At 67.3% G+C, this 55,793-nt stretch carries 55 protein-coding genes and 3 pseudogenes (1 of these 58 running past the window's edge); 31 read left to right on the top strand and 27 right to left on the bottom strand.

Annotated elements, in window-relative coordinates:
* Positions 1-699, top strand: the final stretch of a protein-coding gene (locus ACFQ36_RS02715; protein WP_377010361.1) for an esterase/lipase family protein. It extends 876 nt beyond the left edge of the window; only the last 699 of its 1,575 coding nucleotides appear in the window; the start codon falls outside the window, past its left edge; the stop codon is at positions 697-699.
* A gap of 11 nt (positions 700-710) precedes the next feature.
* Here ACFQ36_RS02715 and ACFQ36_RS02710 read toward each other — a convergent pair whose 3' ends face one another.
* Positions 711-1,199: a hypothetical protein gene (locus ACFQ36_RS02710; protein ID WP_377010359.1), complete on the bottom strand. Its 489-nt coding sequence runs from the start codon at positions 1,197-1,199 to the stop codon at positions 711-713.
* 53 nt (positions 1,200-1,252) lie between these two features.
* On the opposite strand from ACFQ36_RS02710, the gene ACFQ36_RS02705 reads away from it, so the two are divergent.
* Positions 1,253-1,579 carry a hypothetical protein gene (locus tag ACFQ36_RS02705; protein WP_377010357.1) on the top strand — a complete coding sequence of 109 codons (327 nt, stop codon included), beginning with the start codon at positions 1,253-1,255 and terminating at the stop codon, positions 1,577-1,579.
* A 440-nt stretch (positions 1,580-2,019) separates the two neighbouring features.
* A complete protein-coding gene (locus ACFQ36_RS02700) occupies positions 2,020-3,345 on the top strand; it encodes a right-handed parallel beta-helix repeat-containing protein (RefSeq protein ID WP_377010354.1) in 1,326 nt (441 codons plus the stop codon).
* A gap of 23 nt (positions 3,346-3,368) precedes the next feature.
* Here the strand turns inward: ACFQ36_RS02700 and ACFQ36_RS02695 are convergent, their stop codons facing one another.
* Positions 3,369-5,543, bottom strand: coding sequence for an elongation factor G-like protein EF-G2 (locus ACFQ36_RS02695; RefSeq protein WP_377010352.1), 2,175 nt, complete (start codon positions 5,541-5,543; stop codon positions 3,369-3,371).
* Between the two features lie 116 nt (positions 5,544-5,659).
* Entirely contained in the window at positions 5,660-7,255 is a 1,596-nt protein-coding gene (locus tag ACFQ36_RS02690; protein WP_377010350.1) for a flavin monoamine oxidase family protein, read from the bottom strand.
* 681 nt (positions 7,256-7,936) lie between these two features.
* On the opposite strand from ACFQ36_RS02690, the gene ACFQ36_RS02685 reads away from it, so the two are divergent.
* The 4 genes from ACFQ36_RS02685 to ACFQ36_RS02670 all read left to right on the top strand — a co-directional run bounded on the left by ACFQ36_RS02685 (position 7,937) and on the right by ACFQ36_RS02670 (position 12,066).
* Complete coding sequence (locus tag ACFQ36_RS02685; protein ID WP_377010349.1) at positions 7,937-9,130, top strand: DUF1611 domain-containing protein; 1,194 nt, start codon at positions 7,937-7,939, stop codon at positions 9,128-9,130.
* 46 nt (positions 9,131-9,176) lie between these two features.
* Positions 9,177-10,790, top strand: a complete 1,614-nt coding sequence (locus ACFQ36_RS02680) for an ABC transporter transmembrane domain-containing protein (RefSeq protein WP_377010347.1) — start codon at positions 9,177-9,179, stop codon at positions 10,788-10,790.
* Positions 10,791-10,793: 3 nt separating this feature from the next.
* A complete protein-coding gene (locus tag ACFQ36_RS02675) occupies positions 10,794-11,459 on the top strand; it encodes an alpha/beta family hydrolase (RefSeq protein WP_377010344.1) in 666 nt (221 codons plus the stop codon).
* Positions 11,460-11,607: 148 nt separating this feature from the next.
* Complete coding sequence (locus ACFQ36_RS02670; protein ID WP_377010341.1) at positions 11,608-12,066, top strand: SRPBCC domain-containing protein; 459 nt, start codon at positions 11,608-11,610, stop codon at positions 12,064-12,066.
* Positions 12,067-12,249: 183 nt separating this feature from the next.
* On the opposite strand, the gene ACFQ36_RS02665 is transcribed toward ACFQ36_RS02670, so the two are convergent.
* Positions 12,250-13,002, bottom strand: a complete 753-nt coding sequence (locus ACFQ36_RS02665; protein ID WP_377010339.1) for an SDR family NAD(P)-dependent oxidoreductase — start codon at positions 13,000-13,002, stop codon at positions 12,250-12,252.
* A gap of 538 nt (positions 13,003-13,540) precedes the next feature.
* Here ACFQ36_RS02665 and ACFQ36_RS02660 point away from each other — a divergent pair.
* Positions 13,541-14,479, top strand: a complete 939-nt coding sequence (locus ACFQ36_RS02660; RefSeq protein WP_377010337.1) for an urea transporter — start codon at positions 13,541-13,543, stop codon at positions 14,477-14,479.
* 36 nt (positions 14,480-14,515) lie between these two features.
* Here ACFQ36_RS02660 and ACFQ36_RS02655 read toward each other — a convergent pair whose 3' ends face one another.
* From ACFQ36_RS02655 to ACFQ36_RS02610, 10 genes are all read right to left on the bottom strand, one after another.
* Positions 14,516-15,571 (bottom strand): HoxN/HupN/NixA family nickel/cobalt transporter, encoded by a 1,056-nt coding sequence (locus ACFQ36_RS02655; RefSeq protein WP_377010335.1) that lies wholly within the window; start codon positions 15,569-15,571, stop codon positions 14,516-14,518.
* Between the two features lie 56 nt (positions 15,572-15,627).
* Entirely contained in the window at positions 15,628-16,491 is an 864-nt protein-coding gene (locus tag ACFQ36_RS02650; RefSeq protein WP_377010333.1) for an urease accessory protein UreD, read from the bottom strand.
* A complete protein-coding gene (gene ureG / locus ACFQ36_RS02645; RefSeq protein ID WP_377010331.1) occupies positions 16,488-17,102 on the bottom strand; it encodes an urease accessory protein UreG in 615 nt (204 codons plus the stop codon). Before ureG ends, ACFQ36_RS02650 begins: the two co-directional genes overlap by 4 nt.
* A gap of 40 nt (positions 17,103-17,142) precedes the next feature.
* Positions 17,143-17,871 carry an urease accessory protein UreF gene (locus tag ACFQ36_RS02640; RefSeq protein ID WP_377010329.1) on the bottom strand — a complete coding sequence of 243 codons (729 nt, stop codon included), beginning with the start codon at positions 17,869-17,871 and terminating at the stop codon, positions 17,143-17,145.
* Entirely contained in the window at positions 17,871-18,356 is a 486-nt protein-coding gene (gene ureE, locus ACFQ36_RS02635; RefSeq protein ID WP_377010325.1) for an urease accessory protein UreE, read from the bottom strand. Before ureE ends, ACFQ36_RS02640 begins: the two co-directional genes overlap by 1 nt.
* 24 nt (positions 18,357-18,380) lie before the next feature.
* The gene (ureC, locus tag ACFQ36_RS02630) at positions 18,381-20,093 is read right to left on the bottom strand and encodes an urease subunit alpha (protein ID WP_377010323.1); all 1,713 of its coding nucleotides are present in this window, start codon (positions 20,091-20,093) and stop codon (positions 18,381-18,383) included.
* Positions 20,090-20,464: an urease subunit beta gene (locus ACFQ36_RS02625; protein ID WP_377010321.1), complete on the bottom strand. Its 375-nt coding sequence runs from the start codon at positions 20,462-20,464 to the stop codon at positions 20,090-20,092. Before ACFQ36_RS02625 ends, ureC begins: the two co-directional genes overlap by 4 nt.
* Before the next feature lie 9 nt (positions 20,465-20,473).
* On the bottom strand, positions 20,474-20,776 hold the full coding sequence (locus tag ACFQ36_RS02620) for an urease subunit gamma (protein ID WP_377010319.1): 303 nt from the start codon (positions 20,774-20,776) through the stop codon (positions 20,474-20,476).
* A 427-nt stretch (positions 20,777-21,203) separates the two neighbouring features.
* Positions 21,204-23,207 (bottom strand): VWA domain-containing protein, encoded by a 2,004-nt coding sequence (locus ACFQ36_RS02615; protein ID WP_377010317.1) that lies wholly within the window; start codon positions 23,205-23,207, stop codon positions 21,204-21,206.
* Positions 23,208-23,239: 32 nt separating this feature from the next.
* Positions 23,240-24,628 carry a magnesium chelatase gene (locus ACFQ36_RS02610; RefSeq protein WP_377010315.1) on the bottom strand — a complete coding sequence of 463 codons (1,389 nt, stop codon included), beginning with the start codon at positions 24,626-24,628 and terminating at the stop codon, positions 23,240-23,242.
* A 153-nt stretch (positions 24,629-24,781) separates the two neighbouring features.
* Here ACFQ36_RS02610 and ACFQ36_RS02605 point away from each other — a divergent pair, with 153 nt between their 5' ends.
* The 3 genes from ACFQ36_RS02605 (at position 24,782) to ACFQ36_RS02595 (ending at position 26,842) form a co-directional block, all read left to right on the top strand.
* Positions 24,782-25,447 carry an MSMEG_4193 family putative phosphomutase gene (locus tag ACFQ36_RS02605; RefSeq protein ID WP_377010313.1) on the top strand — a complete coding sequence of 222 codons (666 nt, stop codon included), beginning with the start codon at positions 24,782-24,784 and terminating at the stop codon, positions 25,445-25,447.
* Positions 25,448-25,460: 13 nt separating this feature from the next.
* The gene (locus ACFQ36_RS02600) at positions 25,461-26,162 is read left to right on the top strand and encodes an SCO1664 family protein (RefSeq protein WP_377010311.1); all 702 of its coding nucleotides are present in this window, start codon (positions 25,461-25,463) and stop codon (positions 26,160-26,162) included.
* 467 nt (positions 26,163-26,629) lie between these two features.
* Positions 26,630-26,842 carry a hypothetical protein gene (locus ACFQ36_RS02595; protein ID WP_377010309.1) on the top strand — a complete coding sequence of 71 codons (213 nt, stop codon included), beginning with the start codon at positions 26,630-26,632 and terminating at the stop codon, positions 26,840-26,842.
* Positions 26,843-27,150: 308 nt separating this feature from the next.
* On the opposite strand, the gene ACFQ36_RS02590 is transcribed toward ACFQ36_RS02595, so the two are convergent.
* Positions 27,151-28,011, bottom strand: a complete 861-nt coding sequence (locus ACFQ36_RS02590; protein ID WP_377010307.1) for a hypothetical protein — start codon at positions 28,009-28,011, stop codon at positions 27,151-27,153.
* Positions 28,012-28,638: 627 nt separating this feature from the next.
* Between ACFQ36_RS02590 and ACFQ36_RS02585 the strand changes: the two genes are divergently transcribed.
* Positions 28,639-28,842, top strand: coding sequence for a cold-shock protein (locus ACFQ36_RS02585; RefSeq protein WP_377010305.1), 204 nt, complete (start codon positions 28,639-28,641; stop codon positions 28,840-28,842).
* A 553-nt stretch (positions 28,843-29,395) separates the two neighbouring features.
* On the opposite strand, the gene ACFQ36_RS02580 is transcribed toward ACFQ36_RS02585, so the two are convergent.
* Positions 29,396-29,764: a nuclear transport factor 2 family protein gene (locus tag ACFQ36_RS02580; RefSeq protein ID WP_377010303.1), complete on the bottom strand. Its 369-nt coding sequence runs from the start codon at positions 29,762-29,764 to the stop codon at positions 29,396-29,398.
* 248 nt (positions 29,765-30,012) lie between these two features.
* Between ACFQ36_RS02580 and ACFQ36_RS02575 the strand changes: the two genes are divergently transcribed.
* Positions 30,013-30,189, top strand: coding sequence for a hypothetical protein (locus ACFQ36_RS02575; RefSeq protein ID WP_377010301.1), 177 nt, complete (start codon positions 30,013-30,015; stop codon positions 30,187-30,189).
* A 234-nt stretch (positions 30,190-30,423) separates the two neighbouring features.
* Entirely contained in the window at positions 30,424-33,150 is a 2,727-nt protein-coding gene (locus tag ACFQ36_RS02570; protein WP_377010300.1) for a S8 family serine peptidase, read from the top strand.
* A gap of 139 nt (positions 33,151-33,289) precedes the next feature.
* Here ACFQ36_RS02570 and ACFQ36_RS02565 read toward each other — a convergent pair.
* A pseudogene (locus tag ACFQ36_RS02565) lies at positions 33,290-33,577 on the bottom strand (amylo-alpha-1,6-glucosidase); the annotation flags it as partial.
* Between the two features lie 346 nt (positions 33,578-33,923).
* Between ACFQ36_RS02565 and ACFQ36_RS02560 the strand changes: the two are divergent.
* A complete protein-coding gene (locus ACFQ36_RS02560) occupies positions 33,924-34,046 on the top strand; it encodes a hypothetical protein (RefSeq protein ID WP_377010298.1) in 123 nt (40 codons plus the stop codon).
* Between the two features lie 250 nt (positions 34,047-34,296).
* Positions 34,297-34,560, top strand: coding sequence for an antibiotic biosynthesis monooxygenase family protein (locus ACFQ36_RS02555; RefSeq protein ID WP_377010296.1), 264 nt, complete (start codon positions 34,297-34,299; stop codon positions 34,558-34,560).
* Positions 34,561-34,638: 78 nt separating this feature from the next.
* Here the strand turns inward: ACFQ36_RS02555 and ACFQ36_RS02550 are convergent, their stop codons facing one another.
* The gene (locus ACFQ36_RS02550; RefSeq protein ID WP_377010294.1) at positions 34,639-34,827 is read right to left on the bottom strand and encodes a GDCCVxC domain-containing (seleno)protein; all 189 of its coding nucleotides are present in this window, start codon (positions 34,825-34,827) and stop codon (positions 34,639-34,641) included.
* A 513-nt stretch (positions 34,828-35,340) separates the two neighbouring features.
* Between ACFQ36_RS02550 and ACFQ36_RS02545 the strand changes: the two genes are divergently transcribed.
* Entirely contained in the window at positions 35,341-36,291 is a 951-nt protein-coding gene (locus tag ACFQ36_RS02545) for a YncE family protein (RefSeq protein ID WP_377010292.1), read from the top strand.
* A 353-nt stretch (positions 36,292-36,644) separates the two neighbouring features.
* Complete coding sequence (locus tag ACFQ36_RS02540) at positions 36,645-37,133, top strand: matrixin family metalloprotease (RefSeq protein ID WP_377010290.1); 489 nt, start codon at positions 36,645-36,647, stop codon at positions 37,131-37,133.
* Positions 37,134-37,739: 606 nt separating this feature from the next.
* Here ACFQ36_RS02540 and ACFQ36_RS02535 read toward each other — a convergent pair.
* Positions 37,740-37,958 (bottom strand): hypothetical protein, encoded by a 219-nt coding sequence (locus ACFQ36_RS02535; protein WP_377010289.1) that lies wholly within the window; start codon positions 37,956-37,958, stop codon positions 37,740-37,742.
* A gap of 616 nt (positions 37,959-38,574) precedes the next feature.
* On the opposite strand from ACFQ36_RS02535, the gene ACFQ36_RS02530 reads away from it, so the two are divergent.
* The 3 genes from ACFQ36_RS02530 (at position 38,575) to ACFQ36_RS02520 (ending at position 40,755) form a co-directional block, all read left to right on the top strand.
* A complete protein-coding gene (locus tag ACFQ36_RS02530) occupies positions 38,575-38,853 on the top strand; it encodes a YciI family protein (RefSeq protein ID WP_377010288.1) in 279 nt (92 codons plus the stop codon).
* Between the two features lie 70 nt (positions 38,854-38,923).
* Entirely contained in the window at positions 38,924-39,601 is a 678-nt protein-coding gene (locus tag ACFQ36_RS02525; protein WP_377010286.1) for a hypothetical protein, read from the top strand.
* A gap of 416 nt (positions 39,602-40,017) precedes the next feature.
* A complete protein-coding gene (locus ACFQ36_RS02520; protein ID WP_377010284.1) occupies positions 40,018-40,755 on the top strand; it encodes a hypothetical protein in 738 nt (245 codons plus the stop codon).
* Positions 40,756-40,780: 25 nt separating this feature from the next.
* Here ACFQ36_RS02520 and ACFQ36_RS02515 read toward each other — a convergent pair whose 3' ends face one another.
* Positions 40,781-41,278, bottom strand: coding sequence for a hypothetical protein (locus ACFQ36_RS02515; protein ID WP_377010282.1), 498 nt, complete (start codon positions 41,276-41,278; stop codon positions 40,781-40,783).
* Positions 41,279-41,726: 448 nt separating this feature from the next.
* Positions 41,727-41,984, bottom strand: coding sequence for a hypothetical protein (locus tag ACFQ36_RS02510; protein ID WP_377010280.1), 258 nt, complete (start codon positions 41,982-41,984; stop codon positions 41,727-41,729).
* 317 nt (positions 41,985-42,301) lie between these two features.
* Between ACFQ36_RS02510 and ACFQ36_RS02505 the strand changes: the two genes are divergently transcribed.
* The 5 genes from ACFQ36_RS02505 to ACFQ36_RS02485 all read left to right on the top strand — a co-directional run bounded on the left by ACFQ36_RS02505 (position 42,302) and on the right by ACFQ36_RS02485 (position 45,968).
* Complete coding sequence (locus ACFQ36_RS02505) at positions 42,302-42,607, top strand: hypothetical protein (protein ID WP_377010278.1); 306 nt, start codon at positions 42,302-42,304, stop codon at positions 42,605-42,607.
* Positions 42,608-43,011: 404 nt separating this feature from the next.
* Entirely contained in the window at positions 43,012-43,578 is a 567-nt protein-coding gene (locus ACFQ36_RS02500; protein ID WP_377010276.1) for a hypothetical protein, read from the top strand.
* Between the two features lie 131 nt (positions 43,579-43,709).
* A complete protein-coding gene (locus ACFQ36_RS02495; RefSeq protein WP_377010275.1) occupies positions 43,710-44,033 on the top strand; it encodes a hypothetical protein in 324 nt (107 codons plus the stop codon).
* Between the two features lie 430 nt (positions 44,034-44,463).
* The gene (locus ACFQ36_RS02490) at positions 44,464-45,117 is read left to right on the top strand and encodes a hypothetical protein (protein WP_377010273.1); all 654 of its coding nucleotides are present in this window, start codon (positions 44,464-44,466) and stop codon (positions 45,115-45,117) included.
* Between the two features lie 137 nt (positions 45,118-45,254).
* Positions 45,255-45,968: a hypothetical protein gene (locus ACFQ36_RS02485; protein WP_377010271.1), complete on the top strand. Its 714-nt coding sequence runs from the start codon at positions 45,255-45,257 to the stop codon at positions 45,966-45,968.
* A 138-nt stretch (positions 45,969-46,106) separates the two neighbouring features.
* Here ACFQ36_RS02485 and ACFQ36_RS02480 read toward each other — a convergent pair whose 3' ends face one another.
* Positions 46,107-46,346, bottom strand: a complete 240-nt coding sequence (locus ACFQ36_RS02480) for a hypothetical protein (protein ID WP_377010269.1) — start codon at positions 46,344-46,346, stop codon at positions 46,107-46,109.
* A gap of 366 nt (positions 46,347-46,712) precedes the next feature.
* On the opposite strand from ACFQ36_RS02480, the pseudogene ACFQ36_RS02475 reads away from it, so the two are divergent.
* Positions 46,713-46,904, top strand: a pseudogene (locus tag ACFQ36_RS02475) (hypothetical protein); the annotation flags it as partial.
* A 74-nt stretch (positions 46,905-46,978) separates the two neighbouring features.
* Here the strand turns inward: ACFQ36_RS02475 and ACFQ36_RS02470 are convergent.
* The 3 genes and pseudogenes from ACFQ36_RS02470 to ACFQ36_RS02460 form a co-directional block, all read right to left on the bottom strand.
* On the bottom strand, positions 46,979-47,845 hold the full coding sequence (locus tag ACFQ36_RS02470; protein WP_377010267.1) for a hypothetical protein: 867 nt from the start codon (positions 47,843-47,845) through the stop codon (positions 46,979-46,981).
* A 740-nt stretch (positions 47,846-48,585) separates the two neighbouring features.
* Positions 48,586-49,509, bottom strand: a complete 924-nt coding sequence (locus tag ACFQ36_RS02465; RefSeq protein ID WP_377010265.1) for a hypothetical protein — start codon at positions 49,507-49,509, stop codon at positions 48,586-48,588.
* A 517-nt stretch (positions 49,510-50,026) separates the two neighbouring features.
* Positions 50,027-50,435: pseudogene (locus ACFQ36_RS02460) on the bottom strand (YciI family protein).
* A gap of 61 nt (positions 50,436-50,496) precedes the next feature.
* On the opposite strand from ACFQ36_RS02460, the gene ACFQ36_RS02455 reads away from it, so the two are divergent.
* From ACFQ36_RS02455 to ACFQ36_RS02445, 3 genes are all read left to right on the top strand, one after another.
* Positions 50,497-50,727, top strand: coding sequence for a hypothetical protein (locus ACFQ36_RS02455; protein ID WP_377010263.1), 231 nt, complete (start codon positions 50,497-50,499; stop codon positions 50,725-50,727).
* 252 nt (positions 50,728-50,979) lie between these two features.
* A complete protein-coding gene (locus ACFQ36_RS02450; RefSeq protein WP_377010261.1) occupies positions 50,980-51,627 on the top strand; it encodes a TMEM175 family protein in 648 nt (215 codons plus the stop codon).
* Between the two features lie 327 nt (positions 51,628-51,954).
* The gene (locus tag ACFQ36_RS02445; RefSeq protein ID WP_377010259.1) at positions 51,955-53,157 is read left to right on the top strand and encodes a globin domain-containing protein; all 1,203 of its coding nucleotides are present in this window, start codon (positions 51,955-51,957) and stop codon (positions 53,155-53,157) included.
* A gap of 197 nt (positions 53,158-53,354) precedes the next feature.
* Here the strand turns inward: ACFQ36_RS02445 and ACFQ36_RS02440 are convergent, their stop codons facing one another.
* Together ACFQ36_RS02440 and ACFQ36_RS02435 are read right to left on the bottom strand one after the other, a co-directional pair.
* Complete coding sequence (locus tag ACFQ36_RS02440; RefSeq protein WP_377010257.1) at positions 53,355-53,636, bottom strand: hypothetical protein; 282 nt, start codon at positions 53,634-53,636, stop codon at positions 53,355-53,357.
* Between the two features lie 167 nt (positions 53,637-53,803).
* Positions 53,804-54,064 carry a hypothetical protein gene (locus tag ACFQ36_RS02435; protein WP_377010255.1) on the bottom strand — a complete coding sequence of 87 codons (261 nt, stop codon included), beginning with the start codon at positions 54,062-54,064 and terminating at the stop codon, positions 53,804-53,806.
* Between the two features lie 194 nt (positions 54,065-54,258).
* On the opposite strand from ACFQ36_RS02435, the gene ACFQ36_RS02430 reads away from it, so the two are divergent.
* The gene (locus ACFQ36_RS02430) at positions 54,259-55,548 is read left to right on the top strand and encodes a CAP domain-containing protein (RefSeq protein WP_377010253.1); all 1,290 of its coding nucleotides are present in this window, start codon (positions 54,259-54,261) and stop codon (positions 55,546-55,548) included.
* Positions 55,549-55,793 lie beyond the last annotated feature (245 nt).

The following is a 55,793-nucleotide window of genomic DNA, read 5'->3' as shown; positions in this document are numbered from 1 at the left end:
CATCGGGCCATTGTCCACCGCAGCCACAGCGGACGATATGGCATCGTCAATTCCGAAGAAGGTTACCAGAACCTGCAACGCTTCCTCTTCGGAGACTTGGAAGTCAAAGTCGAGATGGTCGGCTTCGATGTCGGCAGGGACGCCCCGAAAAACGTCGAATTCCAGCTGGATGTCGGATTGGCCATCCGGGGACTGCCGGTGCTGGTCCACGAACAGAGCGCAGCGCATCACTGTCCGGTCCTGGTGGAACGCCGTTCAGACAGCGACTCCGTGGACACCCCCCGGCCGCTGTTCACCACCTTCCTCTCCTCGAAGGCACCCCGGCCGATGAGCGGCCGCAAGCCGGTGCCCACGCTCCGGCATGCGCTCAGGCTCAGGCTGCTCTCGATCCGCGAAGAGCGGGGCGTGTTCTTTTTTGCCGACCACCTGGAGCAGACCGAGGACTGGCAGGACGCGCTCCTGGTCGACATTCAACCCGGCAGCGCAAAGAACCTCCCCCGCGCCTGGGCCGTATGGAAGAGTTCAATCCCGACGGCAATCCGCGACTGGCATCCGGGCAAGGCGGATGCGCTGGCGGATCTGGACGGCGCACCCGAACACTGGCGCGGCGAAATCAAGGTACCGAAGATTGCCCGCCGGCTGCTGGGCGAGCAGGCCCGCATCCGGCTCACCGTCACTCCCCGGAAGATTTCCGTCTGACGGACCACGCGTCACGCGCTCACCTGGTGGGCTTTCCCGGCGACTTGTTTCAGCACCGTGTCTGCCTGCCGGTCAATCAGACCTGTCACCAGTTGCTGTGCCGCTCCGAAGACAACTGCCCAGGCGAGAATTTGGGCAGAACTGTCAAGGTTGCTCAAAGCGGGCACAAACTGTCCGCGCATCAGCAGCAGGCCCAGGACAGCAGTCAGTGCCCCCGTCGGCAATTTGAGCACGGCAAGGGCCACCAGCAGTCCCAGCCGTGTGGAAGTACCGCTGAAGTGAGGCAGTGACAGTGAGCCGGAGACAGCGCCCGCCACCATGCCGATGAATCCCAGCAGGAAGATGTCGCCGCCCAAGGCCCGGTTTTCGACAGCGCAGACTGGAACCGCCGCAGGCTTGAAGCAGATGCCCAGGTCACCCGGCCGGAGGACGCCCCCTACCCCGGCTCCCACGGCTATCAGCGTCAACAGGACGGCGGCCGCCGCCAGAGCGTTCCGCAAGCTTCGCACCGGGTGAATTCCCTTCGCGCCTCGGAGCTGGCGGCCCGCACGCCTTGGATGATCAGTTCCCTGTCAGCTTCGCCGAAGTCATCCAGGCCGGTGCGGTCGAACACCTGCTGGACGCGTATCCGGCGGGGATCGTCGGGAGGAAGGTGCTGGCGGACATGCGCCCACAAGTGCGGCAGCTGACCGTGCAGGTATTGAAGCGGCGACCGCCGGAGCAGTCCCGCTTCGGCGGCATCGAGATTGCTCATCGCGCGCTCTATGACTGCCCCGTTCCGCGGATCCCACCAGTGGGAATTGTTTTTTGCCGCAACAGCGGCCTCCTCGAGGTGTTCCCGGACGGCCGCTTCCAAGGCTTGATCCGCAAGGCCTGCTGAAGGGGAAGCGCCCCGGCCGCCTCGCATCGGAACCAGTCGCACAGTGTCCTCATCTCGGCGATCCGGGCAAGCGCTCGTTCCCGCCGGGCCCTATTGGTTTGCTTTCCAAAGGGAAAAGGAAACTTGGCTCCTTGCCGCGAATTCGGAGTTATTGCGCTCCCGGCCATTGCGTCCACCTCGACTGCGTCAAAAGCACGTCCGCCGTGCAGCGGCGGCAACCTGCGGATCGTGCGCACCAGTTCGAAAATCATGAAATTGAAACGTTATATCGGCGTTACTTTCACGTTTTGCGGATCCGTTTTCCCTGCCCTGCGAAGGAAAATCCGGCCCTCTCTGCAGACTCTTTCGCCGTACGTCACTATCCTTGGCGTACCTGCTGCATTTGCGCCCGCAAGGCGGCGTCGGTCCCGGCACCTGTACGTGAAAGGAATAAATACGGAATGACCTTCGCGCCACGTTTTGCCTGGGCCGATGAAGAAATACCCGGCGTCGGCCAAGGCGGCGATGACACGGCCGCCATCCAGGCAGCCGTCGACGCCGCTCCCAGCGGAGCGAAGCTGCGGCTGCCGTCCGGATTGACGTGCAACGTCACGGGATACGTGAACATTTCCAAGCCGTTGACCGTTTTGGGCGGGAAAATCCAGGCAGGCCCGGCGAACCAAATATTCAACATCACCGCCGGCGACGTCCACCTGGAAGGGATCGAACTGGCCGGTGCCGGAGAGGCCGGAGCTTACACCATCGGGAACAACCTGATCAATGCGGTTGGCAGCGAACAGGACCCCCTCGGCGGCCTCACCATCACCGGCTGCCGGCTGCACGATACGAGCGGCGAGGCAATGCGCCTGACGTGGCTGCGGAACGCAGACGTGGCCCAAAACCTCATCGAAGGGGTGCGCTACGCCGGGATCATGGCGGTCTCGATGAAAGACAGCCGGATCCACGACAACGTGGTGCGGGACGCTTTCGCCCACGGCGGCGTTGTCGCCAACAGCTACGGCATTGCCCTGACCGACCTCGGCAACTACGAGGCAGCCCGCTCCGAACGCGTGAGCGTAGCCGGCAACGTCATCCTGAACTTTACCGAATGGGCCGGGTTCGATACCCATGGCGGGAAAGCCCTGGCCGTTTCACACAATGTCGTGGCCAACTGCAAGCAGGGGCTCGCAATCGTCCTGGGCAAAAGCGCCAGGGTGGTGCCGCCGCAGGACGTGGTTGTTTCCGGGAATTACATAGACGGCGCGGGCATCGCCGGCGGCTACGGCATATCCCTTTTTGGCAAGAGCGACACTGTCCAGGGCTCCGGGACATTCACGGGGAACCGGATCGTCAACTGCGCCGAGCCTTGGAGGACGGACCCGCAGCCAGCCTACCTGGACTGGGAGAATTCGTCCTGGGCCGGCAATACCCCGGAGTTCTACAACAGGAGCGAAGATTGGCGGCATTTCGCCGTTCCGGCCGGCGGCCTTTCACCGCATCCCGCCGCCCCTCCGCAGTACCGGAAGATCGGCCGGCAGGTGTTCCTGCGCGGAGCATTCTTCCGTACCGGGGGCGGAAGCTTTTCGGCCAACACCACCTACAGCATTCCCGGCGTCCTGCCCGCCGGGTACCGGCCTGTCCAGGATTCCAGGCCCGCCGCCGGCGGCACCACCGCCCAGAACTCGTCCATGGCGCTCATCCAGCCCAGCGGCCAGGTGCGCATCCGCACCGGCAGCTCCCCCAACGGCGAGATCTGGATTGACGGCGTCAGCTGGTTCGTGGACTAAGGCGGAGCGCGGAAGACGCGGGGCTACGATTTCACCGCGGCAGAGGCAGCGCTTGAGGGGACCGGGTCGTGCCGCAGGTAGCTGCGGCGGAAGCGGCCGGTCCCCGCGGTCAGCGCCCGCAGCTCGACGGCGTAGCGCAGCAGTTCCGACTCCGGCACCTCGGCACTGATCTCGGTAAGGTCCCCACCGGCCGACGTCGTTCCGGTCAGGCGCCCCCGGCGGGAGGACAAATCGCTCATCACCGGGCCCACGTAGTCGTCGGGGACGCTGATGGTCACCGCCGCGATAGGTTCCAGCAGCTGAATGCGAGCCGCCGCGGCGGCTTCGCGCAGCGCCAGCGCACCGGCCGCCTGGAACGCGGCGTCGGAGGAGTCCACGCTGTGGGCCTTGCCGCCGACCAGCGTCACCCGGATGTCCACCACCGGAAAACCGGCCGCCACCCCCTTCTGCATCTGGGTCCGGACCCCTTTCTCGACCGAGAGGATGAAGGGTCCGGGAATCACCCCGCCGACGATTCTGTCGACGAACTCGAACCCCGCCCCGCGTTCGAGCGGTTCGACCTCGATATCGCAGATGGCGTACTGGCCGTGGCCCCCGGACTGCTTCACGTACCGCCCGTGGCCGGCCGCCGGCACCGCGAACGTCTCCCGCAGCGGCGTGATCACCTCGACGGTCTGCAGCTTCACGCCCTGCTCCCGCAACTTGTCCAGCACCACCTCCGCGTGGGCTTCGCCCATGCACCACAGGATCAGCTGGTGGGTTTCGGCATTGCGTTCCACCCGCAGCGTCGGGTCGCCCGCGGCCACTTTCGCCAGGCTCTTGGCCAGGGCGTCTTCATCGCCGTGCGAGGCCGCCTCGACCGCCACCGGCATCAGCGGCTCGGGCATCTCCCAGGTCCCCACCAGCAGCGGGGTCTCGCGGCCGGACACGGTGTCCCCCGTTTCGGCGCTGCCCAGCTTGGTGATGGCGCATATGTCCCCGGCCACGCAGTACGGTACCGGCCGCAGCCCTGCCCCCAGCGGGGATTGCAGGTGCGTGATCCGCTCGTCGTTGTCGTGGTCGGGATGGCCCCGGTCCGCCAACCCGTGCCCGCCCACGTGCACGGCCATGTCCTCGCGCAGGGTGCCGGAGAATACCCGCACCAGGCAGACCCGGCCGAGGAACGGATCCACCGTGGTGCGCACCACCTCGGCAACGAGAGGCCCCGCCGGATCGCAGGCCAGGGGCCCGCCGGGCTTCCCGTCGATGTCCGTCACCGCGGGCAGGTCGCGCTCGAGCGGCGACGGAAACGCGCGGGTGAGCATCTGCAGCAGTTCGGCCATGCCGACGCCGGTCTCCGCCGACGTGGCCATCACCGGAAAGAAGGAGCCACGCGCGACGGCTTTCTCCAAGTCGCCGACCAGGATGTCGAACGCGATCTGCTCGCCGCCGAGATAGCGGTCCATCAGCGTCTCGTCCTCGCTCTCGGCGATGATCCCTTCGATCAGTGTGCCGCGGGCGGACTCCGCGGCGGCCAGTTCGCCGGCGTCCGCCCGCCGTTCGGCCGGCCGCGGATCCCCCGCGGCGTAGTCCGATACGGTCCCCGACAGCAGTCCCGTCAGCCCCGTGACGGACCCGCCGGTGCGCACCGGAAGGTACAGCGGCAGCACCGAGTCGCCGAAGGCACGCTGGCAGGCGGCGAGGACGCCGTCGTAATCCGCCCGCGGATGGTCCAGCCGGCTGATCACCACCGCCCGCGGCATCCCGACCCGCTCGCACTCGCCCCACAAGGCGGTGGTCGCCGCATCGACGCCGTCCACGGCCGAGACCACGAACAACGCCGCATCCGCGGCACGCAGGCCGGCCCGCAGTTCACCGATGAAGTCCGCGTATCCGGGTGTGTCCAGCAGGTTCACCTTGACCTCGTCGAGCGCCAGCGGCACCACCGAGAGCGTTACGGAACGCTGCTGGCGGATTTCGGACGGATCCGAATCGCTCACCGTCGTGCCCTCGGCGATCGAGCCCATGCGCGTGATGGCACCGGTTGCGGCCAGCAGCGCCTCGACCAGCAGCGTCTTGCCCGCGCCCGAGCGGCCCACCAGCGCCACATTGCGGATCTTCTCCGGCCGGTCCGCCGGCACGGCCGCGTCGGCCCGCTTGGCATCCGGACTTCCCCGGCCCGACCCCTTCGCCGGTCCGGCCATGCCTTTCACCGCCATGCGCACCTCCTGGCATCGTCGCCATCATCCCCGCGGTCCTTGTTATCAGATTCGACACCCTGGGACGGCCGTACGGCAAGGGCCCGCCTCCGGGAACCGGCGTGGCTGCCCATGGATCAGCCCTCCCTGACCCGGCGGTGCAGGGACGTAACGGTCGCCCGGGCCGAAACCATGGCACCGTGTTGCCAGCCAATCGTGTGGCTCAGGTGGTCGCCCGCGAAGTAGATGTTTCCCGCCGGTTCCAGCAGTTCCTTGTACCTCGGGTCCGTCTGCGAGGGCCAGTCGACCCAGGCGCCTTCGCTGTGCTCGATGCTGGCCCAGTCCACCGAGAAGGCCGCCTGGACGTCCCGGGCGTAGCCGGGTCCGTGGACCTGTGCGCCCAGTTCCAAGGCCCTGGCCAGCCGTGCGTCAGGGTGCAGGGCACCGAACCTGCGGGCCTGCTCATCCTGGTTGTAGTAGCCGATCAGCGTCCCGCGTTCCCCGTGGTAACCGCTGGACGGGTACCAGATGTTCTCCAGGTCGGTGTCGGTGCTGGTGATGCCGCCGTAGATGCGGTGGTCCAGTTCCCACCAGCGCCGGCCGTACTCGATGCCCATCTTGCCGGCGTCGCCGGGCTCGGCATACTCCAGCGCCGCCGTCGTTGCGGCCGGCAGGTTGCCCGGGACCTTGGCTGCGATGTGCGGAGGCAGCGTGCAGATGGCGAAGTCCGCCTCCAACCGCCTGGTTTTCCGGCCCGGACCGGTGTAGTCCACTACGACGCCGGAGGAAGTGTTGCGCATCCCGAGCACCTTGGCGCCGTACCTGATTTTGTCCCGGCCGATCGCCTTCTCGAAGGCGTAGGGAATGCGGTCCATGCCGCCCACCGGCTGGAACATCATCATGGCCTGGTCCCATTCGAACTCGAAGGAGAAGTAGTTGCCCACCCCGCTGGCCAGGACGTCGCTCAGCGGGTACGGCGGCAGCGGGATGCCTTCCTCCAGGCCGGCGCCGGGCGGTGTCGCGTAGCCGCGGCGGTCACTTCCGGTGTACCTGAAGCTTGCGGCGGCATCGCCGGGCACCTTCGGCCCGATGTCGCCGAAGTCTTCCAGGAAGTCGATCAGCGCTTCCTTGTCCGAGGGGGTCAGGTAACCGTCCAGGGCTCCCTGGTCCGTGGCCTTGGCCAGCAGCTCGGAAACGTAGCCGTACACGTCGGCTTTGGCAGTGCGGTGCCGCACCGTCGTGTTGGACAGGGCCGTAGGGCCCTCACGGTAGAGGTAGGCGTCGGCGTTCTGGTTCGCGAACGCCTCGATCGGGACGCCGAGCTCGCGGCAGTAGTCCAGCGTTACATGGTGCTGCGGGATCCGGGCGGGGCCGGCATTCATATACTCGCCCCGGGAGAACCTCGCCGCCTGGGTGATCCCCTTCAGGTCCGTCTCCACCGTTCCGCCCCGGACCGTCCAGTTCCGGCCCCCCGGCCTGTTGCGGGCCTCGAGGACGGTCACCTTGTAGCCGCCCTTCCGCAGTTCGTAGGCGGCCGTCAGCCCGGCAATACCGCCGCCGAGCACGACGACGCTCCTCGGGCGGCCGTTGAGGTCCCCCGCACGCGGCGGCACATAATCCGGCGCCTGCGCCGCCGCAGGAACCAGGCCCAGCGCGGCCATGGTGCCGTACATGACGCCGGCACCTCCCGCGATGCCTACCTTCCTCAGGAAATCGCGGCGGGTATCAGGCATGTCCATCTCCTGAACAGTCGTGCGGCCGGATGGCACCGGAACCGGTCCCCGTTCCTGCGTGTCACCGTAGGGTAGCCCAATTTTCCTTCGGGCGCCGCAGCGATTTCGGGCCGGAGACCCGCCGCCGCCCATGCCGGCTTCCAGTACCCGCGGATTCGCTTGGAATCCGGCGTCCTGCGGACTTGGATGCATCTTTTATGGATCCGGTTGCGGGGTGGACTTCTGGCGCGGATCCGTCGAAAATGGTTCACGAACCCGGTCCGATGGGTTTCATGGAATCCCGAACCACGCATCCGGCGTGCGTCATCGGCCCGGTTTCTGCGTCGCGGTGTTGACGGTGCTGATAAAGGGGCACAGGCCTGATCTCCTCGACGAATGTGCCCCCGGGGCGGGCCGCTTCGATGACGTGTGACTCCATGAAGTGAAAGGCATCGGCCCTTCCCCTCGGTGGTATCCATCCTTTGCGTGCCGGCTCCCGGCGCAGGCACTGGGGCAAGAAACAGGAGTAGAAGGCAGCCGAAATTCCGACCTTGGCATGGGGCTTTTTCCGGCGGGCGGGAGCATCCCGCAGCTGCCGGTGGGATGCACGCCCAACCGTCCGGTGCACGGTGCGCCATTGGCCGATAAGTACCTGGCGTTGCAGGTGCCGTAGGGCGATGGCTGCAGCATTGGAGCAGACTAATGGCGCAGACCCTCAACCCCTTGGATGTTGCCGCGGGCCGGTCCGGGATGGCGCCGGACGCTCCGGTCCGGCTGGAGCCGGTGCCGCCGCGGCGCCTCTATCGCGCCAAGAAAGCGTACACCACACGCTTTTTGGCCGAACGTCTGAACCATTCGGCCGAAGGGTTCTTCCTGCAGGTCGGAACCGGCGTGGTGCCCGAATCGGGGGACGTGGTCCTGGCACGGGTTGTCAGGATCGGGCAGCATCCCAAGCTGGAAAGCCCGGCCTCCCGCCGGCAGGCCCTGTTCATCGGTGACGAGATTCTGGTGCCCTACGGCAACCGCTACGCCGCGGACCAGTTCCTGGCCAAGGTGCCTGCAGGCCTGGATCCGTGCCACCTCATCGCAGCCGGCGGAGTAGCCGGCCTGGTGGTCGCCCAGCATGCCTCGATGGGCCAGCCCACCCAGATCGTCCCGGTCGGCCTGCTCGCCGATGGAGCAGGGGTCCTCAATCTCAGCCGCCTGGCTCCGCACCGGCTTGGCCAGGCAGTTGCCGGCGCGGACCGGGAAGCCGCCTTCCTGCACCGGCCGCCGGTGATTGCCGTGCTGGGGACATCCATGAACTCGGGCAAATCCACGGTGCTCAGTTGCCTGGTCAAAGGACTCTCCGCAGCGGGCATGACCGTCGCGGCAGCCAAGGCCACGGGGACGGGGTCAGGCAATGATCCCGGAATGTACGTGGATGCCGGTGCGGCCCGGGTCCTGGACTTCACCGACTTCGGCATTCCGACCACGTTCGAACTGGACTACGGCAGCCTGCAGGCGGTGTTCACCGGTCTGGTCGCTGCCCTCACCGATGCGGATACGAACGTGGTCCTCGTTGAGATCGCCGACGGCGTATACCAGGGCGAAACCAGCCGGCTGCTTGCCGACCCGCTCTTCCGGGCCGTCGTCGACCGGGTGGTCTTTACCGCCGCCGATGCCCTCGGCGCCACCGCCGGCCTGCAGGTTCTCCGGGCCGCGGATATCCAGGTCACGGCAGTTTCCGGTGTCCTGACCTCCTCGCCGCTGGCAGTCCGGGAAGCGGCGGAAGCCATCGACATTCCCGTCCTGGAGACCGTCGCCCTGTGCGAGCCCTCAGTGGCGATGGCTTTGCTGCCTCAGGAACAAGGCCGGCTCCACTTCGACGATGACCACAACAAGACCGGACGATAGCACGGCCGGACTGCCCAAGCTCCTGCTTGGACCGCGGCGGAAGCTGATGGGGCTCCTCATCGGGACGGGCCTGGGCATGGCAGCCCTCTCCGGTGCCAGCGCGTTCCTGATGGCCCATCTGCTCAGGGCCGCCGACAGCCAGGCTCGTGTCTCCGCGGTGGCGGGTCTGCTGGCAGCGGCCGGCGGCATCGGTGCCGGCCGCGTCGCCGAGCGTGTGCTGGCCGAACGGCTGGGCCAGCACTACGTACAGGAACTGCGCACCGGCCTGATGGCCGCGGTCCTGGCCGGCGGACACGGACCGTCCGTGGGGATAACGATCGCCCGGATCACCAATGACCTCACCAGCGTCAGGAACTGGATCTCCATGGGTATCGCGCCGCTGGCGGTGGGCATACCGCTGATCGTCGGCACGACCGTCGCACTCTGGCTCCTGTCGCCGGCGCTGGCGATGGCGATGGCGCTGCCGCTGTGTATTCTCAGCCTGGCGCTGGCCCTGCTCGCGCGCCCGGCCTATGCCACGGCCAGGGCATTGCGCAAAAAGCGCGGCCGGCTGGCCGCGCAGGTCTCCGACACGGTGGCGGCCGCGGTCATGATCAGGGCCGCCGGCGGCGAACGGCGGGAAGTCCAGCAGATCGGGAAGCTCGGCGGCGAAGTAGCCGCAGCCGCCATCGGCCGGGCCCGGGTGGGAGGATACATCCGCGCCTCCGCCGGTGTCAGCGCAGCAGTGACGGCGATCATCGTCGCCGCCACGGGTTCCTGGCTGTCCATCCACACCGCCACAACGGCCGCCGCGCTGACCCTTGTCGGCCTGCTGGCCTCCCACGTCAACGATCTGGGACGCGTGGCAGAGTACCGCCAGACATTCAACGCGGCGAAACGTATGATCGGCCCCGCCCTGGTACCGGCGGCATCGGCCGCACCGGCAACGCAGGACCGGCTGCAGACACCCGAAGATACCCCCGCCCCGGACGGCCAGACCACGGCGGGGCCGGAGGATTCCAATGGCGTCACCGTGCGGATCTCGGGCCTGCACCTGAACGGGAACCGGCCGGTGCCGGATCTGGCCGCCCGGCCGGGAGACCGGATCGTCCTCAAGACCTCGGACCCCGGTGAATCCACCGAACTGTTTGAACTGCTGCTGGCGCTGCGTGCGGACACAGAGCTGAGCACCTGGGTGGCGGGCCGCGAGCTGCGTTCGGCCACCGGTTCCGAACGCCGTCGACTGGCAGGCTACGCCGCCAAGGGAGCCTTCACGGAGCGCGGCACCATTGCCCGTGCCGTCCGCTACCGCCGCCCGGACCTGGCCAGGGAGGAGACCGCCGGGGCGCTGGCCCGTGTTGAGCTGAGCGGCCGGGTAGCGCGGTTGCCGGAGGGCGAGCAGACCACGCTGCGCCGTGGCGGCGAACCACTGTCGGTGTCGGACCGGGCCAGGCTGCAGCTTGCACGCGCCACCCTCGGCGACCCGCCGTTGCTGCTCCTGGACCACATTGACTTCGACCTGGGGCCGGAGGGGTGCGGGGTACTCGCCAAAATCCTCAGGTCCTATCCGGGCGTGGCGATCATTGCGTCGGACCACCCCGAGCAGTTCCTGCCCGAGTACACGGTCTGGGACCTGCGCCGGCCGAATGGCCCAGGCGGCGTGCCTCTCCGGCATGATTGAGGCATGCCCGCCAGCGAGACCCCGCTCACCATTGCCGCCGGCGATACCCCGGTCTCGGGCGTCTACGCCCGGCCCGGCCATCCGTTCGCCACCCTGGTGGTGGCCCACGGAGCCGGGGCCGGGATGGACCACCCATTCCTGGCCGGCTTCACCCGCGCCCTGAACGACGACGGCGTGGCCACGCTGCGCTTCAACTTCCCCTACCGTGAGGCGGGCAAAAAGTTCCCCGACCGGCCGCCGGCGGCGATCGCCGCGTGGCGGGCGGCGATGGAAACGGCCGCTGCGCGCGCCGAGGGCGAGCCGCTGTGGGCCGCCGGCAAGTCCTTCGGCGGACGCATGGCCTCGATGGCGGTCGCCGCGGGCATGCCCGCCGCCGGGCTGGTCTTCCTCGGCTACCCGCTGCACGCACCGGGCAAGCCGGACAAGCTCCGCGACGAACACCTCTACGGCCTGGCGCTGCCCATGCTCTTCCTGCAGGGCACGCGCGACCCGTTCGCGACCCCCGGACTGCTCGAGGACGTCGTCGCCCGGATCGGCCCGGCCGCCGGGATCCAGTGGATCGAGGGCGGCGACCATTCCTTCGCCGTCAAGGGCGCCAAGCGCGGGGCCGACGAAGCGGGAGCGTCACTGGCAGGGCCGGCGGCGGCGTTCCTGCGGGCGCACTGCTGACTGGCTGGATACCTCCCGCGGCCGGTGGCTACACAGGGATCGGCCGCGGCCCCGCCGGATGCCCCGGCGGGGCTGCTGTCTCTTACGCTCCAGGCCGTCGCAGAGTAGGGTGCGGCCGGGGCTTTAGGCTACCGAAAGGAGAAGGACCGTGAGGGATCCATTGATCATCACCCGGATTTTCAAGGCACCGCGCGAGCATGTCTGGCAGGCCTGGACCCGGCCGGAGGACTTCGCCGCCTGGTTCGGCACCGAGGCGGTCGAGGTGCCGGCCGCCACGGTGTCGCTGGACGTACGGACCGGAGGTGCGTGGAGCGCCGAAATGCACCTGCCCGAAGGCGACACCGTGCACTGGTTCGGCGAGTATACGCAGGTCGACGCGCCGGAGCGGCTGGCCTTCACCATGAACGACGATGCCGCGGCGCCGCCGTATCCCGAGCCCGTCACCGTCGAACTCAGGGGGACGGACGGCGGCACGGAGATGAGGCTGACCCAGCCCCGCGGGGACTTCACCGACGAGGAGATGGAACAGATGGAGGCCAGCTACCAGGGCTTCTTCGACGCAATGGAGAAGCTGCTCGCTTCCCGGGCCGCCGGCGGCAGGCCCTAGCAACCGGGAACCAACACCGTCCCGGAACCGCGAGCAGAGGGGCTCGATGCGGACTCGAACCGGCGTCCAGTCCCGTAACCGCAGGGCATCCGCGAAAACCTGCCGGTGGATCCGTCGAAGCATCATCCGGACACTCTCGGCCGGGTCCGTAAGCGCCAGGGGCCGGTCCGGAACTGTTTGCCGCTATCGGGTCGTGTAGGCGCCGTCGACGGCGTACTGCGAGCCGGTTACGAAGCTGGCCTTGTCGGAGAGCAGGAACAGCACGACTTCGGCGACCTCGTCGGCCGTGCCCAGGCGTCCGATCGGGTGCAGTCCCACGAGGCCGTCATAGGATTCCTGGGGCATGCCCTGCAGCAGCGGCGTATCGATGTAGCCCGGGTGGACGGAGTTGATGCGAATACCCTGGCTGGCGTAGCCCAGCGCCGCGGCCTTGGTCATGCCGGCGACTCCGTGCTTGGCCGTGACGTAGGGAACCGCGCTGGCCTCGCCGACGAGTCCGAGGATCGAGGAGGTGTTCACGATGGCACCACCGCCGGCCTTGAGCATCTCGGGAACCTGGTAGTACATGCCGTAGAAGACCGAGTGCAGGTTCACATCCATGAGCTTGCGGTAGCCCTCGATGTCAATGTCCGCGAGCAGCCCGTTCGGGCCGCCGATGCCGGCATTGTTGAATGCGAGGTTCAGGGCGCCGTATTCCCTGACCGCGGTATCGACGGCGGCCTTGACGTCTACCGGGTTTCCCACGTCACCTGCGACGGCGGTGCCCGTACCGCCCGCGGCCGTGATCTCGTCGACAACCGCCAGTGCGGTCTCGAGCTTGAGGTCATTGACGACGACGTTCGCCCCCTCCGCGGCAAGGGCGAGGGCGACGGCCTTGCCGATGCCCGAGCCTCCACCGGTCACGACGGCGGTCTTTCCTGCGAACTGCTCACCCATTGTTACTCCTCCTTCATGCCCGCATTCCGGGCCTGATCTTGGCTGCACTCTTTGGACAGTCACTTGTTTCACCGTAGCCCCGGACACTTTTTCATGCAAATGCATGAGTTTTTTGGGAAGGCGCTTCCACGCCTGCGCTTGCGTCCCATTTGGATTGCGCCGGAATTCCTGCCGTGGCCGTGGAATCAACGAATCCCGAACCCTGGTCGTGCGCGGCAGGCCGTTGGGTGTCTTCGCTGATTCCGCTGCCAAGGCGAGAGCGGGTCGCAGAAGCAGATCCCGGTGCCGTATGGATCCTCACGGCTTTCCGGTCCTGCATCCCGGTGCTCTGATCCCGGGTCAGGGAACGGCGCCGCACGCATCTGCCTGGCCTGGGCTCCGACTCTTAATCTCAGAAACCCCGGGTTTAATTCAATCCTGCCGCCCTTGAAGATGCAGTCGGGAAACGCCGTCGAAAGGCCCGGATCCCTTGGTCGGGTGGCGCCGGCGAACCTCCGGTCAAGATGCTGCCCTGCCGCCGAAGCGTATAATTACCCCAGTGATAGATTCCGTAACAGCCCGTTCCGCCGTCGGTAATCTCAGATCCTGCGCCTCGATTCTGGGCCGGGGAATTTCCCAGATCTATTTTCAAAGCAACATCTGGTGCGGGCTGCTGATCCTGGCAGCATTCGCCACCGCGGACTGGCGAATGGCCGTCCTGGTGCTCCTGGTGCTCCTGGGGGCAGCATCCTCAACGGTGGCGGGCGTGTTGCTGCGCCTGAGATGGGACGAGATCAACGTGGGTTTCCACGGGTTCTGCGGGGCGCTGGTGGGTGCGGCATCGTTCGCCGCCCTGGGAGCAGGCTGGGCCGGCGTAGCGGCAACCGTCGCCGGCGGGGCCGCCTGTTCACCGGTGGCGGTCGGGGTGGCCCGGCTGTTCTCCATCCCGGGCCTCAAACAGTTCAACCTGCCCGTCACGACGGCGCCCTTCTGCATCGTGGCCGGGCTGATCTACTGGCTGACCACGCCCCTGCGCCCTGGTGCGGCACTGCCGGCACCGACGGACGCCACCGTCCTGCAGGGCTTTGGACGCTCTCTGCTAACCAACGTTTCGCAGGTGGTGTTGGTGGACAGCGCCGTGGCAGGCGCGCTGATTCTGCTGGGACTCTTTATCGCCAGCTGGAAGGTGGGCGTGGCCGCGCTGTTCGGCAGCGCGCTGGAAAGCCTCGTTGCCCTGGTCACCGGCCAGGAGTTGGACTCGCTGTACCACGGCCTGCTGGGCTACTGCGGGGTGCTGACCGCCATTGCGCTGGCCGTGATCTTCCTGAAGGGAACCTGGCAGCCCTGGGTGGCGGCCGTGGTCGGGGTCGTCCTCTCCACGCCTCTCGCCTACCTGCTTCACGCCACGGCAATTCCCGTTTATACGTGGCCCTACATTCTCGCCACGTGGATGGTCCTGGTGGCGGTGAAATTCATCCCGGGATTCCGGCGGCGGTAATTTCCGTCCCCGTGGCGGCAGGATGTACGACGGCGGTCATCGCTTCTGCGGTGCCTGGCGGAGGTGCCGCCACCGGCACGCTCCTGCGGCACCCCAGATGACCAGCAGGCCGGCCACGAGAAACAGGCCCGCGTCCACGAGATCAATACTCCCCAGCCAGCCGGTCACCGGGTCATGCAGTCCCAGGACGTCGTGGCAGAGCGAGCCGAGGGTGACAGTGGAAATGGACAGCGCGGACAGCGCGGATACACCCGTGATCGTCATATTGAAGCCGATCTTCCGGGCGGGGTCCGTCAGTGCTGCCCGGTACATCCTCAACACGGCCAGCCCATTGCCGGTATCGCACAGGGTCATGGCCGCGGTGAAACACAGCGGCAGCGACATCAGCGCGAGAGCCGGCACCCCGGCCAGGGAGGCGGAGGCGGTCAGCAGCAGCAGGGCAACGGTGGTCGCCGTGTCAAAGCCAAGCCCGAACAGCAACCCGATGACGTAGATGTGGCGCGGACTCCGGATGCCTGCCAGCGGCTTGTTGAGCAGGCGCGCCACCAGCCCTTTTGCCTCAAGCTCCTCCGGCTCCACCTGTGCCCCCTGGCGCACGCGCCGGTACAGCCGCCCCGTCTGCAGGAACACGCTCGCGTTGAACAGGCCCATCAGCAGAAGGAAGAGCCCGGAGACGGCACTGCCCACCATGCCCAAAACCAGGTTTTCCGCCGTCCCCTCGCGCAGCAGGCTGCCCACGAAGCCGGCCCCGGCGACCACGAGCAGTCCCGTCAGCGTGACCACGGTGCTGTGCCCGAGACTGAACGCAAAACCCACGCTCACCGGGGATTTGCCCTGCGCCACGAACCTGCGCGTGGAATTGTCGATGGCGGCGATGTGGTCCCAGTCGTAGCTGTGCTTAATTCCGGCCAGATAGGCCGCCGCCACCAGGCTCAGCGCCAGGGGTGTCGCCCCGTCGACAAAAGAGGTGGCGAGCAGGACCGCCGCCGCCAGGTGCAGCAGCCCGACGGCGCCGAAGGTCAGCAGGATACGCGTCCCTGCGGGCAGTTCCCGCTTCGGGGACGGATCCGCCGGCAGTGTCCGGGTACTCATTCCCCTCACGCCTCCTGGAGAAACTGTTGTCGGTGTCCAAGTCCTCGCAAAACAGGTCAGTACTTGCGCAGGTTCAGCGGCCCCTGCCCAAACCACCGCTCCCGCAGCAGTGCGGTCAGGCATCCGATCAGGGCATTGAGCTTCTCCGTGCTGTGGGACAGGGACCGGACCACAAAACCGGGCCCGTTCAGCTGTGAAATGCCCGTCAGCGTGTCCTGCTCGAATTCCCGCAGCAGGGCGTGCATTTCGTCCACGAGCGCCGGCCCGACCCGGGGATCCACAACGAGCAGGGAGCCCAGATGGCTGTAGCCCTCCATAAAGGCGGGACCAGCGGCCTGATCGGCGGCTCCGGTGCTGATCGGCGGCCTGATCAGCAGGTTGTCGATGGCCAGCAGCCTGCCGCCGCGCCGGATCTCGTTGCGCAGCCGCAGCTGCTCATACCGAAAAGGCTCCCCGTCCGGGGACCAGCCCGGTGTGATGACCTCGGACAGGATCAGCGAGGCCGTTTCGTCCATCTCGATGACGGCATTCTGCCGGTAGTTGGCCTGACGGTAGGCAATCAGCTGATCCGGGGCGTATTCGAGGGCGGCGTCGGGTCCCAGGGTGATGCGCATCCGCTGTTCGGCGAATGTGTCCGGAGTCTTGTAGATCTTGGTGGCGGACTGGGTGGTCAGCAGCAGGCGGGCATCCCTGCCGACCTCGAAGTCGATCGTGTACAGGTCCCCGCCCAGATAGGCCCCGCCGGGATTGACGATCACATAGCAGACCTGTTCCGACTCATCCAGGTAATGCGGGCGCAGCACCCGCAGGGCCCCCCGGTGATATTGGTGGGTGGCTACCGACCGGCCGCCGCGTCGGCCGATGCACAGCCGAAGCTCCCCCATGGCCTCCGTGGCAGGCTGCGCCGTCAGTGCGCTCATGAGGCCAGGTCAAGCATCAGGACCTCGTGTTTGATCCAATTGATCACCGTGTCCAGCCCCTCGTCCGTCTTCAGGTTGGTGAAGCAGAACGGCTTGTCGCCCCGGAATTCCTTGGAATCCCGCTCCATCACGGACAGGTCCGCACCTACGTACGGCGCCAGGTCGATCTTGTTGATGATGAACAGGTCGGACTTGATCATCCCCTGGCCGGCCTTGCGGGGAATTTTCTCCCCCTGGGCCACGTCGATGATGTAGATGGAGAAGTCCACCAGCTCGGGGCTGAACGTGGCGGAGAGATTGTCGCCGCCGCTCTCCACGAACACGACCTGCAGGTCCGGATGGCGCTGTTTGAGCTCCTCGATGGCCGCGGAGTTCATCGAGGTGTCTTCCCGGATAGCGGTGTGGGGACAGCCGCCGGTCTCGATGCCGATGATCCGGTCCACCGGCAGGACGCTGTTCCGGGCCAGGATTTTGGCGTCCTCGACGGTATAGATGTCATTGGTGATGGCGGCCATTGAAATTTCGCCGCTCATATGCCGGGTCAGGCGTTCCACCAGCTGGGTCTTGCCCGCGCCGACGGGTCCGCCGATGCCGATCCTGATGGGTTCCATAACGTTCTCCTTATTTGTCAACATCTGTCAACGAATGCTGTCAGCTCATGAACATGCGGGCGCGCTGATGCTCGTGGCGCATCTGGGCGATCTCCAGTCCGGGGGCGACCGCCCCCAGGTCCTCCGGCTGCAGGGCCATCACCGCTGCTGCGGCGGCGGCGACGTCATCGTGCACAAGCCTGAGCACCCGCTGGCCGGCACTCTGGCCCAGCGGGATGGCGCGCACCGCGTTCTGGGTCAGCGAGGTAGCCGTCGAAAAAATATAGGCCTGCAGCATCTGCGCCGGCGGCACGCGCAGGCCGTGGGCGATCAGGACGAACGCCAGTGCGGTATGGCCGGCGCAGCGGCCGGCGGAAATCTCGGCCCGGTACGCCGCCAGGGCCGGGTTCGGGAAGATCTCCGTCCCGATCTGAAGCATTCGCTGCCCCATGGTGATTCCGGCCGCGCGCAGCTGCAGCGGCAGCGCCTGGGCGGTGACCATGCGGTCCAGCTCCCAGACATCCTCAAGGGCGGCCGGGTTCGGCACAGCACGTTCCAGTGCCTCGACGCCCAACCGGATGGCCAGCCCGTCGCTGTACACGAGCTGGGCGCCAATGAACTGCCGCAGCCATCGCACAAACGTCGCCTCATCGTGGACGGCACCGCGTTCCAGATAGGTTTCCAGCCCGAAGGAATGGCTGAAGGCCCCGATGGGCAGTGCCGAGTCGCACAGCTGCATCAGGGGTAAAAAGTACGACGGCGGCGCAGCCGCCGTCGTGGTCCCGGCCATCAGTGCGTGTGCTCCGCATGCCGGAAAGGCACGGGCATAACCCGTTCCTGCCGGCTGTAGGGAACAGCCAGGCGCCGGAGCAGGTCTTCGGCCGTGTGGTCATACTGGACCACCATCACCTCCGCCTGATACTCGCTGTCAGCACCGAAGAACTGTGCCTGCAGGTGACGGTTGCCGAGGCTGTGCGCGACGCTGCCCATCTCCTGGAGGGTCCGCGGGGCGATGACCAGCACGTCCGTGGGCAGCACCGAGATGACGATCAGGTTCTTCTCGTCCCGGAACAGGATGTCTCCGTCCCGCAGGTCCCCCGCCTCCCCCGGCTCAGCCGCCAGGCGCAGGCCCAGTTCCTGGCCGTGGTCCGTGGTGACCCGCTGGACGCGTCTGACCAGCTCGCTGCTGGCCAGCACCACCTTTTCCCGGTGCAGGCCCTCCACCTCCTTCGCCGGCAGCTCATGGAGATTGCCGACCACCCGGTCAATAATCATGGTGTTTGCTCCTCGCGGCCGGTCCTAGAAAAGGAAGTAACGCTGGGCCATGGGCAGCTCGTCGACCGGGTCGCAGGTGGCCTCGACGCCGTCGACGGTGACCGTGTAGGTCTGAGGATCCACCTGGATGTCGGGGGTCGCGTCATTGAATTTCAGGTCCGCCTTCGTCAGGGAACGGATGCTGTGCACCGGGCGGATGACCTTGTGCAGCCCCAGTTCCTCCGGGACTCCCGCCTCGATGGCCGCCTGGGACAGGAAGGTGATCGAGGAGGAATGCACCGCGCTGCCGAGGGCACCGAACATGGTGCGCATGGTATGCGGCTGCGGGGTGGGGATGGAGCCGTTGGAGTCGCCCATGATGGCGCTGACAATCTGGCCACCCTTGATAACCGTCCTCGGCTTCACTCCAAAGAAGGCCGGGTCCCAGAGCACCAGATCCGCGAACTTGCCCACCTCGATGCTGCCCACCGAATCCGCAATGCCCTGCGCGATGGCAGGGTTGATCGTGTACTTGGCCACGTAGCGTTTGATCCGGAAGTTATCGCCGGCCTCCGTGTCGCCGTCGAGCTTGCCGCGCTGCTTCTTCATCTTGTCCGCCAGCTGCCAGGTCCGGGTGATGACCTCGCCCACGCGGCCCATGGCCTGGGAATCCGAGGAGGTGATGGAGAAGATGCCCAGGTCCTGCAGGACGTCCTCCGCGGCGATCGTCTCGGGGCGGATACGGGAATCCGCGAAGGCCACGTCCTCGGGGATGTCCGGCCGCAGATGGTGGCAGACCATGAGCATGTCCAGATGCTCGTCGGCCGTGTTCTTGGTGTAGGGCAGGGTCGGGTTGGTGGAGGCCGGCAGCACGTTGGGCAGGCCCGCGATCCTGATGATGTCCGGAGCGTGCCCGCCGCCGGCGCCCTCGGTATGGAAGGTGTGGATCACCCGGCCGGCGATGGCGTTGATGGTGTCCTCCACAAAGCCGCACTCGTTGAGCGTGTCCGTGTGGATGGCTATCTGGATATCGTATTCCTCGGCCACCTTCAGCGAATTGTCGATTGCGGCAGTGGTGGCGCCCCAGTCCTCGTGGACCTTCAGGCCGACGGCGCCGGCGCGGATCTGTTCCGCCAGCGGTTCGGTTGCACTGGCGTGCCCCTTGCCGAACACGCCGATGTTTATGGGCAGGTTTTCCGCCGCCTGCAGCATCCGCTGGATGTGCCACGGGCCCGGCGTGACCGTGGTGGCCTTGGTTCCCTCCGCGGGTCCGGTGCCTCCGCCGAACATGGTGGTGATGCCCGCATTCAAAGCAGTGGGCACCTGGTCCGGGGAAATGAAGTGGATGTGGGTGTCGATGCCGCCGGCGGTCAGGATCCGGCGCTCGCCGGCGATGATCTCCGTGCCGGCGCCGATGACGATATCCACGCCGTCGGTGATCTGCGGGTTGCCGGCCTTGCCGATCTTGAAAATGTGGCCGTCCCGCAGCGCGACATCCGCCTTGTAGATGCCCGTATAGTCCAGTACCACCACATTGGTGATCACGGTATCCGGCACGTCCTCGTCCCGGACCACCTGCCCGTTCTGGCCCATGCCGTCCCGGATGACCTTGCCACCGCCGAAGACGGCTTCCTCGCCGTAGACCGTGTAATCCTTCTCGATTTCCAGGAAGAGGTCGCTGTCCGCCAGCCGGATCGCGTCCCCGGTGGTCGGTCCGTACAGTTCCGCGTACCGTTTCCTGCTCAGTTCGAAACTCACCTGTCCGCCTCCGCCCTGCCCGTGCCACCCTCGTCGGCACCGCCGTCATTCTGCTGTTTGCCCGCGTCCAGGGGACCGTTGACCTGGTTGGCCAGTCCGTACACCTCGCGGGCTCCTCCGATGGCGACCAGGTTCGCCGTCTTGGCGTCTCCCGGTTCAAAGCGCACCGCCGTGCCGGCCGGAATGTCGAGGCGGAAGCCGTGGGCGGCCGCGCGGTCAAAATGCAGCGCGGCGTTGACCTCGGCGAAGTGGAAGTGGGAACCCACCTGAATGGGACGGTCCCCGGTGTTGGTGACCTCGACGGTGACGGTGGGGCGCCCCTCGTTGCAGAGCACAGGCTCAGGCCGGAGGTTGTATTCTCCTGGTTGCATGGCGGGTTCCTAGCGGATCGGATGATGGACGGTGACGAGCTTGGTGCCGTCGGGGAAGGTGGCCTCGATCTGGACGTCGGGAATCATTTCCGCCACGCCTTCCATGACGTCCTCCCGGGCCAGGATCGTGGCCCCGTAGCTCATGAGTTCGGCAACGGTCCTGCCGTCGCGCGCGCCTTCGATCATTTCGTAGCTGATGATGGCCACGGCTTCGGGATGGTTGAGTTTCAAACCACGTTGCTGCCGGCGCCGCGCGAGGTCTGCGGCAACGACGATCAGCAGTTTTTCCTGTTCGCGGGGCAACAAATGCATGGCCACTCCTTGGGGCTGTGGGGCGTTGGACCGCTCCATCCGGCTTTCGGATACAGCGTGAACGGTCTCTGATGCCCCATCGCGGTGCCTGAACACAGGAATGCTATACCCGGCCGGGGAAATTCTGAATGGGCGCCGCCGCAGGACCATGGCGGCCGAAACAGGGCCGGCAGGAGAGCCGCAGACACAAGGGGAGAAACCTGTCCGCCACGCACAACCGCTACAGCAGACCGGCACGGGTGCGAAGCCTGTGCCGGTCCTTTTCGGCCAGGTTGCGCTTATTCGTCGGCGGCGGCAGCTTCTCTGGTGCGGAGGCGTGGTGGCACCGCTCCCGCTCAACTTCCTGCGTCGGCTCAGGCTCGGGAAGCCGCGACCCGTCAGGCCGTAGCCAGTCCGCCGCCCACGCCGAGCCGAGCCTCCCGGCCGCCTATGAAGCCCAGTCGGCGTCGTCGTAGGAGCCGTGGAAATGAGCGCGGAGGTACTCCCCCACAACGGCAGCCCCGAGATCCCCGGGGTCCGGCGCGACGACACGGCCGCCGATTCGGCGGGCCATCCGCTGGACGAACCGTTCGAGACCCGGGTCGTCGCCGAGGCGGAAGAACGTCGCTTGCGTGCCGGCACGCCCAAGGCGGTCGAGCTCGGCGACCGTGACGCGGATTGTCTCCGGGTCCGGCGGCCAGGAGAACCACGACTCACCCTCCGCCAGCAGGTGCGCGGTGGGTTCGCCGTCGGTCACCACGAGGAGGACGGGCTGCATTGACGGATGCTGGCGGAAGAAACGATTGGCCAGCAGCAGGCCGTGATGCAGGTTTGTTCCCTGCTCCCGCAGCGCCGGCAGGGCCGTGAGCTCGCCGATGTCCATGGACTGCGCGTAGCGGCCGAACGTGATCAGCTGCAGCCGGTCTCCGCGGAACCGGGTCGAGACGAGGTGGTGCAAGGCGAGTGCGGTGCGTTTCATCGGCACCCACCGTCCCTCGGCGGCCATCGAGTACGACACGTCGACGAGCAGGACGACGGCGGCCTGGGTCCGCGCCTCCGTTTCCGTCACCTCGATGTCGCCCGCCCCGAGGCGCAGCCCGCGGCTCGGATCGCCACCGTCGGCGACCGTGCGGCGGATCGCATTTGTCATGGTGCGCGTGACGTCCCACGGCTCGGCGTCCCCGAACTGCCACTCACGGCTGGAGCCGGTCTGCTCGCCGGCAGTGCCGGCGACACGCGTGTCCCGGCGCCCCTGCCGGCCGGACAGTTGCCTGGCGGTATCCCGCAACAGTGACTTTCCGAGCCGCCGCATGGCCTGCGGGGACAGCCGCAGGTCGCCGTCGGCACCGCGCCGCAGGTAGCCGCCGTCCTGCATCGCCCGCTCGATCTCCGCGAGGGTGCGGGCCGTCACGGCGGCGTTCTGCCCGAGTTGGCGGGCGAGGGCATCCAAATCCAGGTCGTCGAGACGGGAGCCGTTGTAGGACTGCGAGAGCTGTTCGGCCAGCTCGTCGAGTTCGGCGATGTCCTGGAGCACTCCCGTGCCGTCGCCCAGTCCGAGCCCCTCCTGGCCCTCGAACCGTTCGGAGCCGGTCCAGTCCTCGCCGGGGCGCAGGGCGCGCAGGCTCGAGTCGAGTTGATCGAGCTGGGCCATCAGTTCGGGCGTGCCGAACGCCTGGGCCGACAGGCGCATCAGCTCATCGCGCTGCTCCCGGGACATCGATTGCAGGAGCCGCTGGGCCGCGGCCGCGCGCTGGGCGAGGGCGTCGATCAGCTCCTCGACCGATTGGGGATTTTCCGGAAAGAAACGGCCGTGCCGCGCCATGAACTCCTGGAAGTCCGCGTCGGTGTCCTCGCCGCGCCGGTGTTTGTCGAGCAGCCCGTTGAGGTCGCGCAGCATCTCGCTCACGGCCGCGCGGTCCTCGTCGGTGGCGTTCTCGAGCGCTTGTTTCATCCCGGCGAACCGCTGGTCCAGGACCTCGCGGCCCAGCAGATCCTTGATCCGTTCGTAGGCCTCGCGGGCGGTGCCCGACTGCCAGTCATAGGAGGCGAGCTCATTGACCGCTGCCGCCGTGGAAGCGGGCAGGTTCTGCAGCTGCATCTCCCGGAATGCGCGGTCGGTGTCGTCCATCCTGGCGTCACGGGCGAGCTGTTTGCGCTCCTCCAGCACCGCAGTGTCGAGCAGCTTCCGGACCTCGCTGAGGGTGCCGTCCAGCCGGTGGCGGCTCAGCAGTTCACGCCGGCGCTGCTGCACGCGGCCGGCGAGGTCGTCGAGCCCTTCCCGGTTCCGGCCGCCGCGCCGCAGGAACTCCTGCAGGGCGTGCCGGGGCGTGTAGCCTGCCATGACGTCCTCGGCAATCGCGTCGAGTGCCTCGGCCAGGTCGACCGGCGGGGCGAGCGGATCGGGTCCTCCGGTGTACCGGCCGTACCTGGAGGACCGATGGTGAGCGCCCATGATGCTGCCTCTCCCTATCCCTAATCCTGTGCCTAGCCGTAGATCGTCTCCCCGTCGTCGGACTCCTTGGAAATCCGGCGGGCGAGGAAGAGACCTTCCAGTGCAAGTTCGATGGCGGCGGCACGCTGCCCGTCGTTTTTCGCGTCCAGGCGTGCGCTGATCGCGTCGTAGAGACCGGATGCGTCCAGGGACGGGAGGTTTTCGAGGAACTCCCGCGCGGTGACCTGTTCCCCGGTGGTCACGGTCGTCCGGCCGTCGAGCGCCGCCACGAGCGGCCCGAAGTCGAGACCGCGGAAGTGCACCCGTACGGCGTCGGCAGTGGCCGTGCGCACGAGGTGATCGAGGATGGCTTGTTCACGCCCCTCCTCACCCGATTCGAACTCGATCTTCCCGGAGAGGACGTCGACCGCACTTTCCAGGTCGACGATCCGCGCGACTGCCTCGTCTTCCCCGCGCAGGGCGGCCCGGCGCAGCGCCGCGGCGGCAACCGTCTCGGCACCCGCGATGCCGAACCGCGCCGAGACCCCGGAGCTCTGGTTGATGGCCGGGGACTGGCGCAGCGCACGGGTGTAACGGGCCAGGATCTCGAGGATGACGGGCGGGACGTCGGCAACCAGCCGTCCCTCTTGCCGGATGACGGCGACCTCGTCGTCCAGTTCTATCGGGTAGTGGGTACGGATCTCGGCGCCGAAGCGGTCCTTCAGCGGCGTGATGATCCGCCCGCGGTTGGTGTAGTCCTCGGGGTTTGCGGATGCGACGACGAGCACGTCGAGCGGCAGCCGCAGCACGTAGCCGCGGATCTGGATATCGCGCTCCTCCATCACGTTGAGCATAGCGACCTGGATCCGTTCGGCGAGGTCGGGCAGTTCGTTAATGGCGACGATGCCGCGGTTGGAGCGCGGGACGAGACCGTAGTGGATGGTCTCCGGGTCCCCGAGCCGGCGGCCTTCGGCAACCCGCATCGGGTCGACGTCGCCGATGAGGTCGGCGACGGAGGTGTCCGGGGTGGCGAGCTTCTCCACGTAACGTTCCGAGCGGTGGCGCCACGCCACGCGCAGCCGGTCCCCTTCGGCAAGCGCACGGGCCCGGGACTGCTCCGTGATCGGTTCGTACGGGTGTTCGTTCAGCTCCGATCCCTCGATCACCGGCGACCACTCGTCGAGCAACCCGGCCAGGGTCCGGAGGAGCCGCGTCTTGCCCTGTCCCCGCTCGCCAAGCAGGACAACGTCGTGGCCGGCGAGCAAGGCACGCTCGAGCTGGGGAAGGACGGTCCGACTGAATCCGTGGATCCCAGGCCACGGATCGCGGTCCGCGGCGAGCGCGGCGAGCAGGTTGTCACGGATCTCATGGCGCAGGTCCTTGTGGACGTGGCCGGCTGCACGCAATTCACCAACGGTGAAGATATCGGGACGATCACTCACACCTCAACGGTAGTCCTCGAACGTGGGCCGAATCGAGCATTGATCTTCTTACGCTTCCCGCGCGTGAGCCCGTGGAACCGCAGACCGCTCCGCGGCTCCCCCGCCCCTCGCGAGCGAAGCGAAGCATGGGCCAGGCGGCGAACGCTACGCTGGATGCTGATGACTGAAGCAACACCGCCGGCACCATCAACACCGCCGAGCACCCTGCTCCTTCTGGTGCGGCACGGGGAGACGCCCACCACGGGTACGGTGCTGCCCGGACGGACCCCGGGACTGCACCTGTCCGACCGGGGCCGGATCCAGGCTGATCGGGTCGCAGAACGGCTCGCAGGCCTTCCGGTCGAGGGTATTTACTCCTCGCCGCTGGAGCGCACCTGCGAGACCGCAGAGCCCACGGCAGCCCGCACCGGACTCAAAGTGAACGAGAATGCCGGCCTGATCGAGTGTGACTTCGGCAAGTGGACCGGCGCCGCGCTCGCCGAGCTGGCGGGCCTGCCCCAGTGGCAGACCGTACAGCACGCCCCGTCGGCCTTCCGCTTCCCGGACGGGGAAAGCTTCGCGCAGATGCAGGCACGGATGGTCGGGGCGCTCGAGATAGTGTGCGCCGCCCACCCCGGGGGCGTCGTCGTCTGCTTCTCCCACGCCGACCCGATCAAGGCCGCCGTCGCCCACGCCTTGGGCGTGCATCTGGACCTCTTCCAGCGGATCGTCATCAGCCCGGGCTCGGTCTCGGTCATCTCGTACGTGGAGGGTCAGGCGCCCGCCGTGCTCATGGTGAACTCGACCCTGGAACCCTTGAGCGGGCTGAGGACGTCGTGAAACGGGACAAGCGGTGTCCGGACGGGAACTGACGCTGCTCGCCGAGGGCCGCATCGAGCTGCTCGGACGCATCCTGCGCAGCAGCAACGCGACGTTCCTCGTCCAGGTCTCCTGCGCGGACGACTCGGCCTGGGCGGTCTACAAGCCGGAGGCCGGGGAACGGCCGCTGTCCGACTTTGAGCCCGGGCTGTACCGGCGGGAACGCGCGGCGTACCTGCTCAGCGAGTACCTGAAGTGGGGAATCGTGCCGGCGACGGTGATCCGCGAGGACTCCCCCTTGGGCATCGGGTCGCTGCAGTGGTTCATCGAGTGCGACGTGCGTGAGCATTACTTCACGCTGTACGCGGACTCACCCGAGACCCATCGCGTCCTGTTGCAGATCGCCCTGTTCGATTGCATCGCCAACAACACCGACCGCAAGAGCGGGCACGTGCTGCGCGGCCTCGACGGGCATGTGTGGGGCATCGACCATGGGCTGTGCTTCGCGGCAGACTTCAAGTTGCGCACGGTGATTTGGGACTTCGCGGGCGAACCCATCCCCGGTGACCTGCTCGAGGACATCACCCCGCTGGTCGAGGCCGTACCTGACGATGTCGCCGAACTGCTCGACGGCGCGGAGGTCACCGCCCTGCGGCGCCGGGTGCAGCGTTTGCTGCGCGAGGGGGTGCTGCCGGTTGACCGCACCGGCCTGCGTTACCCGTGGCCGCTCGTGTAAGCGGCCCGGCCCCCGGACCCTGGACGTTTGGCATACGGCTCATGCCGGCTCGTCACCATTGGTTCCGTCCGGCACGGATTTCCTTATCTGCCGGCCTTGCTCGAGGCGGGCGAAGGCTGGCGGTGTGACGGCCGCCCTCCAACGGCGGACTCAAGGGAGCCACCGTGCCCTAGGTGGGACTCGAACCGGCTTCCGGCCCCTGCGGCCGGATGATGGCAATATTGTCGGGTCTCGACCTTGCGCTTGCGCGCTGTTGGGTTCCTACTGGTGGAAGGAGCCCGCACCACCCGGTAGAGCCTGCCGCGGGGCCGGCACGCGTGCCAGCCACGGTCACAGCGCCTGGGACCAGACGGCGGCAGGCGGGCTCCGGCTGCAGACCATTGGAGGCAATGATGTTCGCTCGAGTCAGCACTTACCGAGGCAGCCAGGATACTTCCGGCGGACCCGCAGAGGATCTCGTCAGGCGGGTGCTGGAAATCCCGGGGTGCCGGGGGTTCTATTTCCTGAACGGAAAGGGGAACGGCAAATCCCTGTCGATTGCGCTGTATGACACCGAGGAAAACCTGGCCGCGAGCAGGGAGACGGCGAACGGACTCCGCTCCGAAGCCAGCAGCGCCCTGACGCTGGAGGTCCTTGACGTCGAAGAGTACGAAGTCGTCACCAGCGAACTCAACGACTGAGCGCGGAGCTGCACTCGAGGCGGCAGGGGCGGCTGCGACTAGGACACCGCCAGGGGCCGGTCTTCGGACCGGCCCCTTTTTTCCTTGCCCGGACCGGGGAGCAGGCATGCCCCGTCCGCACACGTTCCCGTGCGGCGCCTTTCCCCGGGGCGCCGCGGCCGCGTGTCGATCATTCCTGGCCCGCCCATCACCGCCTAATGTGACACTCAATCCGATGCAAGGAGCAGCCGATGTCCCTGGACATTGCAGCAGTGGTCCTCGTCCTCGCGGCGGCCGTCGTGCCGGTCGCGCTCACCCTCCTGACCAAGTTACGGGCACGACGCCGGCGCCGGCGCCGGATGAAGACCGCCCCCGGCATTACTGCCGGCTACGCACCGCGGCACTTCGCCACCGGAGGCCGCCGCCGCTCCGCCGGGCAGGACACCTGGTGGCTTCCGGCCCTGGGGAACTTCGCCTCCGGCGACGAGCTCAGCCGATCTCGCTAACCGGCCGGCGGCGAGCAGCCGGGGCGGTCCGCACGCATTCGATGGGAAACCGAACCAGCCAACGTGGGAGCAGTCATGGAGGCAGTCCCCACCGCCTGTTACCGGTCCGAGCCGATGCGTGGTCACACTTTCGACGCACCCGAACTGGTCCGGCGTCCCGTAATCGACGTTGAAGACCGTCCCGGCCTCGCCCCACACGGTGTAGGTGACGGTCAACTCGCCTTCGCCGGCTGCCGAGATGGCCTCGCAGCCCTTGCCTGCCGGCTGTCCGGTCGGGACGGCGGCGGGCTCGGGCGCCCGGGCCACGCCAGGCATGGAAGGCTGCCCGGCTCCGGTGACGGAGGGGGCCTGGGCAAGGCTGCGCGGGATGTTTTGCAGCATGCCTGCGTACTTGCCGAAGCTGAGCGCGACCACGACGGTGACGGCCAGGGCGATCAGGGTGCCGGTGATGCCAAGGATCAACCCGGCTGTACCCGTGATGGTGTCCGCCGGTGTCCGGGCCCTGCCGATGCCGGCGAAGGTGATGGCCAGCGGCCCCAGCAGGAGCGCCGGCAGCCCCAGGACCGGAATAAAGGCCACGGCAACGGCGAAGGTGCCCAGCACGAGCGAGGCAAGGCCGAAGCCGTTCACCCGCGGGATTTCGTCCGGCTTTGCAGGCACGTCAAACTGTTCGGTCGTGGACATGGAAGATCCCCCAGGTGCGTTTGTGCCGGCAGTGGCTGGCCGCCGGCAAAGCGGTGTTCTCACCGATACTATTCGGGCCCGGCCCGCACAGCATGCAGGCTTCCGGGCCGGGCCGTACACGGCGTCGGTTATGACGCGCACCACGGCACCGGCAGCTGCCCAATCCGCGCTCCCGGCAGCATGGCTCGAGGGCGCCCGAGAGTATGCAGATCCCTGCAACGGTGTCGACATCACGGAACCACGGCAGGGCCAGGCCGGTCCTGCGGCCCCTCGTATACCAGTCCAGGCAGGCGCGCTCGCCGTCGACACCTTGGGGCGGCAGGAAAGCTCGAGCCGCCCCTGTCGGAGACGCAGTAGAAGGCCGTCCGGACTACCCCGGTCGGTGGTGAACGGCAGTGCGAAGCCGGTTTCGGTCGTCGACCTCCGGTTGATGTTGGTTGATGTCGAGGATCTGTATAAGGGCCTATGTGTGCGGCAGTGTCCGAACCGTTCCCCCTGACGAGCCGATTACTTTTCCCGTTCCCTCTTGTCCGGCGGGACTTCGGGCACATAGCGTTACCCGTGGACGGCAGGAACGGGGCGCCGGCACTGGGGCCCGCGAAGCCGTCCGGCACGAAAGAGCAGGACATGGCAACAGGCACGGTCAAGTGGTTCAACTCCGAAAAGGGCTTCGGCTTCATCGCCCCCGACGACGGAGGCCCGGACCTCTTCGCCCACTATTCATCCATCACCGGCGGCGGTTACCGTTCCCTGGAGGACGGCCAGAAGGTCGAGTTCGAGGTGACCCAGGGCCAGAAGGGCCCGCAGGCCTCGGACATCCGCGCGCTCTAGCAGCCGCGGGCCGGCACGTTCCGGGGAGCGTGCCGGCTTCCTCCGGACACAGGGGGTCCAAGGATCCTCGCGCCGCTGGCCACGAGGAGGTCGAGGCCAGCGGCGATGGTGGCGCCGGGTGCTGCCACCTGCTAGGAGGCCGCGCCCGATCGGCGGGCCGGACAAACTGCGGCAGGATGGCCGGGAAGAACAGCAGGGCCTTCGGGTGCAGGGCCCTCCCGCCGATTCCCCGCCGGAGGAAGAGTTACTTTCCCGCTGGACACCCAAGTGCACACCTGCCTTAAGCAGGTGCAGACAAATCCGTCTCACAACTAACAAATTGAGACCTCGTGGGAATCTGACAAGAGTCGGTTTCCCTGGGCTGGGACGCGGCCCCACGTCCGGACACCCCCGGGTCGCCCAGGCCGATGTCGAGCCGGCTCTGGCCCATGGCAATCGGGACAACCGCAACCAGCCCGATGATCCCGGTCCACAAGAACGTGGTGCCGAACAGGAACAGGCCGACGGCCAGAACGTTGCGGAAAGTCCACATCGTCCGCTCGCCAGCGGGCACTCAGGATCCGGGCGGGGCCGGAGGGGCGAAGGAGAGCCGGTCGAACACCAGGATGGTGCGGACGATTTTCCCGTCCTCGACCATGAACCATTCGGCCGCGGGCGCGTCGCTGACCGCGGCGGTCTGCGGGTAGTACATCAGGACCGCGTTCCGCGCGTCACCGAAGGAGGCGATCATGTTCAGGCCGGTCAGCCTCGTCATGAAACCGCCGAGGAACTGCCGGTAGCTGGGCGCCCCGGAAATGTCGCCGCCGGGGGCTTGGCAGACGATATGGTCGGCGACGTACGTCATGGCCAGGTCCAGATCCTGGCCCGTCCATGCCCGGTGGTAGGCAAGCGCCGTCGCCAGTGCGTCCTGGTTGCCGTTCATCCGGGTTCTCCTCCGCAGCTGTGTCCGCTTCGGCGTTGTGGTTCAACTGTAGGAATGCGGGCCCGGACTGGCAACGGTGCCGATCAAAGCAATAACGGCAGCCATCCGGTTGCCCTCCTCGCCGGCCCTTGTCCGGAGCGACGGGCCATGGCCCTGGGCCCCGGGATCAGGCTGGCCGCATGGATTGGATCCGGGACGTCGAACTCGGGACCTGGTAGCGGGAGCGGTTGGACCCCTCGGGGCGGGACATGCACGTCGTCGTCCAGCACGGCTTCGAGGCGTTCGCCCGGGTGCTCCACCCGGTGGTCCGGGACGGGCCGGCCGGCGCCCGGCACAGCGGGGGCTCCGCCCTCGGGGAAGAGCGCACCACCTGGGCCGCCGAGGCCGAGGCCTTCGGACAATGGATTCGGCCTCGCGGGCGGTGACGGTGTTCTCGGTCCCGGTGGTCTGGGTTCTCCTCTGCTCGGGGCTGGTGTCTTCAGCGGCCATGTGTGCGGAGCCTGCCCGGACCTTCGCCTTTATCGCGGCTATCCCTGAATTTTTAGCGCCTTCCCGGTAATCTTCGGGACAGGGTGGGATTAGCCGTTCCGCCCTGTATTCACCGCACGCCGGACGCACAGCCAGTGTCCGGACACTCCGCCACGAGCCCGAGGTCACCCATGTCTGGTCCGTTCCGCCGCCGCTTCGCTGCGGCCGCCTCCGCAGTGTCCGCCGCCCTGCTGCTCGGCGCGCTCCTGCCGGTCTCCCCCGCGGCCGCCGCAGAGGACCTGCCGGAAGCCCCGGCGCAGCAGGCGGTCCCCGATACCGGCACCGACCGGTTCATCGTCAAGTTCAAGGACGGCATCAAGAGAACCTCCGCCCAGCGCGACGGCGCCTATGAGCGGGCGGCCGCGGTGGCGGACACCACAGCCGACGAGGTGCGGGCCACCGGTACCGGGGCCAGGGTGATCGAAACCGACAGGCGGCTTGGGGAGGACGAGGCCGCCGATCTGGTCCAGGCCCTGGAATCCCGCGCCGACGTCGAGTACGCCGAGCCGGACCGCCTGATGCAGCCGACCACCGCCCCGAACGATCCCATCTATCCGGACCTGTGGGGACTGGGCGACGGCTACCCGGGCATGCGTCTATCCCGGGCCTGGGAAGCATCCACCGGTGCCAGCACCGTCGTCGCCGTCATCGACACCGGAATCACCGCGCACAGCGACCTGGATGCCAACATCCTTCCCGGCTACGACATGATCTCCGACCGCGATATGTCCCGCGACGGCGGTGGCCGGGACAGCAACCCCCGTGACGAAGGCGACTGGTGCGGCGCCTATGACGTCTCCTCCTGGCACGGCACCCATGTCGCCGGCACCATCGCCGCGGTGGCCAACAACGGCAAGGGCGTCACCGGCGTTGCCTACGGCGCCAAGGTCGTGCCAGTGCGGGCCCTGGGCGCGTGCGGCGGCTGGACCACCGATATTACCGATGGCATCGTCTGGGCTGCCGGCGGCACCGTGCCGAACGTGCCGGCCAACCCCAACCCGGCCGACGTGATCAATATGAGCCTGGGCGGGGAAGGCTACTGCAGCCAATCCGAGCAGAACGCGATCAACCAGGCCGTCGCCTTGGGCAGCACTGTCGTCGTCGCCGCCGGCAACGAGAACCAGCCGGCCGAATACGTCTCGCCCGCCAACTGCGAGAACGTGATCACCGTGGCGTCCGCCGGACCTACCGGGGAACTGGCCCCCTACTCCAACTACGGGGACGCCGTTGACGTGACCGCTCCCGGCGGGGATATGAACCACACCGACGGCGGAATCGTCTCCACCTGGAACACCGGGACCACGGTCCCCGGCACCGAAGGGTACGCCTGGATGCAGGGCACCTCGATGGCCGCCCCGCACGCCGCCGGACTGGCCGCGCTGCTGATCTCGGCGAACCCGGGCATGGGCCCGGCCGCCGTCGAGGAGCGGATGAAGAGCACCGCCCGGAAGGCCGTCTGCGCAGGCGGCTGCGGCGCCGGGCACATCGACGCCGCGGCCGCCCTGGGCGTCGCCGCGCAGCTGCCGGCGGTGGAACCGGCAGCCCTTGCGGTCACCGGCAATCCCCTGGTGGGAGAGACGGTGACCGCCTCGACGGGCACCTGGTCCCCCTCCCCCGTCACGCTGACCTACCAGTGGTTCCGGGACGGCGCTCCGATCCCCGGGGCCGTCAAGGCCGCCTACACCCCCACCGTGGACGACCTCTACCTCATGCTCACCGTCAAGGTCACCGGCACCAGGGACGGATACGATCCGGCCGTGGCAACCTCGCCCCCGTCATACCCGGTCTACCCCGGTTCCCTGTCCCCGTCCGTGCCGGTGATCCAGGGCACCCCCATGATCGGTGAAACCCTGGTGGCGGATCCGGGCGCTTGGAAATCCGGCACCAGCCTCAGCTACCAGTGGTTCCGGAACGACTCCCTGGTCAGCGGGGCCACCGGCTCAACCTACAAGCTCACCGAGGACGACTACGGCGCACGCCTGCTGGTCAAGGTCACCGGAAGCAAGCCCGGCTACAACTCCGCCTCCACCAACTCGGCCGAAACCGCAGTTGTCACCGCGCGCGCCCTCGCCTCCTGCGTCCCGACCGTCACCGGCGCCACCCGGGTAGGGTCAACCCTGACGGCCACCGCCGGGACCTGGACCCCCGGCACCACCCTGACGCACCAGTGGCACCGCTCCGGCACCGCCATCCCGGGCGCTACGGGACGCACCTACACCCTGGCGCCTGCAGACCTGGGCCAGAAGGTCACCGTCACGGTCACCGGCACCCTCACCGGCCACACCCCCGCGACCAGGGAATCCGCCGCCACCGCCGCCATTGCCACCGGCTACCTGACCGCCCCGGTCCCGACCATCGCCGGCACCGCCAGGGTCGCCGGCACGCTCACCGCCAAAACCGGCACCTGGACCTCCGGCACGAGCCTGAAGTACCAGTGGTACCGCTCGGGCGCAGCGATCTCCGGTGCCACGGGCTCCACCTACAAGCCGACCGCCTCCGATGCAGGCAAGATCCTCAAGGTGCGTGTCACCGGTTCCAAGGCCGGCTACGCCACCACTTGGAAGGACTCGAAGGGCACTGCTGCCGTTGCCAAGGCCACGCTGTCCACCTCCAAGCCGAAGATCACCGGCACCGCCAGGGTGGGTAGCAGGCTCACGGCCAAGGCCGGCACCTGGACCTCGGGTACGACCCTGAGGTACCAGTGGTACCGCTCCGGCAAGGCCATCCGGGGAGCCACCGGCAGGACCTACAAGGCTGTCTCGGCCGACCGCGGCGACCGGCTGCAGGTGAAGGTCACCGGCTCCAAAGCCGGCTACACGACTGCAGCCCGAACCTCGGACGGCACCCGGAAAATATGACCGTTTCCCCGCTAACGTGGGGTGTGCGGGACTGCTCCCTCGTGATCGCCGGATGATTGCGAGACTCCATGTCACCGGTTATCCGCGGAGCGGCGGCGTGGTCCTGGCCCCGAGGTGCAGTGTGGGTCTGCGCCGAGTCCGCGATGAGGGCGTTGTCGTGGGGCCAGACCGAGCCATTGTGGTAGCTGGCCGGGTTGTAGGCGCCCATGTCGGTGGCCAGGGTGCGCACGCCCCAGCCGCTGAACATTTCCGGGGACATCAGCCGCCCGGCCACCAGCGGGGCCTTGTCCTCGTCGATGAAGCCGGACAACAGGCATTGCCCCATGTTGGAAGCACAGGCGTCCACCGGCCGCTTCCTGCCGTCCAGGGCGATGGCGTAGTAGCCGCGGTCGGGCAGCCAAAACTGTTCGTTGAACCGCTGCTTCAGGGCGACGTCCCCGTCAACGCGCTCGGGGCTCAGGCAGGCAAAGTGTATTGAGGAGGTGTGGAAGGCCTCGCCGGAATGTTCGGGAGGCGTCCGACGCATTGCGGGTGGCCAGTTCGAAGACGCACAGGCCAACTCCGCCGTGCATGGAACCGACCGGGTTGCGCATCCCTGGTGAAGTGTTGAGGCGGAGTTCGACCCGTTTTCCGCGCCGGGATGTTATGGTCAGCAGCGAATCCAGCGGCGGCAACCAGGATGAAGCGCCGCCCGTTCGCCGGGTTCGGTAAACCCCGCCGGCATTCCAGGAAAATAGCGCATCCGCTGACCGGCTGTGGATACCAGGTCCCCCGTGTCCGCGGTACCGCGTCCGCTGAAGCACCCCAGCCGCTGGAGCGATGGTCCCGTGCAGCGGTACAGGCCGGCCATCGAGGCCCTCATCATCCAGACGGGATCGGTGGTCGACTTCGATTAGAGGCCGGTCTGAGCAGCTTCAGGCCGAGGGATGTTCATGGGCAACCCTCCCACGCGCGGCATCCACCGACGGCACGTTGACCGCCCGCCGTCCCACCCAGGGCATGTCTCGTCCGGACTCCCGGATGGCTTCCCGGCAGGCTGAAGCACCCTGTCGGCGCTGTCCCTGCGAGCGTCGTAGACTCTTCCTGTGCCGGCCGTGTCCGCGGGACCGGCCCGCCCGGCGGCATCCAGATCATGAGGAGACAGCTGTGACCGTCCTGGCCAAAACCTTCGTCCCCGGCCTGACCCGGGAGCAATATGAGGAGCTCGGAGCGCGGCTGACCGACCAGGTCAAGTCCACGCCCGGATTCATCGCCCACTATGCCTGGGAGGGCGATGGCGGGATGAACGTTGTGGAAATCTGGGAGAGCGCCGAACAGCACGACGCCTGGTTCAACGACACCATCAGGCCCAACCTGCCGGCAGAGGCCACCCAGGAGAAACACGAGCTGATTAACACGGTGACACCCTAGCAGCCGCCATCAGACCACTCATGCGGCACACACTGGCGTCCCGGCAGGCGGGCTCGAGGATGGACGCGCGGCCGCCGGTTACTGCCTGGAGGGGCAGGGGACGGTGCCGTAGGAGCAGAACACGCAGCAGGCCCCTTCGAGCGGTCGCAGCCGTGCCTTGCACGCCGGGCATACCCAGAAGAACTGGCAGGCATCGGTTGGCACCTGTGCGGTGGTTTCCTGCCCGCACACAGGGCAGGAGACCACGGAGCTCAGTTCGACAGCCATGCAGCTACGACTGCCCATCCGCCCGGAGACGCCCCGCCTGCGTGGAAGATTCGCCACCGGGCCGGTGCCCAGGGCCCGGGTGAACGGCAGCAATCGAGGCCTCGTACTGCTCCCGGGTACCTCCCGGGAGCAGTACGAGGCCGTGGGCCGGGCTGTCCATGGCTGCTCCTTCTTTACCCGGGTCTATCCATGGTGGTCCCGCACGCTGTGGATGACAACGGGCGGGCACCGGACCGGATCCGCAGGATGACGGCTGTCTCGCGCCACGGGCGCGGCGGCGTAAGCGCTACCGTCGGGTGCAGCAAACCGGTCTTCCCTGTCGACATCCGGCTGCAGCAGCAGTTACATGGAGTTTAGGTGCCGGCTGGCGGGAAGGGGAATGACGTGCCATTTGCCGGCAGCTCCGGGAAGGCAGCCGCAGAGGTCAGTTGCCGGGTAAGCGGCCGGAGCAACAGGCCGTCCCGGCACCGGAGGAGGACGGGGCCTGGCCCGGGCCGGCTGTGCGCGGCCGCCGTGCTGCTGTTCGTTGGGCTCACGGGCTGCACCCTGGCGCAGGAGGTTGATCTGTCCGTACGCGTGGTGGATCTGCCTGGCGCTGCCGAAGGAATCGACTTCGACGACGTCGTGTATTCGGCCGATTGGAAGCAGGTAGTCGTGCCGGCGCGGGAGAGCGGGATCTACCTGCTCGCCCCGGATACCGGGGAGGCGAAGCGCGTACCGTATTCCGGAAACGTGGATTCTGCCGATGCCGGGGACGGTCTGCTGTTCGGCCTGGACCGAGGGGCACACCGGATCGACGTGCTCGACCCCGGTGATGGGCGGCTCATTTCCTCGGCCGCAGTCGCTGCCCCGAGCGATTACATCCGCTACGTTCCCGCGACCAGGGAACTGTGGGTTACCGAGCCGGCCAAGGAGGGAATCGAGATCTTCGCCTTGGGAAAGAGTCTCGGCGAGGCACCCCGACGGTCGGGTTTCATCTCCGTCCCCGGCGGGGTGGAAGGCCTCACGCTGACTTCCAACGGCGCGGCGGCCTACACCCACGCCGGTGACGACGTGGCCAGGATTGACGCCAAGGCCCGCACGGTGGCAGCACGTTGGCCCACCGGCTGCGACGGAACACATGGATTCCCGCGGATCGATGAGCGCGGCGGTTTCCTGCTGGCCAGCTGCGCGGACAACGGCAAGGTCACCTTGCTGGACCTGAAGGACGGGGGCCGGCTCGGAGACTACGAGCTGGGTGAGGGCGAGTCTCTGCCGGCCTACTCCTCCGGCCCCGGCCATTTCTACGTCCGCAGCGACCCCGGAACCACGATCGCGACGCTGGCTGCCTCCGCCCGGGGACTGGAGCTCGTGCGGAAGGTCAAGGTGCCCGAAACCGGCCACTGCCTGGGCGCCGACGACACCGGCCGCTACTGGACCTGCGATGCGCGCTCCGGCCGGGTGCTCCTGTTCCAGGACCGGTGATGCCAGCCCTGGTCTTCCCGGCACTGGTACCCGGCGGGCGGGCCGAAAATCGGGCGACCGGTGGCGACAAGACTGCCTGCCCCCATGATGCCGGTCTAGCCGGTGTCCTTTACGGACGACATACTGTCGCCATGGAGCAAATTCGCGTGATCGCACCAGGGGAGTGCCGGGAGCAGGTCCGGGGAAAGCCACTGCTTGAAATAGCACAGCGCCGGGCCGGCAACCGCGGCAGGTTTGCCCGCTTGGCCACGGTCGCGCTGCTGTCATCTCTGTTGCTGCCCGCCTGCGCGGGTCCGGAAAGCGCCGCTGCGCCGGCCGCCTGTGAGACCCCCGCCGGAGCCAGGGAGCTGGACGTGGACTGGAAAGACAGCCCCGAAACGCCTTGGCCAAAACCCGACGGCGAAGAACTGCTGCTGTATTTCGAGACGTCCGGCCTGTCCGAACGCTACGCCCGAATGGTCGGGGAGGCGGCCAGGATCTGGTCCGAAAGTCCCTGCCTGCATGCGGTCGCCGTGCCCGCATGCCCGGCAGAGGGCAACTGCGTCACGGTGGAAGAGGAATTCTCCGGCGGCGGCCGGCACACGGACGGCGAGTTCGCCGGCCGGGACAGCGGCGGGGTCCGCGAGGGTGGGAGGATCACCCTGTACACCCGGCTGCTGGACGAGACCAGCGACAAGGGTACCTTGGCGACCGTGGTCCATGAGCTGGGCCATGCCCTGGGCCTGGTTCACCGCAAGGATGACAGCGATGTCATGAATGCCGTCACCGACGACAGCACCGACCCCGTGCCGGACAGCACCAACTTTTACAACCTGGCCGTCATCTACGGTGCAGGCGCCTGACGGCAGGGTCCGATCGTGCCGGCCCGAGGGAGTCTTCACTTTACGTCAGGAGGCCGAATGCTTCATCGCCGGCGATCCGCTCACCACCGAGGGGCTCGCAGAACCGCAGATCCTCGAGTGGAACGTCGTGCGTTCCGAGTAGACGCGTCTGCCCCGTGCGCCCCAGCGACGCGCGGCCCGGGCAGGCCCGCAGAGCGAGCCATGGAGTTCACACGATATGCGGTGCAGGAACTGTCCAGCGCTGACACTGGGCAGCCACGGAACCGGCAGCCGCGGCGTGGGCCGCGTCCGGCACTCAGGATCCGGGCGGGGCCGGAGGGGCGAAGGAGAGCCGGTCGAACACCAGGATGGTGCGGACGTTTTTCCCGTCCTCGACCGTGAACCATCCGGCCGCAGGCGCGTCGCTGACCGCATGCGATCCGGGCGCATGGAGAGGTGTCGTCAGGAAAACCTGCGACATCGACCGAGGAGAAAGGGAACCCCGCCACCGGCGTCCCCGCCGCAACCGGGACCGCCACGGGCAGGTCAGCAACTCCCCGGCCGGACTGGCGGCCGCGAAACCCTCACCGCCGCCTAAGCCGGCGTGGTCCGCGAATCGGGCCGGGCTCAAACCTCCGGGTCCACCAGTTCGGCGCTACCCCGGTCCTCCTGGATCGGTCTGGTGAGCTGGTATCCCCTGGCCTCAAGGCTGCGCAGCCAGGCGGCCCGGGTTTCCAGGAATCCGGCGGCCTCGGACAGCGTCTTCGCCCCGTCGATCGCCCCCTTTGCGTTGATGGGGACGGTGGAGCCGGTCCCGTCGGGCACATCGGCAAATTCCTGGGGCATGGTTTCCTCCTGTCCGCTTGCCGCGACCTGGCGGCCGCATGGCAGGTAAGCAGTCTGCCTCCCCCAGTAGAGCCGCCGCTGCCCTTACTGGTCAATCGGCGACAGGGTCCAGGCACGCCAAGGGCCCGGCGGGCGGACCGGCCACGCCTTATCTTGGATGGCGGCTAGAAGCTGTAGTCAGAGTACTCGTCCCGGGAGCCTACGCAGCAGACATTGCTGCCCTCGGCTGGCCCCTAAGGCACCATGGCCGTACTTGCGCCGGGCGAAGGTCGGCTTTGCGGTGTCCGGGTTCGGCGCGTAGCTGTAGCCTTGGGCATCGGACAATCCATTGGAGTCGGTCCGGGTGGCGGTGTCGCGCTGGAAGACCAGCTGGCAGCTGCCGGCGCGCGGCCTTCTCCGTCTCGGGGGCCGCCGGGGTTCACGATGACCAGGCCCGCCGGCTCAACACCCGCCAGGCCAACCGCATCGGTTCCGCTCAGCCCGCCTGCGCGCTGCCAGGTAGCGCACGCAGCTTGCGGTCCGTCCGCGCCAGCCACTGGAACGGGGGCTTCCCCGCAACCTGAACCACCCCGACAGCTCTCCCGTGCTTCGAATAAACGCCGGTAGGATCGCGCCCATGGAATTCGTCGTGCTGTACACCCTGCGGGAGGGCGTCGACCGTTCGCGCGTTCTCGAGGTCTATCCCCGCCACAAGGCCTACTACCAGGCGTTTCGCGCCGACGGCGGCGGGCTCCTTGCTCTCGGCCCGTTCCAGACTCCGGATCCGGCCGCCGGGTCGATGGCAATCTTCACTTCACGCGAGGAGGCCGAGCGTTTCGTCGCCGGCGATCCGTTCATCACCGAGGGGCTCGCCGAACCGCGAACCCTCGAGTGGAACGTCGTGCGTTTCGAGTAGACGTCCGCCCAGAACGACCTTCGATGCTCCGGACCTGATGGCGGTCGCGGGCCTGGAGTACCATGCGAGAATGACGTCCGCAGGGTTCGCGCGCCGGGGCGGCCTCACCGCAATCGGCTTCGCTGCCGCGGCCATTGCCGGCCTCGCTCTCTGGCTCACCGGTGCCGGGATGCCCGAAGCCCACCATTCCGCGGCGGATCTGGCCGAACGGGTAGTGAGCATCGATCGTGCCATCACGGGAGCTTGGGTCCTCATTCTTGCAATGGTCGTCCTCGCCGGATTCTCCTGGTGGCTGATGGCCCGGTTTGGACACCGCTCGGCGCTGGTCGCCGTCGGCGCAGGGGAGCTGGCGCTGGCGGCCACGATTCATCTCGTGGAGAACCTGCTCGTGATCGGCCTCTACGACGGCATCATCCGGCCGATGGCTGCTTCGGACGGGTCGGACAGTGCTGCCGGCGACGCATTTTGGGCCGCCGCCTCATCCGCGTCGGTGCTCGCCTTCGGTGTGTTGGGGCTCGGCGCGCTAATGGCAGGAATGGGGTTCCTGCGCGACTTGGGCGCACCACGGTGGTTCGGCTATTGGGGCGTGTTCACCGGCGTGCTCGGGTTCGCTGCCGCATTGTCCGGGATCTTCGCTGGCCTGAGCTTCCTGGCCGGACCATTCAACCTGAGCATGCTCGCTTGGCTCATCGTACTCGGCCTTCGGGCGGCGCTCAGCCCTGATCCACGGATGACGTCGGTGCCATGATCGTGGCGTAGAAGCTTGGCTGCATCTACTTCTACTTTCCCAACGGGGCCGGATCCGCCGCCTCCGTTCTTGTCGTGCTCTTATCCGGTCTTCTCCTGCTGGATCGCCGCCGTGGAACGCGGGGCCTTGCTGAAGGAGCGGCTGGACCCCTCCTGGCGGGACATGCACATCGTCGTCCGGCACGGCTACGAGGCGTACGTCGACGGCCTCCGAGGCCTGGGGGCAAGCCCTTGTCGCAGCGGCGCAGCCACTCGCCGGCCTTGACGCGCAGGGCATCCGGGCCGCCGTCGATCGTCTGGATCCGGCGGACCGGTCCGCCGGATCCCGGAGAGGGGGACGCACCCCTCTACACGGCACCGGTCATCGGCCGTAAGCTGACCGAAAGGCAGTTTCCTGACACCCCAGGACAGGCAGCCGTGAACAACCAACAGCCCCACGAGCCAATCAACACACGCGAGGAGAGGCGGCAGGGCCGGACCGGGGAGGCGTACCGCGCCGAATCGGATGAGCTCTTTGAGAGGGTCGGACAGAAGCTTGTGTCCGGACGGGCGATCAGGGGCTACCGGGAAGAAGGCGCGGCAATGGACCTGGCTGCCCAAGCCGCCCGGGTCCTGTATGCCTCGGGAGGATCGGCTACCTGGGTCGGCGAGGTCGGGCTGGCCGCCCTGAAATGGACCGGCGTCGACCCGCAGAACCCGGGCACCTGGCCGTTCGCAATCCCCAACGACCTCATGCCGGCCCGGGGCCTGGCCGAGAAACTCGCCGGTCCTGCCGGGCCCTGCAGTGAGCACATCATCACAGCCTTGATCACCAACGGGCCCTGCCGCTCAAGCGCGGTCAAGGTGAGGGAGGACATGAGCTGCGACATCGAACTGGCCCGGGTCCTGTCTGCCCTGGAGCGTGCCGTGATCCGGGGTGCGTCCGGATGCGTCATCCTGCGGACCTTTGATCACAGGCGCACCTACACCGCACAGTCCGGCGCCGCGATCCCCTACAAGACCGTGCGGAGCTGGTACTTCCACGACGGTGTGTTCGAGGCGATGACCGCCGCCGAGACGTTCGATGCTGCGTGCACCGATACGGCAACCGGAGGACCCCTGTCCCCCGAACCTGCCGTTGAATACGCCGATGCCTGGGAGATCACCCTGCTTTGATGCTTAGCCGGCTCCGGCCTGCAGATCAGAGTTCGCCCATGCGCCGCAGGTCCGGGTCCTCGAAGTTGTCCGGCTTCGGGATAGGATTTCCGTCGGTGTCCAGGAACAGGCGGTAGCGGACGGTGCTGAGGCGGCCGTCCACCCCGCTGAGGGTTCCGGCCCGGTAGGTGTGCCCGACCCGTTCCGCACCAATGACCGCCTGCAGCCAGGCGTCGCACTCCCCCGTGGGCAGCGATGCCGGCGCCCCGGTGATCCGGTCCCGCCCGGCGACGGAAACGGTCACGCACGCACCGGAGATGGTCGGGTCCTCGGGCGTCCAGCCCAGGTCGACCACATCACCGCCCAGGCTGATGGCAACCCCGGGGTTTTCCGGTGACACCACCGGTCCCATGCCGGCAGAGCGCTGCTCGGGCACGCTTTCGCCGCGGACCACGAGGTGTTCCTCCGGACCGAAGAGCTGCTGCCGGAAGGCCTCCAGCTCTTCGCGGTACTTGTCCTGGATCCTGGCGCTGAGTTCGTTCACGTCCATCACTCCACGGTATCCCCGGTGAGGCCACACGGCCCTGCCGCACACACGGAGGCCATGGAGAAGAACCAGAACGCCGCTGCCGAACCCGAGAACTGCCGGTACCTCGCCGTCATGCTGGAGCCCCGCGGCGGATTCATGGACGGGGAGAACGCGAGCGTCTTGAACCAGCAGGTCCTTGACATCCGGGAGGCTGCCCAAGCCTGGGCATCCTCCCGGAGCGGTCCGGGAATCGTTCCGGCTCACCCTGCCCAACGGCGCCTGCGTGGAGACCGGGTTCAACGGCTTCCAGCAGTGGGACTTTGGAGGTCCCTGGGAGGAGTACGGCTTCGAGGTCGTTGATGAGGACCTCGAAGATCCGGGCCGCGATAAGGTCTACAATGCGCCGGACGAGTGGGAATTTCAGGACCGCGGAAACCCGTGCCCGGGATGCCAGTGCCTGGAATCAGGCCGAAGTTTCCCCTTCGAGGTGCGGTATTTCGGCGATTCGGACAACGTCGACCGGGGCCCGGTCGTGCCCGGCAATGCAGAAGGACACGCATGTTCCGTCCAGGGGCCGGTCCTCAGCAAACCAGCCCAGGTCGGCCGCATCCCCGCCCATGGTAAGGATGACCCGAGGGTCCTCCAGCGGCACCACCGGGCCGGTGCCGGTCCGGGAGGACGCCATGGACACCGAATACGCCCGGCGCGACGGGGACGGCATCACCTTCCACCTGTTCAACGGCGAGGTTTCGCCCGGGCTGGCCAAGATGCCCGACGACGAGGATGGGCTGTACTCGCTGGGCCCGGCTTGCGGGCGTATCTACGACGACCGGGCAGCGGCGCAGAAGGGCGAGGCACCGGGCGTCAAGACCGTCGGCGTGAAATCCGGGCCGGTCGCCGGCGCGCTGCGCATCCACTGGGATGCTCGAAGGCTAAAACACCCCTCACAAGTGCTCCGCCAGCCCTGCCTGCGGGACATTTTCCTGTCCGGTGTCCGATACTTGCCGTGGGGGATCTGGGGAGCACGTTGGGGGACGGATGACACGGACGGTTTTGGTGTTGGCGGCCGCGGCAGCACTGCTGTCCGGCTGCGGCACACAGTACACGGACCAGGAAGCCCTGGCCGAATGCCAGGCGGTCAGGAAGTGGTTCAGCACCAACTGGCGTGACTTCGACGAAGCGGCCAGGATCTCCGAGACCGCCAAGACCCCGGCGGGGCACCTGATGGACAGCGTCGCCGCCATGACCAGAGGCGCGCCGGAGCCTGACATCCAAACGCTCGGCCGGCAATATGAAGCTTTCTGTCTCCCGGTGGCCGACCGGATGTTTTCCAAGGACGGGTGAACCGGACCGGGAATTCCACACATATGGGCGTCATGAGTATCGATACCAGCATCGCCGCCACGGGCCTCACGCGCGGGACCTGAACCACTCGCCAGCCGGCGGACCCTGTGCCTCCTGAAGGACGAGGTGCGTGTCGAGCACTTCAACGTTAACGACCAGGTTGTCCTGGCCAAGCCTTCGTTCAGCACGCGGGTCCGGCCCGCCGAACGCATCGACGACGCCTGTGCACGGCTGCGCCGGGCGTGGACTCTCTGGCACGCCACTTCCTGTCATCGTTCGAGTGACGTGCCTGTAACGCGGCAGGCTCACAATATGATTCACGATCCGTCTTGGCGTGCCCGGAGCAGGATCGGGCGGCAGAAGGAGGTCCTGTGGACCGATCATCGCGAATCCTGGCAGGTGGGGTGGCAGCCGGCTACGTCGGCTTCATTGCCTGGCTGCTGGGCCGCAGTCGTCCCCCTGGTTCGGGTGGAAGCACACCCGCCGAAACTGCCGGCAGCGCGGGTTCTGCCCCGGCAGCAAGCGGAATCCCGGTGCTGGATACCCTCCTGAAGGAAGTCGAGCATCAGGAAGACAACCTCACGACATCGGCTGGGAACATCCAGCAGCGCGTCATCCTCCTGGTCGGGGCTGCCAGCATTGCGGCCACCCTGTCGGATGCCAACTCGATATCCATCTGGACCGTCCTGTCCATAGCCGCTGCTGCCATGGCGGCGCTGGTCGGCATCTTCGCCGTGGCATGGCCGCAGAAAACTGCCTCTGCCAACCTGGCCGACATTTACAGGGACATCGACAAGGTGTCCGACCGCAGCCTGAAGCTCGGGCTGGCCCATCAAAAAATCACCAGGCTGATGAAGGACAGGAACCGCATGGCCGTCAGGGCGAGGTTTGTGGGGGCGGGGGCGATCCTGCTGGCCCTGTCGGTCATCTTCCTGGTGATAAACGTCCTCGTTACACTGCAGGCAAGGTGAGAAACATGCCAAAGGAAAACCAGCCTCCCAACGGAAACCCGAATCAGTCTCCGCCTCCCGGTTCCAGCCCGGGACCATACCCGCCGCCCCATCCCGACGGCTACCCGGTCAGGGAATGGAAAGGCATCAGGATGATGGCCGGCGGACACGCTGTCGCCATCCCCGCGGACGAATTTGTGGCCGAGTTCAACGCCGCGATCGAGACGACGGAAGCTCCTGCTGCCATTGCTCCGATTGACACCGGGACGGCGGAGAGGGTCCTCGGCTCCTATGGCCGGACGCACGATGTCGGGGACGTAATCGGCCTCGACGTCTCCGGACTGATCGAAGCAGGCCCCGAAGAGATCTGGGTGGCAGGCCCGCAGTTGACCCGGCAGATCGCCGCGGGACTGGCACAGGACCCGGAATTTTTGGACGGCATCCAGCAGATCCGGGGTGACAGCTTCGGGCAGTAGCCGGACCCCGACTGCCCCGGTGCTGAACGCCGGCCGTACCAGTACGAGTCGGTGGTCCGCTACACAATCACCGTCGACAGGCCCATCGACAACGTCTCTCGGGAATGGATGCGCTGCATCCGTTTGCGGTGGCCGGCCCAGAACGGCACCGGCGGCGGATAGGGCTTCCTCGCCACGCTGCAGCAGCCCGCCGACGAGCTGACCGCCGAGGGAGTGCGCGTCACGTCGCTCAGGAGAAGCCGTGGCTGCCCGTCCCATCCGGTGCGTCGTCCGGGCCTTGGAGGATCACGCCGGTAACGTGAACCCGGGGCGGGATTGAATCGTCCGCATCTAACGTCGAGAAGGCCTTTCCCATGAGTGCAGAAGATGGCTCGGACGGTTCGTTGTCACTGACGATGCCCGATCGTCCCGGCAGCAGCGTCCACAGCCGATGACCCGCCTCTTCGACCGCGGCGACGGGTCGTTCCTGCATCCGTCGCCGTCGGCCACGGCCGAGCACTGCATCCGGTTCTGGTCCGAGATCGAGATACCGGACGAGATCATCGTCCAGTTCGAGAAGGCCTACCTGGCGCGGAACCGGAAGCGGTTCAAGGAACTCTATGAGGCGCGGATGAACGAGATCGGCCGGCAGTGGCTGGCCGAGAAACCAACCCCAAAGCGGGAGAAGGACCAGGCAGGCCACGAGGCGGCCGGGGTGGCCTATCTCGGATCCCGTGCGGACGAGGTCACCAAGGCGGTCGATGCCCAGTGCCCGCCGCAGCTGGTCAGCTACGACGTCCGCCAGCTGGTCCGGGCCGCCCAGATGGCCTGGCACCGGCCCCCGCAGAAGTTCGGCGCCGAGGAGGGCGAGAAGGTCCTCGAGCACCAGGTCGAGCTGTACGACGGCGAGATGTCGGTCCGGGACATCTACTTGACCTACAACCTGCACGAGCTGCACCGGGTCCTGGAGGAGATTAAGACCGACAACGGCACCGACCGTCTGGTCAAGGCCATCCAGGACATGTCCCGTGGCCTGGGCCGAGACATCCGCGAAGTCCAGGGTGAGATCTACAGCCAGCGCGAGGACTTTGGCTACATCCCTTGACTTGAACACGAGGCCCTGCCCGTGACGGGCTGGCGCCGGCGGCCGCCGCACCAGTATGCCGTCCCACGCCGTCGTAATGCGCGGCGGCCGCGTAACCGGAACCGGTTGGGCCGGGGCATTTTGGCTGTGCAGCCGAAATGCCAACCGATCTGGGCGACGTCAAGGCCATCGGGCGGCTCATCTACCACCGCTCCCTGGCGCTCCGCGACACCCAGCAGGGCATGGACCCGACCGAGCTGCCGCGGCTGCTGGCCACCGCCGGGATGCCCGGCTTCAACCTTGGACTTCTCGGTCCGGTCCCGCCCCGGTTCCACCGCGCGCTGCTCGGCCTGCCGGCCGGGATCCTGCTCGCAGCCGCCACCCTGATCGGCATGCCGCAGCTGCCTGCTGAACTCCTGACCCAGGTCGCCGCCGCCGTGCCCGCACTCTACGGCGCGGTGGTCTGGAAGCGCATCTGGCCGTGGCGGTACGTCTGGCGGAACTACGTCACGACGAAGGGCGGCAGGTGGCGATCACCCCTCCATCGCAGGCATCAAGATGGGTCAGCCAGCGAACTCGTCGTTGATCATCGCGGTGACGGCACGCTCGACATCCTGGAACCGTCCTTCGCGGATCGCGCTCACCGGCGAGTTGTCGCCCAGCGAGGGGTTGGTGCCGATGAACCAGGCGCGGGCGGTGTCCGTACCTCCGGCATCAGCCAGCCGCTGCCACTGCTGCCGGGCAAACCGCAGCCGTTCTGCTTCAGCGGCATCGGGCTCCGGTCCGTCTTCCTCGATCCAGCGTCCAGGCATGGCACGGTCCGGGTTGCCGGCCAAAGCGGCCACCAGGGTCGGGCCGAGTTCGCCGGCTAGCAGCCTGACCGCCTCGCGGATGCTCTGTCCTGCGGCGTTCTCTGTGCCGTCCATCAGGGTGCCTCCCGTCGTTCGCTCTGCTTCCGACCCTACCCATGCGCAGGCGTTCGGCACACCTGTACCTCCGGCTGGCCGCCGTCAGCCGTCGACACCGCCGTGCCAGGAACAGGGGCCCTGCCGACCCTCGATGCAGAGATCCGCCATTTGATGCACAGGTTCCAAGCGGGACTCCTCCAACTGCTTCTGCGCGTCCGTCAGGTTCTGCCGGTGGTACTCCGCGTTCTGCTCAGCCAGCTGCCGGTACTGCTCGGCCAGCTGCTCGGCCTGGTCCTGGTACTGCGGTGCAGGCGCCTGAACCTGGCCGCGGGTGGCGGGCACCCCGGCAGGGGCAGCTGCCGAAGCCAGGTTCAGAGTCAGTTCGGATGCGGCATTGACCTTGGTGCCAGCTGCCGGCGAATGGGATCGGACGACCCAGCTGTTGGGGCGCAGACCGGCAGGCCACCGCCGTCTACCACCACACCGAGGCCCCCGGTGACTACGAAATCCGTGAATCCAACCTCTTGATCGGCAAGGAGAACGGGCACCTGCACGGAGACCTGCCCCTCAGCGATGACGAGGGTGAAGGGCCGTCCCTCCGCCACGACTACACAACCGGCGAGACCGTGCTCTGCCCCTCCACGGGGAGGAATACACCGACGAAGAGGCTGAGGAGAAGCTCGAGGCCATCATCACGGCCACGGCGGTTGGAAGATGTCCGAGGAGCGCAACGAGGAGATCGACCCGGCCTGGCGCAACCGTGACGGCTGGTACGAGCACGCCGCCTGGCCCATCCCGCTGCTCACCACCACGAGGACCTGCCGCCGGGCCCCGTTGCGTTACGCCCGGACCCCGTGCTCGATTAGGAGACAGACCGGTCTGCCGGTTAGGTTGAAGTAAGGAAAAGGATCCGCACCGGCCCCCCAATACGGTGCGGATCCTTTTTCTATGCCCTCCCATGGCAGGAGCCCGGTTCACCCCGCGGGGGCAGGCGCCGGGGGTGCAGGCTTGGTGAGATCTCCCCAGCTCAGGTTCAGGACAATCCGCAGCGGCTTGCACCCGTCCTGCTGGATCACCACGTCGGGCCCGGCCGCCGTGTCGTCAAGGTGCAGTACCCGAAGCGGTTTGGACACGTCGCAGCCAGCCCCGAGCTTCTCCTTCAGCCGCGCCTGCCCGACAGGGCTCAGCCTGATCGTCCGGGTAGCCGTCTCCCCCACGACCGCAGTGACGGCGCTGGACGCCTTGGCTGCCGCGGGCGGGTTCACGCCCCAGATAAAGAACATCAGCCCCACGAAAGCCAGCAGAGCGCCCCCGGCAATGATGAGGGCCGCCCACTTCCACCGACGTGCCACCGACTGGTAGGAGGCAACCTTCAGGACGTTCTGGACGATGCCCGAGAGATGAACCGCCCGGATATCGGCGCGCCTGAGCGCCAGCTCGGTTGCCTTCGTCGGCCTGGCCAGGTTGTTTGCGATGGCATCATTTCTCTCATCCAGGGCGCTCCTGTACTCATCGCGCAGTTTGGCCACGCTTTCGCGCTGTTCCAGCAGAAACGTGTCCTTCGGCAGGTCTGCCGCCTTGAGCTTCTGCAGGCTGACCGGCGGTGTCGTGGCCGTCCAGACGGCAGCGGCCAGGATCAGTCCGGCGCCCAGCGCCGCCAGCGCTCCCCCGAGCACCGCGGCCAGGAACCGGTCGGTTCCGACCTCGATGGAACCCAGGCTGCTGAACTGCGTGCCGGCCACCAGGACACCCCCGAGGAGGGCGAGGCTGACCGTGAGCCATTTGGCGGTTTCCCGGATCCTGCCCTCCGCCGCCAGCGTGGTTCCCTTGTCCTCGTCCATGCCGCTCCCCCTTCCTTAGATCCGCGGCCCGGCAGCACCTCGCCTGGTGTCAGCGCCCCCTCGTGCGCTTCAATATCCTGCCGAGGAAATCGCCTATCGGTCTTGCCGCGACGGGAGGCAGAATGCGTGAGGGCGTGGCTAAGTACTTGGAAGATAAGCCGGCCGAAGAACTGGCTTCTCCTCGCTTCGGAAGTTCGGTGGATTGTATATAGGGTCCGTCCCGGTCCGGACCCGCACCGCGGTGGACGCACACCCTGTTGCGGCCGATGGTGGCTTCGTAGTCGTCCTGGCCCGCCAGATAAATGTCGAAACGTTTACTCATCGCCAGCCTCCAGGAACTGTCGGTGCAGGTCCCCAGCGGCCTCTCCGTGGAACAGGACCCGCGTTTGGGGTCCAGTGTGTTCCCGAGGCGAATTTTTCGCCACCCCCTGTGCAGCCTTCCGTCCCGAAAGCCGGCCCTCCAGCGTTTTTCCCGCCGCCGCACACAGACAGAGCATGAGCACCCATACCGCCCCCAGCCCAATGGCATTCCGACCCGCGGCCGGTTCGCCTCCGCCGGTTTACCTTTTCCCCTGGTCTCACTGTCACGACGCTCCACCCCCTGCCATCGATCGGTTAGATCAGGCCGTGATCAATGGAGTCAAATCGGCGGTCGGGAAAATCCATGATGCCGCGATCGTGGCCGAACGTGCTGCGAAGGAACTTGGCCTGCCCTGTACTTCCCGGGCGGCCCGCCGGGCTTATTCCGGGTAGGCGTAGGGCGGCACCGGTGCGCCGGGGCGGAAGGGCCTGAACCAGTCGTCGAATCTCATCGACGGCATGACTTGCGGGCCGGCCTCCGAACCTGCCTCGAATCCGTCCATGGACGGGTCGTAGAGCATCATCGAGCCGGCGTCCGCCAGGAAGGCCCGTTCCAGCATGGACATCCAGTCAGGCGGCAGCTCGGGGCCGAGTTCCAACTGCTCGACGAGGAATTCGGCATCGGCCAGCAGGCACCGCACGGCCAGCTCCTGGGCCACGCAGGTAGGCTCCTTCCAGCCGGACACCAGGTTCCTGGACAGGTCCACGCAGACGGTCAGGAAGCGGGCGGCGAACCGGCTGTCATAGTGGTGGGCGAACTGCGGGGGCAGGTTGTCGATCACGAAGGTCTCGTCGATGTCCGCGGCAGTGGCACCCCGGCTGCGCAGCAGGGCGATGTCGTTGAACAACTCGTCCGTCATAGCCGCAGCGGCATGCCAGAGCAGGCCGGCCAGCACCCGGGCCCGGTGCCGGGACAGCCCGCGCTCCCCCTCCTCCGCGTCCCCGCTGTAGCCGAGCAGTTCCAGGGGCACGCCGGCCACCCGGTCGGAGGCCTCCAGCAGGGCGGCCACCGCATCCTCACCGATGCCCGTATCGGCCGGAACCCGCCCGGGCTGATCCGCCGTGCCGTGTCCTTCGGCCGCCTCCACCTTGGCCAGCAGGAATCTGACGCCGGGCACGTCTGCGGCAACCCGGCGCGGGTCCATGGCGATGGCCAGCGCCGTGTACAGGTTGCCGGCGGCCATGGCCGCATGCTCCGGTGTCGGGGCCCTGAAGAGTGCATAGCTGCGCACCGCCTCCGGATCGCTGATGTCCAGGTCGACCGTGATGCGGAGGGAGGCTTCGCCGGGGGCGTCCGAGTCCATGCGGTTCAGCCTACCCGCGCAGAGCCGCGGCGGGCCCGCATCGTTTCAAGTCTTCCACATTGACGAAACCTACGGCGTCCACCAGCAAGCGTCGGTGGCCTCCCGGGCCCCCTGCCCCTCCGAAGCCCTCGGTTCCCGGGCACAATCCACCCGTAGCTGGTCAGGGTTTCGGCCAGGACGCGGCGGAGTCGATAACCGCGCGAGGCCGGTGTCAGGGACGGGTGGGCGCACAGAAAGTACAGCTGAAGCGTGTCCGTCCACCGCCTCGCCCGGGCCGGGCCTGGGCCCGTCCCCGACGAGTATCCCGCGCCGTCGGGAGGTATCGACGCGGGCGGCGCCCAGGAACTTACGCCAGGCCGCAGCGGCCAGCCAGCCCGTCGGGTCGGCGGATCCTCCGGCCATCCGCGCATCGCTTCAACCAGGGCGTCCCCGCCCGCCGCGAGGCCGGCTCCGCGGCGGGCGGGGATCGCAATCATCGCGGGGGGAGGGTCCGCAGCAGCGCCTCATCAACGGTGCGTCACCCCGTAATGGTTGGAGGCACGGCCAGGAACGGGCGGATCTCAAGCCACTCGTGGATCGGCTTGCCGCCCGCACCCGGAGCCGCCGACAGCTCACCGGCCAGCGCCAACGGCCGCTCATAGCTCTCGACGTCAATCACCATCGAGCCGGCGATCAGATCCTTGGCCTCGGCGAACGGACCGTCAGTCACGGGCGGCCGCCCCTCGCCGTCGTAGCGGACAAATGTGCCCTCCGGGGACAGCGCCTGCGCGTCGACGATCCCACCGCTGCCCTCAAGCCGGGCGGCGAAGCCATTCATGTACTTACACATGCGCCGAAACCTCCTCCTGCGTCCACTGGTCCATCGGCGCGTCATTGACCGGTGCAGGCGCGCCCCGGTAATGCTTGAGCAGCAGGTACTTGGCCATCATGTTCTCCTTGATGAGGTACGGCCCCTGGTGGCCGCGTCCGCCCCGGGGACGGAACCGCGTGCGGGATCTCGACATCCCGCCGCCACATTTCCGCCTCATAATCCGTGGCATCGACTACCGCATTCAGGCCCTTGTTCCGCAATCATCCGACGAGCGCGTCGATATCCTCGACGATGAAGGCGACCTGCCGGCGCGGGTCTCGGCCCGGCGGCAGCACACTGGCGAGGACCCGGGCAATTCTTGGCAACTCCTTTACCGGCGCCATGCCGGGGCCGAAGCCCGCTACTAGATCGGCACCCGGCCCGGACAGGTATACGTTGTGGGCCCGACAACCTCCCGATGACTGAAGTTTGACGGATCCACACCGACCATGCTGGCCTTGAAGGAATTTCCGGTCATGCCGGGAACCGTATGGCCCAAAGTGTGGGCTGGGATGGTCCGCCACGGTTTTCCGGGAGAAGTCTCGCCGATCAAGGCGCGCGGAAGCCCGGCGAGTTGTGGAATGGTCCGTGACACACAAGCGGGGGGACCTCGGTAGCCGATGAGCAATCTGCCTTTTGATCGCAGCACGATTGAGTTCGGGCGAAGCGTATCGTTCTTCGACGCCATCTACGGATTCGCCATCACCCTGCTCGTGACCAACATCGACCTCCCGCCCGCGGGTTCCTGGACAAGCATCACCACGCTGTGGAACTCTCACTTCCCCGGCCAGCTTTTGGGATTCGTACTCAGCTTCGTGGTCATCGCAATCTTCTGGCGGGTGAATTTCCGCTTCATCGGATCGATGGCGCTGATGAGCCCGCGACTCATCACCTGGAACATCGTCGCCGCCTTCTTCGTCATTCTGATCCCGTTCACCACCCAAGGAACCAGCGACCCAGGCACCGCCGACCTCCGGCTCCCGACCGCCCTATACGCGCTGAACATCGCCCTGGCGTCGCTGTCACAAACCGCGATCTACCTGAGCGCTAGGAAACACGGCCTCACCCAGGCAGAAACGGACAAGGGAAAACGCCATCTCGGCCAACTCCTCCTCTTCCTGCACGTGCCCGCAGTCTTCCTGGCATCCATTCCCGTCACGCTCCTCGCCGGAGCGGTCCCCGGCCGGCTCGTATGGGCAACCCTGTTCGTCATCAGCCCCATCACCGGCAAATTCGTCGCCACCACCGTCACACGCGTCACCCCATAGGCTGATGCAATCGCGACGGAATGAATAACCCGGAGCTGGGCGTGCCGACCCGGACGGCCATGCGGGTCCTGGCCCGCAACGGCGGCGCGTGGGGTTCATCGACTCGGTCGGCAGGATGATTCTCGGCGCGAACACCTACGCGCAGTCCAAGGGCTGCTGGCCGCACGCCGACGGCCAGGTGGGAGTACGGCGAGAGCATCCGGGCGGAGGGGCTCTGACCCGCCCTGTTTTTCCACGCGGTATAGTGAACCGGTTGCTTGCAAGTTCCAGACAGTTATGTAGTGCCGGGTCCGGCCACAGCACCGGACCGCTATCCGAGGAATCCTGATGCTCTCCGAAAAGTCCCTGCGGATCATTGAACTGACCCTGCCCCTCATTGGTTCAAGGATCGGGGAAATTACCCCCAAGTTCTACGCCCGCCTTTTTGCGGCGCATCCCGAACTACTGGACGGAATGTTCAACCGCAGCAACCAGCAGCCCCTCAGCACCGGGCGGCACAGTGACGCGAACACCCCACTGGCCGGCAGGCAGCAGCAGGCGCTGGCCGGCAGCATCGCCGTCTTCGCCACGCATCTGGTGGACAGCCCCGATACCGTGCCGGAACAGATGCTCACCCACATTGCCAACAAACACGGCTCCCTGGGTGTAACGGAGGAACAGTACCAGGTCGTCTATGAGCACCTCTTTGCGGCAATCGCGGAGGATCTGGAGGGCGTGCTCACTCCGGACATGGCCACGGCCTGGACCGAGGTCTACTGGCTCATGGCCCACGCCCTGATCAAATTGGAAAAGGGCCTCTACAACGAGCAGGCCAATAACAAAATGTGGACGCCCTGGCGCGTCGTGGACAAACGCCCGGCCGGCTTGCACGCCGTCACGCTCACCCTCGAACCGGCCGATGACACGCCGGCCACACCAGCCCAGGCCGGACAGTATGTGGGGGTCAAGGTGCCGGTGGACGACGGCACCCGCCAGGTGCGCCAGTATTCGCTGTCAGCAGATGCGGGAACGCGGCGGATGATCACCGTGAAACTGATCGAGGGTGGGGAGGTCTCCCCCGTCCTGTACCACTGGGTCCAGGCCGGCGACACGCTGGAACTGTCAAACCCCTTCGGCGAGATCACCCTGAAGGACGGCGGCGGACCGGTGGTGCTGGCCTCCGCAGGCATCGGCTGCGCCCACACCGCTTCGATCCTCCGGTCCGTGGCAGCTCAAGGAACGGACCGGGACATCCTGGTGCTCCATGCGGACACCCGCCTTGAGAACTGGGCCCTCCGGAACCAGATGACCGACGACGTCGCGAGCCTGGACAACGCCACACTGCACCTGTGGCTGGAGCAACCCGAAGAAGATGCCCGGCCAGGGTTCATGTCCCTGCGCGATATCGAGTTGCCGGATGACACCACGCTCTATCTGTGCGGACCGGTGCCCTTCATGAAGAAGATCCGCCGTGAAGCCATCGGCTCCGGAATTCCCGCCAACAGGATCCACTACGAGCTCTTCGGCCCCGACACGTGGATGGCCGGCTAGATGAGCGGGTCCTATTGGGTGGGAGCTGGCCGGCTTCCGCGGTGCCGTCTTCGTCCGGGAGCTGGACGCGGACAACCCCTCCGGCGTCTTCGCCGTGCTGCCGCCGGAGGAGTTCCACCAGCGGCTCGGCCGCGAGGAGCGACGGGCAGCCCGAGCGGTCAGCCGAACAGGCTGGACGATGACAGCAGCCGCTGCGATCAGATGATGTGCACGTCCAGGTCCAGGTGGATGTCCTCCATGCAGTCCAGCCGGTCCTCCAGGTAGGTGGCCAGTTCCTCGGGGCAATCCGGGCATTCCGCCGCCGGCATCTCCCCGCGCAGGGCCGCACTGGTGCGGGTGAGCTCAATAATGGAGAACCTGGCACCCTCGGCGGTGCCCTTGGCGGCCAGCCGTCGGATGCACTCCTCGAAGGCGTCCTCGGTGCCGGGCCGCGGCGTGGCGGACATATAGAACGTCGTCACTGTCTGCACAATCTTCACCGCCTTCTCATGTGATAAAGCTTTTCACCTTCAGGCTAGCCGCGGCGCGGTGCTGGTCAATCCCTGTGCGTCGCCGAGGCCTTTCCGAAGCCTGAAATCACCGGCCCTGCCCAACCGGCGGGTGCGCGTTCGAATATCCCGCGCAGCTGCTCCCGGCCAGCTGATGTTCACGTCCAGGTCGTCGTGGACACCTCCCGGACAATGAGCCCGTCCTCCGGGCAGGCCGCCACGGCCCCGGGCCGTGTCGGGCACCGGCCCCCGGGCATCTCCCCGCACAGGACCGCCCGGCTGCCCGCGATGTCCAGGGCCTGGAGCCGGACGCCGTCCACCGTTCGCCGTCCGGCCGACCGGTGGAGGCTCGGCTCGAAGATCCCCTCGGTGCCGGGTCCGGGCGTTGCAGCGGTATGGAAGGCCGCCCGGGTTGTCATCGTTCGTGCTCACAGTCCTGTTGATTAAACGTTTCATCATCCGCTATCTTTGGGTCCTGGCCAGTCAACCCCGGGTCGGCTGGCGCTGGGTTTCCCTACATAGGGGCAGCGGGGCGCCTTGGCCGGCATGTTCCCATCAGCGCCCCCGAGGGGAGACCAACCTCCCCGTAACCGAGCATCAAGGCGGTACAACCGTGCGCCCAACGCGCAGACCACTCACCGTCCTCGTCCTGCTCCTGGGCCTGCTGCTGACCGGCATAACGCCGGCCGCCGCGGTTACCAGGACGGACCAGGACCCCTTCGTGGCGGAAATCCTGGCCCTGACCAACCGGTACCGGGCCGGGGCCGGCCTGCCGCCGGTGGTCTGGAACCAAGCGGTCGCCGACGTCTCCCAGGCCTGGGCCGAGGAACAGAACCGCCGCATCACCGAGGATGCCTTCGAGATGGAGGGCATCCACCGCGAGGGCTACGGTAGCAAGCAGATCCCGACCGGCTGGGACTGGTACACCGAGAACATCGGCATCAACACCGATGCCCGCCGGATCGTGGACTGGTGGATGGCCTCCCCCGGCCACCGGGCCGGGATGCTCAACCCGAAGGCCACCGACATCGGCCTCGGCTGGATGAAGACCACCAACCCCGACTACCACGGCATGTACCTGGTGGTGGAGAACCTCGCCGGCTACGCGGACACCCGGGCCACCCTGCCCGAGGCGGACACCCCCACGGCGGACCTGTCCTCGATCAGGGAAGGTGACATCGCCGCCGTCGACAGGTCCGGCCATCTGTACGTCTATCCCTCCGCCCGCGGCGGAGACCTGTGGGACCGCACCTACCTCTCGGGCGGTTGGAAGGACGCGGCGCAGCTCGAGGTCGCCGACTGGAACAGCGACGGCATCCAGGACATCGTCGCCCGGTGGAAGAACGGGAAGCTCACCGTCCATTTCGGACTGGCAGCCGGCGGCCTGGCCGCGGCCAAGACCGTCGGGGCCCGCGGCTGGTCCGGTTACGACATCGAGGTCGCCGCGTTCAAGCGCACCGACAAATACCCGGGGATCATCGCCCGCAACATCGCCAGCGGCAAGCTCTACTACTACGCCAACCCCTCCGGCGCCGGCCACGGCTCCAGAACGCAGATCGGCACCGGGTTCAAGAACCTCGAGGTCTTCACCCTGGACTACGACGCCGACGGGAAGATGGACCTGATCGCCCGCAGGTCCACCGGTTCCGGGCAGCTGAGGCTCTACCGCTCCAACGGCAACGGCCGGTTCCTCTCCGAGTCCCGCACGACGGTCGGATCCTCGGGCTGGAACGCGATGACCCACCTGTCCACGATGCCCAACCATCTCGGCGACGGCGGGGCCGGCTTCCTGACCCGGGACAAGACCGGGGACCTCCGCTACTACCGGGTCACCCGGAACAAGATCCACCCCCGGGTCTTTATCGGCCGCGGCGGCTGGGACACCCTGACGCTGGGCAGCTGACCCGCACACAGGGTTTTCCGAAGCGGGAGCGCACAACCGGCAGCCGGGGCGAAAGCACCGTGCCCGGCCGGGGCCGGCCCCGCCCCCACGGGCCCGGGGCACCGTTCCGGTCAATCCCGCCCGGGACAGTGCCTTACCCGTGTCCGCTGACGCTTCCTTCCCCTGCAACGGCGCGGAAGCTGAAGGGGCCCGGGCGGGGTCGGGAGGCGCAAAGCCTTGATCGTGAGGTGCCGGCCGCGGTGCTC

The sequence above is a fragment of the Arthrobacter sp. GCM10027362 genome, from assembly GCF_042679445.1.
In the GTDB taxonomy this organism is placed as follows: domain Bacteria; phylum Actinomycetota; class Actinomycetes; order Actinomycetales; family Micrococcaceae; genus Crystallibacter.
This window is presented reverse-complemented; position numbering and strand designations above follow the sequence as displayed.

Bases quoted from the DNA above. Each gene is read 5' to 3' on its own strand.
- ACFQ36_RS02495 (WP_377010275.1), top strand. From the start codon at position 43,710: ATGATGGCCGGCGGACACGCTGTCGCCATCCCCGCGGACGAATTTGTG.
- ACFQ36_RS02485 (WP_377010271.1), top strand. From the start codon at position 45,255: ATGCCAACCGATCTGGGCGACGTCAAGGCCATCGGGCGGCTCATCTAC.
- ACFQ36_RS02685 (WP_377010349.1), top strand. From the start codon at position 7,937: ATGGCGCAGACCCTCAACCCCTTGGATGTTGCCGCGGGCCGGTCCGGG.
- ACFQ36_RS02575 (WP_377010301.1), top strand. From the start codon at position 30,013: ATGCACGTCGTCGTCCAGCACGGCTTCGAGGCGTTCGCCCGGGTGCTC.
- ACFQ36_RS02695 (WP_377010352.1), bottom strand. From the start codon at position 5,543: ATGGCGGTGAAAGGCATGGCCGGACCGGCGAAGGGGTCGGGCCGGGGA.
- ACFQ36_RS02580 (WP_377010303.1), bottom strand. From the start codon at position 29,764: ATGAACGGCAACCAGGACGCACTGGCGACGGCGCTTGCCTACCACCGG.
- ACFQ36_RS02505 (WP_377010278.1), top strand. From the start codon at position 42,302: ATGACACGGACGGTTTTGGTGTTGGCGGCCGCGGCAGCACTGCTGTCC.
- ACFQ36_RS02675 (WP_377010344.1), top strand. From the start codon at position 10,794: ATGCCCGCCAGCGAGACCCCGCTCACCATTGCCGCCGGCGATACCCCG.
- ACFQ36_RS02535 (WP_377010289.1), bottom strand. From the start codon at position 37,958: ATGCCCCAGGAATTTGCCGATGTGCCCGACGGGACCGGCTCCACCGTC.
- ACFQ36_RS02665 (WP_377010339.1), bottom strand. From the start codon at position 13,002: ATGGGTGAGCAGTTCGCAGGAAAGACCGCCGTCGTGACCGGTGGAGGC.
- ACFQ36_RS02585 (WP_377010305.1), top strand. From the start codon at position 28,639: ATGGCAACAGGCACGGTCAAGTGGTTCAACTCCGAAAAGGGCTTCGGC.
- ACFQ36_RS02655 (WP_377010335.1), bottom strand. From the start codon at position 15,571: ATGAGTACCCGGACACTGCCGGCGGATCCGTCCCCGAAGCGGGAACTG.
- ACFQ36_RS02530 (WP_377010288.1), top strand. From the start codon at position 38,575: ATGGAATTCGTCGTGCTGTACACCCTGCGGGAGGGCGTCGACCGTTCG.
- ACFQ36_RS02690 (WP_377010350.1), bottom strand. From the start codon at position 7,255: ATGCCTGATACCCGCCGCGATTTCCTGAGGAAGGTAGGCATCGCGGGA.
- ACFQ36_RS02570 (WP_377010300.1), top strand. From the start codon at position 30,424: ATGTCTGGTCCGTTCCGCCGCCGCTTCGCTGCGGCCGCCTCCGCAGTG.
- ACFQ36_RS02700 (WP_377010354.1), top strand. From the start codon at position 2,020: ATGACCTTCGCGCCACGTTTTGCCTGGGCCGATGAAGAAATACCCGGC.
- ACFQ36_RS02450 (WP_377010261.1), top strand. From the start codon at position 50,980: ATGAGCAATCTGCCTTTTGATCGCAGCACGATTGAGTTCGGGCGAAGC.
- ACFQ36_RS02615 (WP_377010317.1), bottom strand. From the start codon at position 23,207: ATGGGCGCTCACCATCGGTCCTCCAGGTACGGCCGGTACACCGGAGGA.
- ACFQ36_RS02590 (WP_377010307.1), bottom strand. From the start codon at position 28,011: ATGTCCACGACCGAACAGTTTGACGTGCCTGCAAAGCCGGACGAAATC.
- ACFQ36_RS02490 (WP_377010273.1), top strand. From the start codon at position 44,464: ATGACCCGCCTCTTCGACCGCGGCGACGGGTCGTTCCTGCATCCGTCG.
- ACFQ36_RS02470 (WP_377010267.1), bottom strand. From the start codon at position 47,845: ATGGACGAGGACAAGGGAACCACGCTGGCGGCGGAGGGCAGGATCCGG.
- ACFQ36_RS02650 (WP_377010333.1), bottom strand. From the start codon at position 16,491: ATGAGCGCACTGACGGCGCAGCCTGCCACGGAGGCCATGGGGGAGCTT.
- ACFQ36_RS02435 (WP_377010255.1), bottom strand. From the start codon at position 54,064: ATGACAACCCGGGCGGCCTTCCATACCGCTGCAACGCCCGGACCCGGC.
- ACFQ36_RS02680 (WP_377010347.1), top strand. From the start codon at position 9,177: ATGGGGCTCCTCATCGGGACGGGCCTGGGCATGGCAGCCCTCTCCGGT.
- ACFQ36_RS02550 (WP_377010294.1), bottom strand. From the start codon at position 34,827: ATGGCTGTCGAACTGAGCTCCGTGGTCTCCTGCCCTGTGTGCGGGCAG.
- ACFQ36_RS02510 (WP_377010280.1), bottom strand. From the start codon at position 41,984: ATGCCGTCCCCGTCGCGCCGGGCGTATTCGGTGTCCATGGCGTCCTCC.
- ureE (WP_377010325.1), bottom strand. From the start codon at position 18,356: ATGATTATTGACCGGGTGGTCGGCAATCTCCATGAGCTGCCGGCGAAG.
- ureG (WP_377010331.1), bottom strand. From the start codon at position 17,102: ATGGAACCCATCAGGATCGGCATCGGCGGACCCGTCGGCGCGGGCAAG.
- ACFQ36_RS02605 (WP_377010313.1), top strand. From the start codon at position 24,782: ATGCTGATGACTGAAGCAACACCGCCGGCACCATCAACACCGCCGAGC.
- ACFQ36_RS02620 (WP_377010319.1), bottom strand. From the start codon at position 20,776: ATGCATTTGTTGCCCCGCGAACAGGAAAAACTGCTGATCGTCGTTGCC.
- ACFQ36_RS02445 (WP_377010259.1), top strand. From the start codon at position 51,955: ATGCTCTCCGAAAAGTCCCTGCGGATCATTGAACTGACCCTGCCCCTC.
- ACFQ36_RS02625 (WP_377010321.1), bottom strand. From the start codon at position 20,464: ATGCAACCAGGAGAATACAACCTCCGGCCTGAGCCTGTGCTCTGCAAC.
- ACFQ36_RS02640 (WP_377010329.1), bottom strand. From the start codon at position 17,871: ATGGCCGGGACCACGACGGCGGCTGCGCCGCCGTCGTACTTTTTACCC.
- ACFQ36_RS02525 (WP_377010286.1), top strand. From the start codon at position 38,924: ATGACGTCCGCAGGGTTCGCGCGCCGGGGCGGCCTCACCGCAATCGGC.
- ACFQ36_RS02465 (WP_377010265.1), bottom strand. From the start codon at position 49,509: ATGGACTCGGACGCCCCCGGCGAAGCCTCCCTCCGCATCACGGTCGAC.